Annotated in this window: 50 protein-coding genes and 2 pseudogenes (2 of these 52 cut by a window edge); 29 read left to right on the top strand and 23 right to left on the bottom strand. The window is 64.2% G+C overall.

The features are described from left to right. A protein-coding gene (cutA, locus tag GWG65_RS13445; RefSeq protein WP_275196042.1) for an aerobic carbon-monoxide dehydrogenase large subunit crosses the window boundary here: on the top strand, positions 1-2,268 show its 3' portion. It extends 126 nt beyond the left edge of the window; 2,268 of the gene's 2,394 nt are visible here — the last part of the coding sequence; its start codon lies off the left edge, out of view; the stop codon is at positions 2,266-2,268. Positions 2,269-2,326: 58 nt separating this feature from the next. On the opposite strand, the gene GWG65_RS13440 is transcribed toward cutA, so the two are convergent. The 4 genes from GWG65_RS13440 to GWG65_RS13425 are packed head-to-tail and all read right to left on the bottom strand — an operon-like array spanning position 2,327 to position 6,980. Continuing rightward, the gene (locus GWG65_RS13440) at positions 2,327-3,268 is read right to left on the bottom strand and encodes an ABC transporter permease (RefSeq protein ID WP_275196041.1); all 942 of its coding nucleotides are present in this window, start codon (positions 3,266-3,268) and stop codon (positions 2,327-2,329) included. 10 nt (positions 3,269-3,278) lie between these two features. After that, positions 3,279-4,355 carry an ABC transporter permease gene (locus GWG65_RS13435; protein WP_275196040.1) on the bottom strand — a complete coding sequence of 359 codons (1,077 nt, stop codon included), beginning with the start codon at positions 4,353-4,355 and terminating at the stop codon, positions 3,279-3,281. Between the two features lie 22 nt (positions 4,356-4,377). Beyond that, on the bottom strand, positions 4,378-5,880 hold the full coding sequence (locus tag GWG65_RS13430; protein ID WP_275196039.1) for an ABC transporter ATP-binding protein: 1,503 nt from the start codon (positions 5,878-5,880) through the stop codon (positions 4,378-4,380). Positions 5,881-5,897: 17 nt separating this feature from the next. Further along, a complete protein-coding gene (locus GWG65_RS13425) occupies positions 5,898-6,980 on the bottom strand; it encodes a BMP family ABC transporter substrate-binding protein (RefSeq protein WP_275196038.1) in 1,083 nt (360 codons plus the stop codon). A gap of 364 nt (positions 6,981-7,344) precedes the next feature. Between GWG65_RS13425 and GWG65_RS13420 the strand changes: the two genes are divergently transcribed. From GWG65_RS13420 to GWG65_RS13405, 4 genes are all read left to right on the top strand, one after another. Then, complete coding sequence (locus tag GWG65_RS13420; RefSeq protein WP_275196037.1) at positions 7,345-8,016, top strand: isochorismatase family cysteine hydrolase; 672 nt, start codon at positions 7,345-7,347, stop codon at positions 8,014-8,016. Positions 8,017-8,183: 167 nt separating this feature from the next. Further along, on the top strand, positions 8,184-9,038 hold the full coding sequence (locus GWG65_RS13415) for a xanthine dehydrogenase family protein subunit M (RefSeq protein WP_275196036.1): 855 nt from the start codon (positions 8,184-8,186) through the stop codon (positions 9,036-9,038). A gap of 12 nt (positions 9,039-9,050) precedes the next feature. Next, positions 9,051-9,539, top strand: a complete 489-nt coding sequence (locus GWG65_RS13410; protein ID WP_275196035.1) for a (2Fe-2S)-binding protein — start codon at positions 9,051-9,053, stop codon at positions 9,537-9,539. Next, the gene (locus tag GWG65_RS13405; protein WP_275196034.1) at positions 9,536-11,815 is read left to right on the top strand and encodes a xanthine dehydrogenase family protein molybdopterin-binding subunit; all 2,280 of its coding nucleotides are present in this window, start codon (positions 9,536-9,538) and stop codon (positions 11,813-11,815) included. Before GWG65_RS13410 ends, GWG65_RS13405 begins: the two co-directional genes overlap by 4 nt. A 4-nt stretch (positions 11,816-11,819) precedes the next feature. Here the strand turns inward: GWG65_RS13405 and GWG65_RS13400 are convergent, their stop codons facing one another. Continuing rightward, entirely contained in the window at positions 11,820-12,443 is a 624-nt protein-coding gene (locus tag GWG65_RS13400; protein ID WP_247388341.1) for a cupin domain-containing protein, read from the bottom strand. Positions 12,444-12,482: 39 nt separating this feature from the next. Between GWG65_RS13400 and GWG65_RS13395 the strand changes: the two genes are divergently transcribed. From GWG65_RS13395 to GWG65_RS13340, 12 genes are all read left to right on the top strand, one after another. Continuing rightward, entirely contained in the window at positions 12,483-12,953 is a 471-nt protein-coding gene (locus tag GWG65_RS13395; RefSeq protein WP_275196033.1) for a hypothetical protein, read from the top strand. Between the two features lie 6 nt (positions 12,954-12,959). After that, positions 12,960-13,391 carry a cupin domain-containing protein gene (locus tag GWG65_RS13390; protein WP_275196032.1) on the top strand — a complete coding sequence of 144 codons (432 nt, stop codon included), beginning with the start codon at positions 12,960-12,962 and terminating at the stop codon, positions 13,389-13,391. Next, on the top strand, positions 13,388-13,972 hold the full coding sequence (locus GWG65_RS13385) for an SRPBCC family protein (protein ID WP_275196031.1): 585 nt from the start codon (positions 13,388-13,390) through the stop codon (positions 13,970-13,972). The genes GWG65_RS13390 and GWG65_RS13385 overlap by 4 nt, the downstream gene beginning before the upstream one ends. 41 nt (positions 13,973-14,013) lie before the next feature. After that, the gene (locus tag GWG65_RS13380; protein ID WP_275196030.1) at positions 14,014-14,862 is read left to right on the top strand and encodes a cyclase family protein; all 849 of its coding nucleotides are present in this window, start codon (positions 14,014-14,016) and stop codon (positions 14,860-14,862) included. 26 nt (positions 14,863-14,888) lie between these two features. Next, complete coding sequence (locus tag GWG65_RS13375) at positions 14,889-15,098, top strand: hypothetical protein (protein ID WP_275196029.1); 210 nt, start codon at positions 14,889-14,891, stop codon at positions 15,096-15,098. 200 nt (positions 15,099-15,298) lie between these two features. Then, complete coding sequence (locus tag GWG65_RS13370) at positions 15,299-16,177, top strand: xanthine dehydrogenase family protein subunit M (RefSeq protein WP_275196028.1); 879 nt, start codon at positions 15,299-15,301, stop codon at positions 16,175-16,177. Then, positions 16,167-16,655 carry a (2Fe-2S)-binding protein gene (locus GWG65_RS13365; protein ID WP_275196027.1) on the top strand — a complete coding sequence of 163 codons (489 nt, stop codon included), beginning with the start codon at positions 16,167-16,169 and terminating at the stop codon, positions 16,653-16,655. The genes GWG65_RS13370 and GWG65_RS13365 overlap by 11 nt, the downstream gene beginning before the upstream one ends. Beyond that, a complete protein-coding gene (locus GWG65_RS13360; RefSeq protein WP_275196026.1) occupies positions 16,652-18,997 on the top strand; it encodes a xanthine dehydrogenase family protein molybdopterin-binding subunit in 2,346 nt (781 codons plus the stop codon). Before GWG65_RS13365 ends, GWG65_RS13360 begins: the two co-directional genes overlap by 4 nt. Then, positions 18,994-20,109 (top strand): ring-opening amidohydrolase, encoded by a 1,116-nt coding sequence (locus GWG65_RS13355; protein ID WP_275196025.1) that lies wholly within the window; start codon positions 18,994-18,996, stop codon positions 20,107-20,109. The genes GWG65_RS13360 and GWG65_RS13355 overlap by 4 nt, the downstream gene beginning before the upstream one ends. Beyond that, positions 20,109-21,317 carry an NAD(P)/FAD-dependent oxidoreductase gene (locus GWG65_RS13350; protein WP_275196024.1) on the top strand — a complete coding sequence of 403 codons (1,209 nt, stop codon included), beginning with the start codon at positions 20,109-20,111 and terminating at the stop codon, positions 21,315-21,317. Before GWG65_RS13355 ends, GWG65_RS13350 begins: the two co-directional genes overlap by 1 nt. Positions 21,318-21,329: 12 nt before the next feature. After that, positions 21,330-21,851 carry a hypothetical protein gene (locus GWG65_RS13345; RefSeq protein WP_275196023.1) on the top strand — a complete coding sequence of 174 codons (522 nt, stop codon included), beginning with the start codon at positions 21,330-21,332 and terminating at the stop codon, positions 21,849-21,851. Positions 21,852-21,855: 4 nt separating this feature from the next. Beyond that, positions 21,856-23,241, top strand: coding sequence for an amidase (locus GWG65_RS13340; protein ID WP_275196022.1), 1,386 nt, complete (start codon positions 21,856-21,858; stop codon positions 23,239-23,241). A gap of 6 nt (positions 23,242-23,247) precedes the next feature. On the opposite strand, the gene GWG65_RS13335 is transcribed toward GWG65_RS13340, so the two are convergent. The 4 genes from GWG65_RS13335 to GWG65_RS13320 form a co-directional block, all read right to left on the bottom strand. Then, positions 23,248-24,003: an ABC transporter permease gene (locus GWG65_RS13335; RefSeq protein ID WP_275196021.1), complete on the bottom strand. Its 756-nt coding sequence runs from the start codon at positions 24,001-24,003 to the stop codon at positions 23,248-23,250. After that, positions 24,000-24,821 (bottom strand): ABC transporter ATP-binding protein, encoded by an 822-nt coding sequence (locus GWG65_RS13330; RefSeq protein WP_275196020.1) that lies wholly within the window; start codon positions 24,819-24,821, stop codon positions 24,000-24,002. Before GWG65_RS13330 ends, GWG65_RS13335 begins: the two co-directional genes overlap by 4 nt. A gap of 7 nt (positions 24,822-24,828) precedes the next feature. Continuing rightward, positions 24,829-25,803: an ABC transporter substrate-binding protein gene (locus tag GWG65_RS13325; protein ID WP_275196019.1), complete on the bottom strand. Its 975-nt coding sequence runs from the start codon at positions 25,801-25,803 to the stop codon at positions 24,829-24,831. 210 nt (positions 25,804-26,013) lie between these two features. Then, positions 26,014-26,409, bottom strand: a complete 396-nt coding sequence (locus GWG65_RS13320; RefSeq protein ID WP_275196018.1) for a hypothetical protein — start codon at positions 26,407-26,409, stop codon at positions 26,014-26,016. Between the two features lie 11 nt (positions 26,410-26,420). On the opposite strand from GWG65_RS13320, the pseudogene GWG65_RS13315 reads away from it, so the two are divergent. Together GWG65_RS13315 and GWG65_RS13310 are read left to right on the top strand one after the other, a co-directional pair. Then, positions 26,421-26,948, top strand: a pseudogene (locus GWG65_RS13315) (SDR family oxidoreductase); the annotation flags it as partial. A gap of 187 nt (positions 26,949-27,135) precedes the next feature. Then, positions 27,136-29,457 carry a molybdopterin guanine dinucleotide-containing S/N-oxide reductase gene (locus tag GWG65_RS13310; protein ID WP_275196017.1) on the top strand — a complete coding sequence of 774 codons (2,322 nt, stop codon included), beginning with the start codon at positions 27,136-27,138 and terminating at the stop codon, positions 29,455-29,457. 991 nt (positions 29,458-30,448) lie between these two features. Here the strand turns inward: GWG65_RS13310 and GWG65_RS13305 are convergent. Then, the gene (locus tag GWG65_RS13305; protein ID WP_275196016.1) at positions 30,449-31,156 is read right to left on the bottom strand and encodes a hypothetical protein; all 708 of its coding nucleotides are present in this window, start codon (positions 31,154-31,156) and stop codon (positions 30,449-30,451) included. Between the two features lie 231 nt (positions 31,157-31,387). Here GWG65_RS13305 and GWG65_RS13300 point away from each other — a divergent pair, with 231 nt between their 5' ends. Next, positions 31,388-31,810, top strand: coding sequence for an OsmC family protein (locus GWG65_RS13300; protein WP_275196015.1), 423 nt, complete (start codon positions 31,388-31,390; stop codon positions 31,808-31,810). A 191-nt stretch (positions 31,811-32,001) separates the two neighbouring features. After that, positions 32,002-32,517 carry a peptide-methionine (S)-S-oxide reductase MsrA gene (msrA, locus tag GWG65_RS13295; RefSeq protein ID WP_275196014.1) on the top strand — a complete coding sequence of 172 codons (516 nt, stop codon included), beginning with the start codon at positions 32,002-32,004 and terminating at the stop codon, positions 32,515-32,517. A 59-nt stretch (positions 32,518-32,576) separates the two neighbouring features. On the opposite strand, the pseudogene GWG65_RS13290 reads toward msrA, so the two are convergent. The 9 genes and pseudogenes from GWG65_RS13290 to GWG65_RS13250 all read right to left on the bottom strand — a co-directional run bounded on the left by GWG65_RS13290 (position 32,577) and on the right by GWG65_RS13250 (position 43,653). After that, positions 32,577-35,418 (bottom strand): annotated as a pseudogene (locus GWG65_RS13290) (winged helix-turn-helix domain-containing protein). A gap of 170 nt (positions 35,419-35,588) precedes the next feature. Continuing rightward, the gene (locus GWG65_RS13285; RefSeq protein ID WP_275196013.1) at positions 35,589-36,764 is read right to left on the bottom strand and encodes an MFS transporter; all 1,176 of its coding nucleotides are present in this window, start codon (positions 36,762-36,764) and stop codon (positions 35,589-35,591) included. 115 nt (positions 36,765-36,879) lie between these two features. After that, complete coding sequence (locus tag GWG65_RS13280) at positions 36,880-37,605, bottom strand: phosphoribosyltransferase (RefSeq protein WP_275196012.1); 726 nt, start codon at positions 37,603-37,605, stop codon at positions 36,880-36,882. Between the two features lie 52 nt (positions 37,606-37,657). After that, positions 37,658-38,890 carry a Zn-dependent hydrolase gene (locus GWG65_RS13275; RefSeq protein ID WP_275196011.1) on the bottom strand — a complete coding sequence of 411 codons (1,233 nt, stop codon included), beginning with the start codon at positions 38,888-38,890 and terminating at the stop codon, positions 37,658-37,660. Continuing rightward, positions 38,883-39,668 (bottom strand): ABC transporter ATP-binding protein, encoded by a 786-nt coding sequence (locus GWG65_RS13270; RefSeq protein WP_275196010.1) that lies wholly within the window; start codon positions 39,666-39,668, stop codon positions 38,883-38,885. The genes GWG65_RS13275 and GWG65_RS13270 overlap by 8 nt, the downstream gene beginning before the upstream one ends. Next, complete coding sequence (locus GWG65_RS13265) at positions 39,665-40,438, bottom strand: ABC transporter permease (protein ID WP_275196140.1); 774 nt, start codon at positions 40,436-40,438, stop codon at positions 39,665-39,667. Before GWG65_RS13265 ends, GWG65_RS13270 begins: the two co-directional genes overlap by 4 nt. A gap of 77 nt (positions 40,439-40,515) precedes the next feature. Beyond that, a complete protein-coding gene (locus GWG65_RS13260) occupies positions 40,516-41,454 on the bottom strand; it encodes an ABC transporter substrate-binding protein (protein ID WP_275196009.1) in 939 nt (312 codons plus the stop codon). 115 nt (positions 41,455-41,569) lie between these two features. Beyond that, entirely contained in the window at positions 41,570-42,298 is a 729-nt protein-coding gene (hutC, locus tag GWG65_RS13255; RefSeq protein ID WP_275196008.1) for a histidine utilization repressor, read from the bottom strand. After that, positions 42,295-43,653, bottom strand: a complete 1,359-nt coding sequence (locus GWG65_RS13250) for a formimidoylglutamate deiminase (protein WP_275196139.1) — start codon at positions 43,651-43,653, stop codon at positions 42,295-42,297. The genes hutC and GWG65_RS13250 overlap by 4 nt, the downstream gene beginning before the upstream one ends. A gap of 84 nt (positions 43,654-43,737) precedes the next feature. Here GWG65_RS13250 and hutI point away from each other — a divergent pair, with 84 nt between their 5' ends. From hutI to hutU, 3 genes are read left to right on the top strand one after another with little or no spacing between them, the layout of a single operon-like run. Next, complete coding sequence (hutI, locus tag GWG65_RS13245; protein WP_275196007.1) at positions 43,738-44,952, top strand: imidazolonepropionase; 1,215 nt, start codon at positions 43,738-43,740, stop codon at positions 44,950-44,952. Next, on the top strand, positions 44,949-46,508 hold the full coding sequence (gene hutH, locus GWG65_RS13240) for a histidine ammonia-lyase (protein ID WP_275196006.1): 1,560 nt from the start codon (positions 44,949-44,951) through the stop codon (positions 46,506-46,508). Before hutI ends, hutH begins: the two co-directional genes overlap by 4 nt. A 23-nt stretch (positions 46,509-46,531) precedes the next feature. After that, entirely contained in the window at positions 46,532-48,202 is a 1,671-nt protein-coding gene (gene hutU / locus GWG65_RS13235; protein ID WP_275196005.1) for a urocanate hydratase, read from the top strand. Positions 48,203-48,404: 202 nt separating this feature from the next. Here hutU and GWG65_RS13230 read toward each other — a convergent pair whose 3' ends face one another. Further along, a complete protein-coding gene (locus GWG65_RS13230; protein WP_275196004.1) occupies positions 48,405-49,502 on the bottom strand; it encodes a hypothetical protein in 1,098 nt (365 codons plus the stop codon). Positions 49,503-49,851: 349 nt separating this feature from the next. On the opposite strand from GWG65_RS13230, the gene GWG65_RS13225 reads away from it, so the two are divergent. Then, positions 49,852-50,661, top strand: coding sequence for a substrate-binding domain-containing protein (locus GWG65_RS13225; RefSeq protein WP_275196003.1), 810 nt, complete (start codon positions 49,852-49,854; stop codon positions 50,659-50,661). Here GWG65_RS13225 and GWG65_RS13220 read toward each other — a convergent pair. Both GWG65_RS13220 and GWG65_RS13215 read right to left on the bottom strand, forming a co-directional pair. Beyond that, entirely contained in the window at positions 50,635-51,333 is a 699-nt protein-coding gene (locus GWG65_RS13220; protein ID WP_275196002.1) for an ABC transporter permease, read from the bottom strand. The two genes, GWG65_RS13225 and GWG65_RS13220, sit on opposite strands and share 27 nt — an antisense overlap. Before the next feature lie 171 nt (positions 51,334-51,504). Then, on the bottom strand, positions 51,505-52,764 hold the full coding sequence (locus GWG65_RS13215) for a glycosyltransferase family 87 protein (protein WP_275196001.1): 1,260 nt from the start codon (positions 52,762-52,764) through the stop codon (positions 51,505-51,507). 256 nt (positions 52,765-53,020) lie between these two features. Between GWG65_RS13215 and GWG65_RS13210 the strand changes: the two genes are divergently transcribed. From GWG65_RS13210 to GWG65_RS13195, 4 genes are all read left to right on the top strand, one after another. Beyond that, on the top strand, positions 53,021-53,872 hold the full coding sequence (locus GWG65_RS13210) for a 3-hydroxybutyryl-CoA dehydrogenase (protein ID WP_275196000.1): 852 nt from the start codon (positions 53,021-53,023) through the stop codon (positions 53,870-53,872). 192 nt (positions 53,873-54,064) lie between these two features. Continuing rightward, entirely contained in the window at positions 54,065-54,529 is a 465-nt protein-coding gene (locus GWG65_RS13205) for a group III truncated hemoglobin (protein WP_275195999.1), read from the top strand. A 267-nt stretch (positions 54,530-54,796) separates the two neighbouring features. Further along, the gene (locus tag GWG65_RS13200; protein ID WP_275195998.1) at positions 54,797-55,450 is read left to right on the top strand and encodes a Rieske (2Fe-2S) protein; all 654 of its coding nucleotides are present in this window, start codon (positions 54,797-54,799) and stop codon (positions 55,448-55,450) included. A 108-nt stretch (positions 55,451-55,558) separates the two neighbouring features. Next, the gene (locus tag GWG65_RS13195) at positions 55,559-57,286 is read left to right on the top strand and encodes a methanol/ethanol family PQQ-dependent dehydrogenase (protein WP_275195997.1); all 1,728 of its coding nucleotides are present in this window, start codon (positions 55,559-55,561) and stop codon (positions 57,284-57,286) included. A 382-nt stretch (positions 57,287-57,668) separates the two neighbouring features. Here GWG65_RS13195 and GWG65_RS13190 read toward each other — a convergent pair whose 3' ends face one another. Next, positions 57,669-57,671: the 3' portion of a molybdopterin cofactor-binding domain-containing protein gene (locus tag GWG65_RS13190; RefSeq protein ID WP_275195996.1), read on the bottom strand. Its footprint extends 2,310 nt past the window's final position; 3 of the gene's 2,313 nt are visible here — the last part of the coding sequence; the start codon falls outside the window, past its right edge; the stop codon is at positions 57,669-57,671.

The raw sequence follows: 57,671 nt of genomic DNA, 5'->3' as shown, positions 1-57,671 counted from the left end.
CCGCACGCGCGGGCGCGGATCAATTCCATCGACACTGCGGCAGCAAAAGCCAGTTCCGGCGTGGTCGCAATCTACACTTGCGACGATATCGGCGCGCTCGACGTCGAGATGCCGCTCCTGATCCCGCATCCGTCGATGACCAACCCGCAGACCCAGCGGCCGCTGGCGCGGGGGGACGTGCATTATGTCGGGCAGACCATCGCGATGGTGGTGGCGGTCGACCGTTACATCGCGGAAGACGCTGCCGCCCTGATCGAGGTCGATTACGCTCCACTGCCGGTCGAGATGGACATCGTGAAGGCGCTGGACGATGGCGCGCCGCGCGTGCACGCCGCCATCCCGAACAATCTCGCCGCCCACTTCGTCCAGACCAGCGGCGATCCGGACGGCGCCTTCGCCGCTGCGGAACACGTCACCAAGATCACCGTACAGGTCGATCGTTCGACCGCGGCGCCGATGGAATGCCGGGCTGTCGCCGCGCGATGGGAGGCGGTCACCGGAGAACTGACGGTGTGGGACGGCACGCAGGCGCCGATCTCGGTGCGCGGCGGGCTTGCTTCGGTGTTCGGGCTCGACGAAGACAAGGTCCGCGTCATCGCACCCGATGTCGGCGGCGGCTTTGGCCAGAAGGTGCTGCTGTTCTATCCCGATGAGCTGTTGGTGCCGATGGCGGCGATGCAGCTCGGCCGCCCCGTCAAATACATCGAGGACCGCCGCGAGAATTTCATCGGCTCCTCCCAGGAGCGAACCCAGATCCACACCATCGAGCTGGCGGCGCTGAAGTCGGGCGAAGTCATCGGCTTGCGTGATTTCTTCCTGCACGACACGGGCGCCTTCATCCCCTACGGCATTGCCGTGGCGCAGGTCGCCTCGACCTCTATCGCCGGTCCCTATCGAATCCCCAACATCTTCGTCGAGTTCAAGGCGGTCTATACGCCGACGGTGCAGGTGACGCCGTATCGCGGCTGCGGCCGGCCGCAGGCCTGTTTCGCGCTCGAGCGCGCGATGGACCAGCTGGCGCAGGAACTGGGCCTTGACCGTTTCGAGATTCGCCGCCGCAATCTGGTCGCCGACAACCAGTTTCCCTACGCGCGCGAGGGCCTGCTATTCGCCGACGGATTGAAGGTGACGCTCGACAGCGGCCAGTACGGCAAGGCGCTGGCCATGGCCGCGACCGAACTCGGCGCGGAAAATTTCGCTGTCGCGCAGGCAAAAGCCCTGTCCGACGGCCGCTATCTCGGCTTGGGTCTTGCCTGCTACGTCGAAGGCACCGGGCTTGGTCCCTATGAAGGCGGCCATGTGAAGATCCACCCGATCACCGGCAAGGTCTACGTCAATACTGGCCTCAGCACGCAAGGCCAGGGGCATGACACTGTGTTTGCGCAGATCGTCGCCGACCAGCTCGGCGTTTCTCCGCAGGACGTCATCGTGGTCGAGGGCGACACCAAGGCGTTCGACTGGGGAGTTGCGACTTTCGCCAGCCGCGCGGCGGTCGTCAGCGGCAATGCGATCCATAAGACCGCCGCCACCGTGCGCAAGAAAGTGCTGCAGGCGGCCGCCAACATGCTGGATGCGGATATCGACAGCATCGAACTGCGCGACTCCGCCGCCTGGATCAAGGGATCGAATCGCTTCGTGCCACTGGCCGCGATCGCCACCGCCAGCAATCCATTACGTTATGCCTTCAACAAGGCCGCCCAGGCCGCGACGCAGTTCGCGCCCGCCAGCAAGCACGACGGCCCGCCGCTCGCTGAAGGCGAGGCGCCGGGACTGGAGGCGACCGACTATTACAGTCCGTCGCAATCAACCTGGGCCTATGGTGTGCACGGTGCGATCGTCGAGGTCGATCCCGGCCTGTGTACCGTCAAGATCAAGAAATACGTCTGCATTCATGATTGCGGCAACATGATCAATCCGATGCTGGTGGAGGGCCAGGTCATGGGCGGTATCGCGCAAGGCATCGGCGGCGCGCTGTACGAGCACCTCGACTACCAGTCCGATGGCAACCTCGCCAACGCCAGCCTGATGGATTTTCTGGTGCCGTACGCCACCGAAATCCCCAATGTCTCGATCCTGCACCTGGAAACGCCGTCGCCGCTCAACGCCCTCGGCGTCAAGGGCGTCGGCGAAGCCGGCTGCATCGCGGTCGGTGCCGTGATTGCCTCCGGCGTTGAGGACGCTCTACGCCCGTTTGGCGCCCTCAGGTTTCACCAGGTGCCGCTGTCGCCGACCATGATCGCGGATGTGCTGGAGCGGGCGGGACACTGAGCGGGCGAGGCTCCGTCATTGCGGAGCGGAGCAATAGTGGCCCCGCCGGCCCGATTGGCTACCGCCGCTCCTCGCGCACATGCGGCTGGCCGAGCGCGCCGGGCTCCTGGCTGCCGCGGCGGTCCTTGGCGCCGACCCAGATCATCACGGCAATGGTGGCGAGATATGGCGTCATCAGCATCAGATATTGCGGCACCTGAATGCCGGCCGCGGCGATGTGCGGGATCAGCGCCTCGATGCAGCCGAACAGCAGCGCGCCCGCGAGCGCCGGCCAAGGCGCCCAGCGGGCGAACACCACCAGCGCTACCGCGATCCAGCCGCGGCCGCCGGTCATGCCGGTGACCCACAGCTTGACGCTCACCACCGAGATGTAGCCGCCGGCGAGTCCGATCAGCGAGGAGCCGGCGACGATGGCGAGAATGCGATGCAGGGCGACGCTGACGCCGGCGGCATCCGCCGCAGCCGGATTTTCACCGACGGCGCGGATGCGCAAGCCGAGCATGGTCTTGAACAGGATGAAATTGACCGCGATGAAGATCAGGATGGTGAGATAGACGACGGGATCCTGGGTGAAAAACAGCCGGCCGATCACCGGGATCTCCGACAGCGGCCAGATCTTCAGCGGTGCGAGCCCGCTCAATTGCTTGTTCTGCCATTTCGCCAGCGTGCCGATCAGGCCGGTCAGGCCCTGGCAGAAGAACACCACCGACAGTCCCGCGATCACTTGGTTGATGCGCAGCACCACCACCAGCACCGCAAACAGCAGTGAGACCACGCTCGCGGCAAGCATCGCGGCGAGCAGCGCGACCGCCGGATGGCCGACGAACAGAAGCGAGGTCCCGGCGCCGACCAGCGCGCCGATCAGCATCAGGCCCTCGGCGGTGAGATTGAGCACGCCGGAGCGTTCCGCCACGATCAGGCCGAGGGCGGCGAGCGCATAGGGCACCGCGGTGGCCGGAGCATTCGCAAGCCAATTGATCAGGAAGTCGCCCAGGTTCACGGATATGCCTTCAGCGGAGCCAGCGGATGCGGTGACGGATCATGAATTCGGAAGAGGCCACCGCCATCACGATGATGGCCTCGATCATCTGCACCATGGTGAACGGGATCTGGTAGAACACCTGCAGCGTCTGTCCGGCGATGAACAGCACCGCGATCAGGAAACCGACCACCGCTATGACGATGGGATCGTTGCGCGAGAGGAATGCGATCAGCACGCCGGAAAACACATATCCGTTCGAGAACGACTGGGTCAGGCGGCCCTCCTGGCTCGCGACGTTGACGAAACCGGCAAGGCCGGAGCAGGCGCCGGAGGCCGCGATGATCCATATCGTCGCCGTCTGCACGGGGACACCGACGATCTTGGCCATGCGTGGATTGGCGCTGATGAAGCGGGTGTAGAAGCCGATGCGGCTGAGGTGAATAAGCCAACCGGCTGCCAATACGCCGGCGATGGCGATCAACAGGCCACTATTGATGCCATAACCGATGTCGCGCAGCCGCTCGAATGGGCGGAACGGCGAAGATTGCGGGAACGCGGTCTTGGCGTCCTGCCAGGCGCCGTAGAGTAGGTGAAACAGGAAATACATCGCGACATAGTTCAGCAGCAGCGTCGCGATGATCTCGTTGACGCGGAAACGGTTCTTCAAGAACAGCACCAACAAGACCCACAGTGCGCCGCCCAGCGCCGCGGCCGATCCCATCAGCAGCAGCCGTGTCGCCTGTGGCCCGACGTCGTAGATCGAGATCGCGGCGGCGAAGATTCCGCCAAAGATCATCTGGCCTTCGATGCCGAGGTTCCAGAACCCGATGCGAAACGCAAGGCTGGCTCCGAGACCGACAAGGATCAGCGGCGCGGCTTGCACCAGCACGCCGCGTAGGCTTTCAGCCGTGAGCACGCCGGCAAGTTCGTTTCCCAATGTCAGCGGCGGGATGCCGGCTGCGGCGAGGATAGCGACGGAAATTGCGAGCCCGAAGACGAGTGACAAGCCGACGAAGGCTGCCTGCTTCCACGCGGGCAGATCCTGGCGCACATCGAGGGTGAGGCGGCCGAAGCCGCGGAAGGCGGAGGGAGCAGCAGGGATCAAGGTATCCGCCCGGCGTAAAAGATCATCCATGGTCGACCATAGCCCGGCCGATCGCCTGGCGATCCGCCGGACATTCGAATTCGCCGACAATGGCGCCTCTGCTCATGACGCCGATGCGGTCCGACAGGCTCAAGACCTCGTCGAGGTCCTCGCTGATCAGCACGATGGCCGCACCTTGTTCGCGTGCGGCGATCAGGCGCTGATGCACCGCCGCGCAGGCGCGGACGTCGAGCCCGCGGCTCGGGCTGTGCGCGACCACGACTTCGGGCTCGCGGCTGAATTCCCGCGCGATCACGAGCTTCTGCGCGTTGCCGCCGGAGAGGAGTGAGGCTTTCTGGTTGATGCTGCGAACGCCCTGGACGTCGTAGTCCCTGACCGCGGCGCTGGCGTCACGGCGCATCGCCGCGCGGTCGAGCTTGATGACGCCGCCGTAGCGCCCGCCGCGGATCTGCGCGACCGCGAGGTTGTCGCTGATCGGCAGGCTGCCCGCCAGCGCGTAGGCGTAGCGATCGGCGGGGATCGAAGCGATCGCCGCCTCGCGGCGCTTGGCCTGGTTGGCACGGCTGATGTCGCCGCGGCCGTCGAGCCAGATTTCGCCCGAGGTCGGCTCGATTGCGCCAATCAGCGCTTCGGCGAGTTCGGCCTGGCCATTGCCGCTGACGCCGGCGATGCCGTAGATCTCGCCGGCGCGAACGTGGAAGCTGGTGTTGTTGAGCATCGTGCGGCCGTCGCCGCGCGTGTAGCAGAGGGCGCCGACATTGAGCTTCGTCGGTCCGCCCTGGTGCGGCGTCCGCTCCGGCAGCGGCAAGGTCCGGCCTACCGTCAGTTCGGTGAGCTCTTCCGCGCTCGATCGGCGCGGGTCGAGCGTTGCAACCGTCTTGCCGCCGCGCATGATGGTCACGGCGTCGGCGAAACGCTTCACGTCCTGCAGCTTGTGCGTCACCAGCACCACCGCGGTACCGGAGCGCGCCAGCCGCTGTACGATCTCGAGCAGCCCGACCGCTTCCGCGTCGGTCAGAACCGCCGTCGGCTCGTCGAGGATCAAAATCTTGACGCCGCCGACGAGCACCTTGACGATCTCGACCTGCTGTTGCTCGGCCACCGTCATGGTGTCGATGCGCCGGTCGGGGTCAACGGAGAATTTGAGTTCGCCGACCTGCTTCTCGATCGCAGCGCGGATGTTGCGGATGCCCGAGGCGAAATGCGGCTGCGGGTTGGCCAGCAGCACGTTCTCGGCCACCGTGAATGGTTTCACCAGCTTGAAGTGCTGATGCACCATGCCAATGCCGTGCTGGCGCGCCGCCGCCGGGCCGCTCAGCGCGATCGGAGCGCCCGCGATCGAGATCGATCCGGCGTCCGGAGCGTAGAGCCCTGCCGCGACGTTCATCAGCGAGGATTTCCCCGCGCCGTTTTCGCCCAGCAGCGCATGCACCTCGCCGGCCTGGCTCTCGAAGGACGCGCCATCGAGAGCCAGGGCCCCGTCGAAGGATTTTCTTATCCCGACGAGTTGCAGCGCGGATGCCATCAGCTGATATGACCAGCCTATTTCTGGGTAATGACGCCTGGAACGTACCAGTCCATCTTCCAGAACCCACCATCATCCAGCGAGGCGTTGGCCGCGACCCGCTCAGTGCCTGCGATGTCCTTGATCGGGCCGGCGAAGATCTTCTTGCCAGCGATGATGGCGGCGCGCTCGGCCATCACCTTGTCGACCACGTCTTTCGGTACCGCCGCGTTACAGCAGGCGATGTCGGTGCCGCCTTCCTTGATGCCGGGGAAGGCGCCATATGGATTTGGCTCCCAATTGCCGGCCGCCACCTTCTTCAGTTCCGGCGACAGGAAGCTGTCCCAGGTCCAGACCGACGAACACAGCGTCGCTTTCGGCGCGAATTCACGGAAATCGCGGTGATGTCCGGTGCCGTAGATGCCGCGCTCCTGGGCGACGATCTGCGGCGTCGGCGTGTCGACGTGCTGACCGATGACGTCGATACCCTGGTCAGCCATGGCGCTGGCCGCGGCGCGTTCCTTGACCGGATCGTTCCACGCTCCGGTGAAGATCACTGTGACAGTCGCCTTGGGGTTCATCTTCTGAGCGCCCATTTCGTAGGCATTGATGGTCCAGTTCACCGGGCCGATCGGGTGCGCGGCGACGAAGCCGAGCTTGCCGGTCTTGGACATCCCGCCCGCCACCATGCCGCAGAGATACTGGCTCTCATAGGTGCGGCCATAAAAGGATTCGAGGTTCGAGCCGTTGGTGGTGCCGGACGCATTGAGGAAGGCGACCTTCGGATATTTCAGCGACAGCTCCTTGAACGTGTCTGAATATCCGAACGCGGTGCCGATGATCACATTGTAGCCGCGCTGGATGAAACGTTCGGCCGCCGGCGTAATCTGGCCTGCCACTTCCGGCACGCCCTCAACGAAGGGTATTTGCAGATCGAGCGACTTTTCGACCTTCACGCGAGCCTCTTCGAAGGCCTGGGTCCAGCCGCCGTCGGTCTTGTCCATGAAATACAGGAACGCGATTTTTGGCGGGGCAGGCAGTGTGAACCCGGCCCCATAGGCGATTGCCGCGCCGCCGGTGAGGGCCGCAGCAAGAACAGGAATGGAAGTAGTCCAGCGCATCACGCAAATCCTCTAGCTGTGCGAGCTTCTCGGCCGCTTGAGGCGGACGTCAGAAAAATGTTCGCATTGTTGGAAAAAATAGCACGCCGATTGTTTAGTCACCTTCGACCCATTCGCTGGGCAGTCCCTCCTCGTCTCGTCGTCGTCACGCGACCGTTGCCGGTCGCTGCAGGAATGCAGGCGCATCGTTCAAGGTCCGCCTGCTTCCAACCCGGGCTTTCGCGCCGCTGCCGGCTATGCATCCGGGTGGTGCGAGACCGGCCGGCTGCTGGCCGAACGCAGGCGAAAAACGGTGCATCCTCGCGGCGCACGGCCTGGATATTGCTTCGCGTGCAGTGATGCGGAACGGCCGGGAGGACGTGTGATGAAGGCTTATGTGTACGGCGCAAGGCGCGACCTGCCGCAAGGCTTTCAGGATTTCACCACTGCCGATCGTTCGGCCATCGTGTCGGTCGACATGCACCAGGGACATCTCGCCGATACGCCCGATTGTCCTTGCCCGGCGCCGCGCGCGCGCGAGATCGTCGCGCCGATCGACCGGTTTCATGCCGCGGCGCGCGCCATCGGCGTGCCGGTCATCCATGTCAAATCGGTGCTGCGCAAGGGCGGCGTCGACGACGTCGCCGGCATTCCCTCGGCGTGGCGGCGGACATTCCCGCTCTATGTCGGCGCGATTGCGAACTCCGACGACCACGCCATCGAAGGTTCGCGCTGGACCGAATTCGTGACCCACGTCGAACCGAACGATCTGGTCGTCGCCGGCAAGAAGCGGCTCTCGCCGTTCTTCGCCACCGATCTCGATTTCCTGCTGCGCCAGATGAACGTCCGCACCGTGGTGTTGAACGGCGGCATGACTGATTGCTGCATTCTCAATGCAGCGTTCGACGCAAGCAATCTGAGCTATCGCGTGGTGGTGCTGCGCGACCTCGTCCGCGGCACCAATGAGGATATGGAAGAGGCTGCACTGAAGATGGTCTCGCTGCATCTTGGCGTGGTGACCGATGCCGCCGATCTGCTGGAGCAGTGGAGCCGCTGACGCTCGCCGCTTGCGCCAAGATCTGAAAGAAACACCGCCAGCCTCTGCCGGTTGGCACCCGCGCACCGAAGCTTTGGCCCGGCCCATGCAAGCTCACCGTTGGGTTTGGTGGACACCGTTATGGGATCATGTTAATCAGGTTAAATAATATTGAGCAAGGTTAAAATGTGAAGCCTGCGCCGTTCGACTATGTCAGGCCGGCGAGTCTCTCCGAAGTGCTCGCTCTGCTGGCGAAACACAAGGACGACTGCAAGATTTTGGCCGGGGGCCAGAGTCTGGTGCCGGCGATGAATTTCCGCCTGGCGCGGCCGGCGGTGCTCATCGACATCAACGACATCCGCGAACTCGACTACATTCGATCGGACGACAGCGGCCTCACGATCGGCGCGCTGACGCGTCACGCCGCCTTTCATCGGTCCGTCGTCGCTGGCCCGCTCGGGGCGATGTTGTCCAAGGTCGCAAGCAACATCGCGCATTATCCGATCCGGCAACGCGGCACCTTTGCCGGAAGCCTCGCCCACGCCGACCCGGCGTCGGAATGGTGCCTCGTCGCCACCACGCTGGACGCCGCCATCGTGGCCAAGAGCACGCGCGGAGAGAGGACCATTGCGATCGGCGATTTCTTCAACGGGACGTTCTCGACTGACCTTGAGGCCGACGAGTTGCTCACCGAAATCCGCCTGCCTGCGCTGGGGCAGGGCTGGCGAACCGGCTTCTACGAATTCTCGCGACGCGCCGGCGATTTCGCGCTCGGCATGGCGCTGGCGGCGTTACGATTCGAAGCCGGCATCGTTCGCGAAGCGCGGCTGGGCGTCGGTGGCGTGTCCGACCGCGCGATCCGGTTGCGCAAACTGGAGGCGCGGTTGGTCGGAGGCGCGGCATCGCCGCAGATGATCGACACGATCGCCCATGAGGCGTGGGCCTCGGTCAGTCCGATAGGCGACATCCACGCTACGCCGGAATACCGGCGTGATCTCGTCGCCACCGCCGTCAGGCGCGCGCTGGCCGAGGCCGCCGCATGATCGGGATCGGACATGGCTAGCAAGATCAATATCGATCTCGCCGTCAACGGCACTTCCCATGCGGTGTCGATCGAGCCGCGCCGGACGTTGGCCGACGTGCTGCGCGATGATTGCGGCCTGACCGGGACCCATATCGGCTGCGAACATGGCGTCTGCGGGGCCTGCACGGTGCTGGTCGATGACAAGCCGGTCCGCTCCTGCCTGATGTTCGGCGTGCAGGCCGAGGGCAAGGCCATCCGCACCGTGGAAGGGCTCGCGAACGGCGACACCCTGCATCCACTGCAGCAGGCGTTCTGGGAGAATCACGGACTGCAATGCGGCTTCTGCACCCCCGGCTTTCTGATGCTCTCCGCCGGCGTGCTGGAGCAAAACCCGGACATGTCGGACGATGAGATCAGGGACGTGCTGTCGTCGAACCTCTGCCGCTGCACCGGCTACCAGAACATCGTCAAGGCGGTACAGATCGCCGCGCGCGAATTGCGGGCGAGACCGCGCGTATGAGCTATATCGGCCGCTCGCTTCGGCGCATCGAGGATCGCCCGCTGCTGCTCGGCAAGGGCTCGTTCGCCGCCGACTGCAATGCGCCTGGTCACCTCCATATGCGCGTGGTGCGTTCGCCGGTCGCGTTCGGACGGATTCTCGGGGTCGAGACCGCAGAGGCGGCGGCACTTGAAGGCGTTGCTGCGATCTGGACTGCCGACGACGTCGCCGGGCTGCCGCCGATCGACTTTCGCCAGATGGGCCTCGAGCGGCTTGCGCCCTACCGGCAATGGGTCCTGGCGCGCCATTATGTGCGCTATGTCGGCGATCCCGTAGCGGTCGTCTTCGCCGTCGATCCCTATGTTGCGGAAGACGCGGCCGATCTCGTCTTCTGCGATATCGAGGAACTTGCGCCGCAGCTCGACGCGACCGCCGAGCCGGTGACGTTCATGCCCGACATCCATCTCGGCCTGTTGTCCGAGCCGGCCGTGATCCGCCGCGGCTATGGCGACCTCGACGCGGCCTTCGCCGCCGCCCACAAAATCGTTGCGCTGGAGGTCAAGGTCGGCCGTCATACCGGCGTTCCCCTTGAGACCCGTGGCGGGCTTGCCGTCCACGACGCCGACACGGATGTGCTGACGCTCTATGGGGCTGCCAAGGTCCCGCACTATAATCGCGACGCCATCAGCCGGATGCTGGGTCTGGCACCCGGGCGGCTCGAACTCAGCGAGGGGCATGTCGGCGGCGGCTTCGGCATCCGCGGCGAGCTCTATCCGGAGGACGTGCTGCTCTGCGCCGCGGCACTGCGGCTGCGGCGGCCGGTGAAATGGATTGAGGACCGCAAGGAGCACTTGCTCGCGGCCAACCATTCGCGCGATCAGGTCTACCGATTGCACGCAGCCGTCGATCAACGAGGATTCATCCTCGGCCTCAAGGCGGAAGTCTTCACCGATCAGGGCGCCTATGTGCGCACCCACGGCACCACGGTGACCGATTTGTCCGCGGCAATGTTGCCCGGCCCCTACGTCATTCCCGCGTACAGCGTCGAGGGACATATCCGGCTCACCAACAAGACGCCGGCCGGCACCTACCGCGCGCCCGGCCGCTACGAGTCCACCTTTGCCCGCGAGCGGCTGATCGACAGGATCGCGACTGAACTCGCTCTAGCGCCGGTCGAGGTGCGTCGTGTCAACTTGATCGCCGCCGAGGCCATGCCGTTCGATCGCGGCATCGAGACGCTTGGCACCGCCGTCGTCTACGATTCCGGAAAGTACCGCGATCTGCTTGAGCGCGTGCTTGATCGTCTTAGCTACGATCGGCTGCAGGCCGAACTCGCCGCGCGCCGCGATCGCGGCGAGCATGTCGGGTTGGGCATTGCCTGTTTCGTCGAAAAGAGCGGCCTCGGTCCACAAGACCTGGTCCGGATCAAGGTCGATGGCCGGGGCACGGTCGCGATCGTGACCGGCGTCGCCTCCGTCGGTCAGGGCGTCGAGACCGTGCTGGCGCAGATTTGCGCGGAGACGATCGGAATTCCGATCGAACGGATCAGCGTGATCCATGGCCAGACCGACCGGATCGAGATCGGCTTCGGCGCCTTCGCCTCTCGGGTGACGGTGATGGCAGGTTCAGCCGTGAAGATCGCGTCCGAAGCTCTGCGCGACCGTGCGCTCGAGACCGCGGCCAAACTGCTGCAGACAAGCCCCGATGCTCTGCGGCTGTCGGGCGGCATGGTCGAGGCGGTCGGTGGCGGCGCTTCGTTGCCGCTTGGCGACGTCGCCTTGCATCTCGAGGGCGCCGGCGGCCTTACCGGCGAGGGACGCTTCGTTGCGGGTCATATGACCTATCCTTACGGCGTCCACGCAGCCCAGGTGAAGGTCGACCCGTCGACCTGCGCCATCACGATCGAGCGCTATCTGATCGGCTATGACGTCGGGCGCGCCATCAATCCGATGCTGATCGAAGGGCAGATCGTCGGCGCGGCGGCGCAGGGCATCGGCGGCGCGCTGCTGGAGGAGTTCGTTTATGACGAGAACGGCCAACCACTGGCGGCGAGTTTTGCCGATTATCTGATGCCGACCTGTCATGAGGTGCCGGCGATCGAGGTTTTGCTGCGCGAGGATGCACCGTCGCCACTGAATCCTTTGGGCGTCAAGGGAGCCGGTGAGGCCGGCATCAATGCCGTTGGCGCGGCGCTGGCCGCCGCGATCGACGCTGCGCTTCAAAGGCCCGGGGCCGTGACCCAGCTTCCGATCACGCCCGCCCGATTGCACCGGATCCTGCGAGGGCCGCAATCATGAGATCTCATTCGCGGTCGAGGTTGAACCACAGCGTGCGGACCTTGGTCTTGCCGTGGTTCCAGATCTTGTGCTTGCGGCGGGAGCTGTAGGCGATGAGATCGCCCTGTCGCAGCACGTGCTTGGTACCGTCGACCTCGACAGTCAGTTCGCCCTGCAGCACAAAGCCATACTCGAAGCCGTCGTGGGTGATCGGATGCTCGGTGCTTCCGGTGTGCGGGGCGTATTCGTTGACGGCGACCGAGACGCCGCGGGAACGGTCTTCACGCATCAGCCGGCGCACGACGTGCTGCGCGGTCTCGACAGTGCGCGCCTCCGAGGCGCGCACCACGATCTTCTCCTCGCCTTCGGTGCCATTGACGAGCAGGTCCGACATCGCAACCCCGAGCGCGCTCGCGATCACGATCAGCGAGCCGATCGACGGCGAAGCGCGACCGCGTTCGACCAGGCTCAGCATCGAGGTGGAGACACCGGAGACGTCGGCGAGTTCCTGCAGCGTCAGACCGCGCATTTGCCGCAGCTCGCGGATCCGGACTCCGATCGCGGCCAGGGTATTGGCGGTGGTTTCGGCGAGTTCACCCGACGCGGCGGCAGCACTGTCGACGTTCAATTCAGTCTCGGATTCGCTCATGCCTCACGCTCCCGGCGCTGTTTCGCTCTTGTCGTGCGCATGACGACGTTGCGCAACCCTCAATTTTGGTTATATTCAAAAGAATTGATCTATATTCAAAATAAGGCAGTGATGGCCAACCCCCCACCTCCCCGTGTGCGTGTCATCGACAGCACGGTTGGATGTCCAGAAATACCGATCGTCGAGGGCGAGGGCAACGCGAAGGTTGTGTTGTCACCGCACAATGGTGCCGCGTTTCGCAGTTTCCAGCTTGTTACGCTGAAGGAAAATGCCCGTACCATCGGCCTGCGCCACGTGTCGAACTGCGTCTACTACGTGATCGGGGGCGCCGGGGCCATTGTCGATGCGGCGGCGGGGTCGCGCATCGATCTCGCCGAGGGGCACATGGTCCACATCGATGCCGGCGATCCCTATCGGATCGAAGCCGGCCCGGCCGGCATCAAGGTGCTTGGCGGACCCTGTCCACCGGATCCGAGCCTTTACGCCAACATGACCTCGACCGAGGGCTGACGCGCAATGGCGATTCGTCTTTTCCACCGTGACCATCCCACCCTTCGGCTGCCGCTGATATCGAAGGACGCGCGCTTCGTGATCTGGCCCGGCGTCGACGCCTGGGAGGCGAACCTCAATTACGTTCTCCTCGAGGCTGGCGAGGGCAACGTTCCCCACATTCACACGCTGTCGGAAGATACGATCTTCATCCTCGAAGGCGAGGGTACCGTCTACGACTACACCAACGACATCGCGCTGCCGTTCCACGCGGGATGCGTCGTCCATGTCCCCGTCGGCATCAAGCATGCGGTCAAGGCCGATCGCGGCACCAATACCGTCAGCGTCGGCGGGCCGGCCCCGGCCGACGTTCCGCTTCTGAAAGCGGCCGGCGCGCTGCCGGCGGATGCCAAGCCGCCCGCAGGCCAGATGATGGCGGAGCCGCGAACCGAGCCATGAAACTGCACCAGGAATTCGTCATTGCGCGGCCGATCGACGAGGTCTGGAGCTTCTTTCGAGACGTTCCGCGCGTCGCCGCGTGCATGCCGGGCGCCGAATATATCGGCGCCAAAGACGACGGCCGGCATGCCGGCAAGGTCTCGGCCAAAGTCGGTCCGTTCCAGGCGAGTTTCGAGGGTGAGGCCGATGTTCGCTATGACGAAGCGGCAAAATCGGTCGCGCTCGAAGGCAAGGGCGTCGACCGCAAAGGCGCAAGCCGCGGCAGGATGACCATGGCCTGCGCGCTGCAGGCAACCGGCGCCGGCACCGCGATCGTCGTCGATTCCGACGTGCAGCTGTCCGGCGCGATCGCGCAGTTTGGCCGCACCGGGCTCATCACCGAGATCGCCAACGCGATGGTGGCCGGCTTCGTCAGCAATGCCGAGGCCGCGATCGCCGCGCACGGAACGGCGCTGACAAGCGAGCCGGATGCGGCGGCGAGTCCGTCCACGCCGCCGGCCGCCCGGCCGATCGGTGCTGTTGCGCTGCTGCTGTCGGCGCTGCGCGGGCTCTTCAAATCCTTGTTTCGCCGGACTGCGTGAGTGGTCGTGCCGCCATTAGAGTTTGACGGAAGGAATTCAAGATGAAGATCGTCGACATGACCCATCTGATGAACGTGCACACGCCCGGCTGGGTCGGATACGCCGGCAACAAGATGTACTATGCGCAAAATCTCCAGACCAAGATGATCGTCGCGCAGCGCATCGATATGGCGCTTCATGTCGGCACCCACATCGACGGCGCGATGCACGGCACCGACGGCATGGGCGACATGGCCTCCTATCCGCTGGATTTCCTGGTCGGCCCCGGCGCCGTGGTCGACGTCTCCGCCCACATGGACGACTGGGCGGTGATCACGCCTGACATGATCGAGGCAGCACCGGTCGAAGTCAGGGAAGGCGACATCCTGATCCTGCATACCGGTTGGCACCGCTATTGGGAGGGGCAAGAGCAGCAGGATCTGGTGCGCTATTTCTGCATGCATCCCGGTGGCAAGATCGAGCTGCTGGAATGGATGCTGAAGAAGAAGATCAAGTGGTTCGGAGTCGATTGCGGCTCCGGCGATCACGCCATGAATACCTCGATCCGCCTGATGCGCCCGGATCTGACCAAACGCTTCGAAGCCAAGGTAGGCATGGGCTGCGACGAGTTCTTCGGCGAATACAGCTACGTGCACAAGAAATCGGGCCGGGAAGTGACCGAGGACATGTTCCCGTTCCACTCCTATGCTTTCCAGGAGGGGTTGATCCACGCCGAGAATGTCGGCGGCGATATCGAGAAGATGCTGAACAAACGGGCGATCATCGGCGCGTTTCCGTGGCGCTACGAGGGCCTCGAAGCCTGCCCGTGCCGCATCGTCTGCTTCGACGGTATGGACGAAAATGTCGAGGCGGTCGGCGATGTCGCCAAAGCCATCTTTCAGCGGCGCTGATGCGGGCAGCTTTGGCCGATGACGTCATGATCCTGTTCTGGCGAGATTATCATGTCGTGACGATCAGCGATGATTCTCGCTCGTCGTGGCGCTGGGAGATTCGACGCAGAAGCGTGCCGATGGGCGTCAGGTTGAATGGCGACGGCTACTTGTCGCAGAGGGCCGCCGAAGAGGCCGGAAAGCAGGCGCTCGAGACATTCCTGGCCGCGCTCACCTCCGAGGAGCGGCGCGGATGACACGCCCCTGGCCGACCCTGCATCGGTTCTGCTCGATGTTTATGCAGGTCGAGAGCAGAATGAGCAAGCAATCGCCGGGTTTCAATGCAACTCCGGCGTCGTTTCCGATCGCCGGGTTTTGACTTGGGCGATTTGACAACCGATACTTTCCGGCGTTGCACGCGCCAGGCCGATGTGGGCGCGGTTTCCGAGCGAGATCGATGAAGCCTGCACCATTCAGATATATCGCAGCTTCGTCTGTCGACCACGCGCTTGCTCTGAAGGCCGAACATGGCGACGAGGCGCGCTTTCTCGCCGGCGGCCAGAGCCTGATCCCGGCGATGAATTTTCGATTGGCGCGGCCTTCGGTATTGATCGACATCAACGGTCTCGGCGAGCTGGCGGGTGTCGAACGTTCGGAAAGCGGCGAGATCCGGATTGGCGCACTGACGCGCTATCATTCCCTCGAACGCGACAGCAGGTTTCTGACGGACTGCCCGCTGTTCGCCGACGCGCTGCCTCACATCGCCCATCCGCAGATTCGCAATCGCGGAACGATCGGCGGCAATCTGTCCCACGCCGATCCTGCCTCCGAACTGCCGGCAATCGCCGTTGGGATGCAGGCACGCATGCGGATCAGGTCGGCCATCGGTGAACGCGAGGTCCCTGCATCCGAATTCTTCCAGGGCCTGCTGACGACCGACATCCAGAACGATGAAATGCTGGTGGAGATCGCCTTTCCACCGCCAACGGGGCGGACCGGGGCCTGCTTCATGGAAGTGGCGCGGCGACGCGGCGACTTTGCGCTCGCAGGTGTTGCCGCCATCGTAACCATCGACGCAGAAGGACGCTGTTCGCAACTGCGGCTCGCGCTGTGCGGCGTCGGCGATAGGGCCGTCGATGCCAGCGCCGCCGCTGCGTCCCTGATCGGCCAGCCCTGCGCCGGTGAAGTGATCGAGACTGTCGCGGCCGAAGTTCAGGGCATGATCGATCCGCCGGGCAATGTGCACGCCAGTCCCGATTATCAGCGGCATATCGCCGGTGTTCTTGCCCAGCGCGCGATCAGCGCGGCGTTTTCACGGGCAGGCCATGCAGCCTGAGCGGCACGATATCGAGCTTTCCGTCAACGGTACGACCTGTCGCCGTACGGTCGAATCGCGAATCCTGCTCAGCGATTTCCTGCGTCACGATCTGGGACTCGCCGGCACCCATGTCGGCTGCGAGCACGGCGCGTGCGGCGCCTGCACCATCCTGTTCGATGGCGCGCCGATCCGCTCGTGCCTGATGCTGGCCGTCCAGGCCAATGGCCATGAACTCTCGACCGTGGAGGGACTGGCCGGCAACGACGGTGAACTGCATCCGATCCAGCAGGCCATGCACGACCATCACGGTTTGCAGTGCGGCTACTGCACGCCGGGCATTTTGATGACGATGACGGCTTACCTGAAGCAAAACCCGCAGCCTTCGGAACATGAAGTGCGTGAGGCACTGTCGGGCAATCTGTGCCGCTGCACCGGCTACCAGAACGTCGTCGACGCGATGCTGGCGGCCGCCCAGACGCTGCGGGCTGCGCCATGACCACCCGCTTCTTCGGTGCGCCGGTCAAACGCAATGAGGACCGAAAGCTCCTCACCGGACAAGCGCTGTTCATCGACGATGTCGAATTGCCCGGTATGCAGCACGCGGCGTTCCTGCGCAGCCAGGTCGCGCACGCCCGCATCAAGGGGATCGACGTCTCCCGGGCGCTGCAACGGCCCGGCGTCACGGCGGTCTACACCGCAAATGATCTCGGCGCGTACTGGCGGCCCGGCCCGTTGCTGGTGCCGCCACCACCTATTCCGGGAAGCGTCTTCAACGAGCGGACCCAGGTGCCGCTGGCCAAGGACAAGGTTCGCCATGTCGGCGAGCCGCTCGCAATTGTCGTGGCCGACAGCCGTTACATTGCCGAGGACGCGCTCGACGACATCGTCGTCGATCTCGAAATCCTGCCGGCGGTGGTCGATTGCGAAGGCGCGCTGAACACGGCGACGCATGTCCACGACGATCTCGGCTCCAACATTTCGGCGCATGTCCGCCAGACCAAGGGCGACTACCGCCGCGCCGCGGCGAACGCGCATCTGATCCTCAAGCGCAGGTTTCTCTATGAGCACGGCATCTCCTCGCCGATCGAGACCCGCGGCGTCGTGGCGCAATGGGATGCGCGCGGCGCGCAAATGACGATCTGGGACACCACCCAGGCGCCGGTGTTCGTGCGCAACGGCCTTGCCGCCATCCTCGGCCTCGGCGAGCGCCAGGTCCGCGTGATCGCCCCCTTCATCGGCGGCGGCTTTGGGCCGAAAATCATGATGTTCTACCCGGAAGAGGTCATGCTGCCGTGGATCTCCATGCGGCTGAATCGGCCGGTGAAGTGGATCGAGGATCGGCTGGAACACTTCTTCAGCACCACGCATGAGCGCGGGCAGATTCATGACGCGGAGATCGCGCTCGCCGCGGATGGCCGCATTCTCGGCATCAAGGATGTGTTCTTACACGACGCCGGAGCCTACGCGCCTTATGGGCTGACGGTTCCGATCAACAGCCAATGCACCTTGCTCGGCCCCTACGTGGTGCCGGACTATGACAGCACCTTCACCGCCGTGTTCACCAATCTGCCGATCGTGACGCCCTATCGCGGCGCCGGACGGCAGCACGGCGTGTTTGTGATGGAGAGGTTTCTCGATCTGGCCGCGCACGAGTTGAAGATCGATCCCGCGGAAATCCGCCGCCGCAATCTGATTCCGCCGGACGCGTTTCCTTACAAGAACGAGATCATCTATCAGGACTTTCAGCCGCTTGTATATGACAGCGGCAACTACGAGCCGGTGCTCGACAAGGCGCTGGAGCTGATCGGTTACGATCACTTCATCCGCGACGAGCAGCCGAGACTGCGGGCTGAGGGGCGCTGCGTCGGCATCGCCGTCGCCTGCTATGTCGAAGGTACCGGCATCGGGCCCTACGAGGGCGCCAAGGTCCAGATCCAGTCCAACGGCAAGGTCAATGTCGCGACCGGCATCGGTACCCAGGGCCAGGGCCATTTCACCAGCTTTGCGCAGATCGTCGCCGATGAACTCGGCGTCGACGTGACGGATGTCGATATCGTCACCGGCGATACCGACCAGTTCTATTGGGGCGCGGGCACGTTTGCGAGCCGTGGTGCCGTCGTCGCGGGCACGGCGGTGAGCGAGGCATCGCGCGCGGTGCGGAAGAAGGCGCTCAAGCTCGCCAGCGACGCCTTCGAATGTTCGGAGGAGGATCTGGTGCTTGCCGACGGCCAGGTCGCGATCACCGGCATCCCCGGCAAATTCATCCGGCTCGGGGATCTGGCCCGACGCGCCAATCCGATGCGCGGCGCGGTGGCGCCGGGGACGGAGCCGGGGCTGGAATCGACGCAATATTTCGGACCGTCAATGGGCGCGACCTCGAACGGCGTCCATGCCGCCATCATCGAGGTCGACCCGCAAACCTTCGACGTCGAGGTTCTCAAATATGTCGTGGTTCATGATTGCGGCACCGTCATCAATCCGATGATCCTCGCCGGCCAGATCCACGGCGGGGTCGCGCAGGGCATAGGCAACGCATTCTACGAAAAACTGTCATTCGACGAGCAGGGCCAGCTGCTCAATGCGTCGCTGGCGGATTATCTGCTGCCGACGGCGCTGGAGGTGCCGCGCATGGAGCTCGACCATACCGTGACGCCGTCGCCGCTCAATCCATTGGGGATGAAGGGAGCCGGCGAAGCTGGAGCAATTCCGGTCGGGCCGCTGTTCGCACAGGCGATCGAGGATGCGCTGGATTTGAAGCGGCAGGAGGTCGAGTTGCTGGAGATACCGCTGAGCCCGAGCCGGCTGTTTGAACTGACGCGCAAAGCGAGGAACGCGTGAGGACGGCGCAGATCTTCCGATTGTCGATGGCGCATCCCGGCGACCTCTCCGAACTCGATCGGCTGATCGCGGGCGGGACGGTTCGCGCGGTAGAAATCGTCGCCATCATCGGCAAGACCGAGGGTAATGGCGGGGTCAACGATTTCACCCGCGGCTACTTCACGCAGACATTGATGGCGATGCTGGCGAAGCATCTGGACGAGCCGGCCGAGCAGTTGATCCGCGAAATTCCTTGCGTGCTGTCAGGTGGAACAGAAGGCGTGATGAGTCCGCACTACAGCGTCTTCTGCGCCGGCGAGGGCGAGCCAGCGCGCGGAGCGGGACCTTCGCTCGCGATCGGCACGGCATTCAGTGCGCCGGTTGCCGCGGAAGATGTCGGCCGGCGCGCCCATATCGACAGCGTTGCCAACGCGGTTCGTGCCGCGATCGCCGCTGCCGAAATCGAACATCTGGGCGACGTGCATTTCGTGCAGGTCAAATGTCCCTGCGTCACGGTGGCGCGCGCCGCGGCGGCGATCGCCGCCGGGAAGACGCCGCTGACCAGCGATCCAAACAAGTCGATGGCGTTTGCGCGTGCGGCAGGTGCGTTCGGGGTGGCGGTGGCGCTTGGAGAGCTGGCGCCATCCGTATTTCAGGAAGGCTCGCTGCTTTCGGACTTTTCCATCCAGTCGCCGCGCGCCAGCATCTCTTCGGGCGTCGAGGTCGAGAGCAATGAGGTGGTCGTGCTCGGCAACAGCGCGCGCTGGGCCGGTCCGCTCCGCATCGCGCATCGCCCGATGGCCGATGCGCTCGATATCGGCGCCGTCGTCGACGTGCTGGCCGATCTCGACATCGAAGCTAAACCGCAGGTTTCGGCTGCCGACGCCATGAAAATCGCGACCGTGCTGGTCAAATGCGAGCCGGATCGACGCGGAAAAATTCGCGGGTACCGGCACACCATGCTCGACGACACCGACATCAACGCCCAGCGCCATGTCCGTGGCGCGGTCGCGGGCCTGGTCGCCGGCGTGATCGGCGACGGCCGGATCTTTGTGTCCGGAGGCGCCGAGCATCAAGGTCCGGACGGCGGCGGGCTGGTTGCGGTGATCGCTTCGCGAGAGGGGAGTGCCTGATGCGGATCGTCATCGTCGGCGCAGGTGTTGCGGGATGCGTGATGGCGCGGCAGCTGTCGCGATTGGATGGCGTCGAGGTGATCTGCCTGGAGCGGGTCGCGCGTGACGACCATTCCGAGGCCGGTACCGGGCTCAATGTCGGGCCGAACGCGGTCAAGGCGGTGAAGGCGATCGATCCCGAACTTGCCGATTTTATCACCGCTTCGAGCTACCTCTGGCACAATTGGCGGATATCGCTCACCGACGGCACCGTGCTGTTCGATCTGCCGCTGGCTGATGTTGCGGATGGGCCCGGCTGGCGGATCCGCTGGTCGGAGCTCTACCGCGTGCTGCGCGAGGCCGCGGGGGATCACGTTTCCTACGGCTGCGAGATTGCCGAGATTGGCCGCGATGCCGCCGATCCCCGCAAAACCTCGATTGCATGGATTCAGGACGGGAAGACGCGGCGTCTCGATGATGTCGATCTCCTGATCGCCGCCGACGGGCGCTATTCGGCGGTGCGGCGCGCGATCTCAGGCGAACCGGAGGTACGCCAGACCGGGGTCGCGATCTTCCGCCTGCTGGTCGCGGATACGGCGGGTGGGCTGATTGACGATTACGAGCAATGGTTCAACGGTCCAAACCGCTTGCTGTCGTTCAAGGTGCCGCCCGGCCATATCTATGTCGCCGGCACGTTTCCGATTCATCCTGAAGCTCCGATCGCGGACAGTCTGAAAACGCAGGAGGCCTTGCGCACGGCCTATGCACCGCGCAACGCCGAGCCCAGCCCCCAGGCGCGATGGCTGATCGATACCGTCTGTGAGAACGCCGCGGACACGCATTGGGCACGGATGCAGGAACACACGCTGCTGTATCGCGCCGACGGCTGCAACGTTCTCTATCTCGGCGACGCCGCCCATGGCATGGTGCCCACCCTGGGGCAGGGCGCCACGCAGGCGCTCGAAGATGCCGCGAATGCGGCAGCGCTGATCACGCGCCGCCATCAGGACGGCAGATGCGACGTTGCGGGATGGCTCGCCGATATCGAGGCGCTGCGGCAGGAACGCATGCGCTTCGTGATGGCGTTTTCGCTCGAGGCGACCGACACCATGCTTGATGGTGCCGATCCGGTCGAGGGGACCCGGCACAAGAACGGGGCGGCGTTCCAGAACAACCTGAAGGCGCTCTACCGCGACGTTGGATTGCCATTGGATGGAAGCAGGATCTGAGGAGATGAAACCATGACCGCCGCTACCGAAACGCAGTTGCCGCTCGCCACGGTTCACGGGCTCTATCACATCGCGGTCAAGACCGAGAATTTGGCGGCGACACGCAAATTCTATGTCGACATCATCGGCCTGCGTGAGTTCCCCCGGCCCGACTTCGGCTACCCCGGCGCATGGCTCGGCTGTACCCAGCCCGGCGGCCTCGCCATCCTTCACGTCTATGCGGGGGGCCCGGCACTGGAGCCGGAAGGCAAGGCGCCGGCGGGCACCGCGGCAATCGATCACGTCTCGCTGTCGTGTTCCGGCTATCGCTCCTTTGTGTCGCGCTTCAAGGCGGCCGGGCTCGATTGGCGCGAGTTCATCGTGCCGGGCACTTCGCTCTGGCAGTTGTTCGTCTATGATCCCAGCGGCGTTCAGCTCGAATTGACGTTTGAGTGCGGCGGCGAGGGCGATGAGCTGCCCGACATGTCGCACGGGCGCAAGTATGTCGCGGGTTCGAGTTTCTTCGACAAGGCGAGCTATCCCAAGCTAGGTTGACACGATGGAAGACCAAGATCGCCCACTCTGGTCGCTCAACGCGGGAGAGCTTTCCGCAGCCTATGCGAACGGCCTCTCGCCGCGCCGCGTCGTCGACGCGACGCTGGCGCGCGTTCGCGATATCAATCCGAGGCTCAACGCGATCATCACTCTGGATGAATTCGGCGCCGTCAACGCCGCCGACGCCAGCGCGCAGCGATGGAAGGACAAGCGTCCCCTGGGCAGGCTCGATGGCGTTCCGGTCACGATCAAGGACAACATCCTGGTTGCCGGGCTGCGCGCCACCTGGGGCAGCCGCCTCTACGAGAACTTCGTGCCTGGGGAAGACGAATTGCCGGTGCGGCGGCTGCGTGAAGCCGGCGCGGTCATTCTCGGTAAGACCAATGTGCCGGAGTTCACGGTCCACGGTTTTACCCACAATGCGGTGTTCGGCACCACCGGCAACCCCTGGGATCCGGCGCTGACGCCGGGTGGATCGAGCGGCGGCGCGGTCGCTGCCGTTGCGTCCGGCATGGGTGCATTGGCGTTCGGTACCGACGGCGGCGGTTCGATCCGGCGCCCCGCCGCCCATACCGGGCTGGTCGGGTTCAAGCCGTCGCGCGATACGGTCCGGCGCGGCAGCGGCTTCCCCGCGATCCTGCACGATTTTGAGGTGATCGGGCCGATCGCACGCTGCGTCGACGATATCGTCAGCGGCATGGAGGTCGTTGCCGGTTCGACCTGGCAGCGGCTGCTCGGCGAATCCATTGCAGCCCGCCCGCGCATCGCCTACGCGCCGAGTTTTGGCGGTGCGGCGGTCGATCCCTTCATTCGCGACACGATCGATCGGACCGTGGCCGGGATGCGGTCGTTCGGCATCGATGTCGAATTGATCTCGCCGTTCGATCTGGCCGACCCACTTGGACAAGTCTGGCCGGTGATCAGCCAGACCGGCGTCGCCTGGCTGCTGTCGCAGCATAGGGATTGGGAGAACAGGGTCGCGCCCGAGATTGCGGAGATGGCCGTGGCCGGACGGAAATACAGCGCCAGCGATTATCTCAATGCGCTGGATACGATCGCTTCGATGAGACGCGTCTTCGAAACCCTGTTCGAGCGTTACGATTTCCTGGTCACGCCCAGTGCGGCGGCGATGCCGTGGCCGGCGGCGCAATCGCACCCCACCACGATTGATGGCCAGCCCGTCGGCCCGCGCGGCCCCGCCGTGTTCACGCCGGTTGCGAATGCGCTTGGATTGCCGGCGATTTCACTGCCCTGTATGGTTGAGGACGCCTCGCTTCCGGTCGGCCTGCAGATCATCGCCGGAAAAGATCGCGATTGGCCATTGCTGGCATTCGCGCGCGAATATGAAGGCCGTCTGTTCGTCCATCGCTGGCCGCCGCGTTTGGGGTGATCGAACTTATCGCCCCGCCCAGTGCACGAAGCGGCGCTCGATCAGCAAGAACAGCAGGTTGAGCGAATAGCCGAGCGCGCCGGCGGCAAAAATCGCCGCGTACATGCCGGGCATATCGAATAGCTGCTGTGCCTCGAACACGCGCTGGCCAAGCCCGTCGGTCGACCCGATGAACATCTCGGCAACGACGATGATGACCAGCGCCAGCGACACGCCGTTGCGCAGGCCGACGAACGTCTGAGGCAGCGATTCCAGCAGCATCACGTCGAACAGCACCCGAATCCGCGACGCGCCCATCACCTTGGCCGCCAGCAGGCGCGTCTTGCGCGCGTTCATCACGCCGTAGGCGACGTTGAACAGGATCACCAGCGCGGCGCCGAAGGCCGCAACGGAGATCTTGGTGCGATCGCCGACCCCGAACAGCACCAGGAACAGCGGGAACATCGCGGAAGCGGGCGTCGAGCGGAAGAAGTCGATCAAGAACTCCACCGAGCGATAGAGCTTCTCGGAAGAGCCGAGCAGGATCCCGAGCGGGATCGCGATCACGGCGGCGATCGCGGTCGAGGAGATGGTCCGCATCACCGTCTTGAGGAAATCGACCCCGAGCTTGCCGCTGAGCATGCTCTCCCACAGCGTGCGGAAGGTCGCGAGCGGCGACGGCAGCAGCACGGGGTCAACCAGCTTCAAGGCCGTGGCGAGGCTCCAGACCGCCAGCAGGATGGCGACACCGACCAGCGGCAGCAATGCATTCGATGTCTTCATCCCCGGTGCACCTCACGCTGAAACAGTTTCAGGCAATGCGCCTTGGTGGCGATGAAGCCCGGCTCCGACAGGGTCTTGTCGGTGCGCGGCCGCGGCGCGTCGTAGGGGACGAATTCGACCACCTGCGCCGGGTGGCGCGACAGCAGCAGCACGTAGTCCGAGAGATAGACCGCTTCCTCGAGGTCGTGCGAGACCAGCACTGTCGTGGTCTTCGTTTCCATGAACACGCGCTGCAGCTGGTCACGCATGAACAGGGTCATCTCGTAGTCGAGCGCGGAGAACGGCTCGTCGAGGAACAGGATCTCCGGCTCGACGATCAGCGCGCGCATGATGGACACCAGCTGCTGCTGGCCGCCGGACAGATGGTAGGGATACAGCGAGAGGTCGATCTTGACGCCGAGATGCGCGACCAGGCGTTCGACCCGCTGCCGGCGTTGCGCTCTTGGCACCCCCATCACCTTCAACGGATAGGCGATGTTGTCGAAGGCCGGCAGCCAGGGAAACAGCGCCTCGCGATAGTTCTGGAACACGTAGCCGAACTTGACGCGGCTGAGCGGCCGTCCGTCGAACAGCACTTCGCCGGCATCGGCGGGGACGAGGCCCGCGATCATGTTGATCAGCGTGCTCTTGCCGCAGCCGTTGGGGCCGAACACCGAGATCAGCTTGCCGCGGGGAATATCGAAGTCGAAGCGATCGTAGATGACGGCGTCGGGATAATGCTTGCTCAGGCTGCGGATGGTGACATGCGGCGCCGTTCGGCGGGACTCGTCAAAGCCACCGGCCGGCCCGCTCGCCACGATTGAGGCCGGGATTGTCACGCGCCCCTCAAAACTTCTGCAGGACTTTACTGACGTCGACCTTTTCGGGCACCACGCCGATCGAGGCGCCGAAATCCGCAAACGCCTGAAAATCCGCCAGCTGTTTCGCGCTGAGGTCGGCTGCCATGACGTAACCAAGCATCGACACCATGTCGACCACGTTGTCGGGCGTGAACGTATTCTTGGCGAGGTGTTTTCGGGCCTCGTCCGGATTGGCGTTGATGAACGCGATCGCCTTGGCCCAGGCTGCAGCAAAGCGCTTGGCGACGTCGGGCCGCTTCTGGATGAACTCGGTGGTCATTGCACAGCCGGCGGCATAGGCATCCGCGGTTTCGCTGCCGAGAATATATTTCGAGATCACGCCGGCCTCGATCGACCGCGCGATGCCGGCCTTGATCATCATCGAGGCGTTGGGCTCCAGCGTGTAGCCGCCGTCGAAGGTACCCGCCGTCATCGCGTTGACGTGCTGGCCCATATCGAGCTGATCGATGGTGTAGTCGCCTTCCTTGAGCCCGTTCCTGGCCAAAATGGCTTTCGCAGTATTGAGATTGGCCGGGCCCGGCGCCGACATCAGCTTGGCGCCCTTCAGCTCGGCGATGGAGTTCGCCGGAAAGCCGTTGCGGACGACGAACTGCTCCATCTTCCAGATCTTGGTCTGACTGTTGAGGCTGATGTACATCGCGACGCCTGGTTTCTTGACGTCGGCATTGAGCCCTTCGAGCATCACCAGCACCGCTGACACTTCGATCTGGTTGGTCATCATGGCGGCGACATTGGGCGGTCCGCCCATCAGCTTGGTCATCTCGGGCTCGATGTTCTGCTCCTTGAAGAAGCCCCGCTCCAGCGCCACAAAATAGGGGAGCGACGAACTGACCGGGAATACGCCGACGGACACCTTGTCCTGGGCCCGGGACGGCGCGGATAGCGCCGTAAGGCCTGCAAGCAGGATGACAATCGCTGTGATTTTGCTGACCAATTTCATGCGGCAATCCCCAGAAGTTCCGCTTCAAAGAGCAAGAAACGTGCCGTGTTCCATCGGCTGCGTCGTGCACGATATCAAGGGACTGCCAGGTGACGGCAGGAGCTCGCGTATCCTCGTCGCGGACAAGGGTCAGAGACGAGCCAAAAGGAAGCAAGGAAAAAGGACCCCTGCTACCAGGAGCACTGGGTGACCCGCCCGATGCAGCCCCGCTTATTTGCTGGAGTTGCCTGGCGCAGCCGAACCCGTAGTCACGTTCGAAGCACTGTTCGGGGAGGACGTCGTGGTTTGCTGACCTACGTCGCGCCCGTTGTAGACAGCAATCACAAGAATAACGGCAATCGCGAGCGCCGCGCCGGCCGACCACGCAATGGCGCTGTTCGCGGGAGCCCGGCTGCTTCCTTGCGCAACTTGCCGATCGGCAGCCCCTGTCCGCCGCTGCGGATCATCGAGATCCTGCGCCGTTTCCGTATTTCGATCGAGTTGAGCTCGCTCGCTTCGGCGTAGATGGCCCGACCTGCTCATGCCGTACAGGATCGCCCCTCCCAGCACGAAGGCGCCAAGAAACAACATCCACACCATCGTGGCCGAGGTGTCACCGAGAAGCATGCCAACGCCGCGTGCGCCGCGCCGTCGACGAGCTCGGTGCGCTCGACATCCTTGTCAACAACGCGGCGCATCAGGCCACGTTCAAGGACATTGAAGATATCAGCGACGAAGAATGGCAGCGAACGTTCGAGACGAACATGCATGCCATGTTCTATTTGACCAAGGCGGCCGTCCGCCACATGCGACCGGGGAGCGCCATCATCAACACAGCCTCGGTGAATTCCGATATGCCAAATCCGTCCCTGCTCGCCTATGCCACGACGAAAGGTGCGATCCAGAATTTCACGGGCGGGCTCGCGCAGATGTTGGCCGGGAAAGGCATCCGGGCCAATGCTGTTGCCCCCGGGCCGATCTGGACGCCCCTGATACCGTCCACCATGCCGGAGGAGAGCGTCAAAAACTTCGGAAAGCAGGTCCCGATGCAGCGAGCCGGTCAGCCGGCCGAGCTTGCAACCGCCTATGTCATGTTGGCCGATCCTCTCTCGAGTTATACGTCCGGCACGACCATAGCCGTGACGGGCGGAAAGCCCTTCATATGATGATGGCTCGTCCGCATACCTCCCTCACCGCGCCCCCAGACCGGACGGAGATCGTCCGCCCCGGCGCGCCCGGCGGTTTCGTCAGCCCTGATCCCGACGACATGGGCAGGTTGGATCGGTATAGTGCCACCTGAACTGCGGCGGGAACGGCATTCCTGCCTTCCCCGGCTGGAATGAGGACGACACGATGGACGAAACGATTGGCTTCCCCGACCCTGGGCTCGACTTGTCGGATGGCTTCAAGCCGCACACCTCGCATTGGGGCGTGTTTTCCGCGCGGACCAGTGAGGCCGGGCTGGAGGTCAGAGCGTATGCCGGGGATCCCGATCCGAACGGCATCATCGACAATTTTCCCGGCGCGCTGCGCCACCAGGCGCGCATCAGCCAGCCGGCGATCCGCCGCGGCTGGCTCGAGCGCGGCCCCGGTCCCGATGATCGTCGCGGCCGCGACGAATTCGTCTCTGTCAGCTGGGAGAAGGCGCTCGACCTCTTGGGAGACGAGCTGTCGCGCATCCGCGACACGCGCGGCCCCGGTGCCGTGTTCGGCGGTTCCTACGGCTGGTCGAGTGCGGGCAGGTTCCATCACGCCCAGAGCCAGGTTCATCGCTTCCTCAACATAGCGATGGGCGGCTATGTGCGCTCGGTGAACAGCTACTCCTCGGGCGCGTCCTCGGTGCTGCTGCCGCAGATCCTGGCGGGCTATGAGGACATCACCAAGCGCAACGTCACCTGGGAGCAGATCGCGTCCGAGACCGACATCGTGCTGGCGTTCGGCGGCATGGCGCTGAAGAACTCCATGGTCGCCGGCGGCTCGATCAGCAAGCACGTCGAGCGCGGCGCCATGGATGCGGCGCGCCGGCGCGGCTGCGAGTTCGTCCTGGTCAGCCCGCTGCGTGACGATCTTCCCGTGGAAGCCGGCGCCGAATGGTTGACCTGCACACCCGGCACCGACACCGCGCTGATGCTCGGCATCGTCCACACGCTGATGGCCGAAGGCCTGCACGACCAGGCCCTCCTTGACCGCTACACCGAGGGCTGGCCGGTGTTCCTGCGTTATCTCACAGGCGAGACGGATAGCCAACCCAAGCATGCCGAATGGGCCGCCGCGATCTGCGGCGTCGACGCGGACACGATCCGCAAGCTCGCGCGCCGCCTTGCCGGAAAGCGCGCGCTCATCACCGTGTCACATTCGCTGCAGCGCGCCGAACACGGTGAGCAGCCGGTGTGGATGGGCATGGTGCTGGCGGCAGCCCTCGGCCAGATTGGCCTGCCCGGCGGCGGCTACGCCTATTCGCTCGGCGCCATCGGCTATTACGGCCGCCGCGTCAACGACGTGCCGGGGCCGACGCTGGGGCAGGGCCGCAATGGCGTCGCCGATTTTATTCCGGTGGCGCGCATCGCCGACATGCTGCTCAATCCTGGCAGCAGCTATCGCTACAATGGCGAGACGCGCATTTATCCGGACATTCGCCTGGTCTACTGGGCCGGCGGCAATCCCTTCCATCACCACCAGGACATCAACCGCCTGCGCAAGGCGTTTGCGAAAGTCGACACACTGGTTGTGCATGAGCTCGCCTGGACCGCGACGGCCCGCCACGCCGACATCGTGCTGCCCGCGACCATGACGCTCGAGCGCGAGGACATCGGCTATTCCACCAGCGATCCCCTGATGGTCGCGATGCACCGCATCGCCGAACCGTTTGGGCTGGCGCGCGACGACTACGACATCTTCGCCGATCTCGCCGACCGTCTCGGTGCCCGCGAACCCTTCACCGAAGGCCGTACCTCGCGCCAGTGGCTGGAGCATCTGTACGAGCCGACCCGCGCCTCGCTCAAAGCGCGCGGCCTGGAGGCCCCGAGCTTCGAGGAGTTCTGGCAGCGCGGAAGCCTGGTCGTGCCGCAACAGCCCGACGATGGCGGCAGGCTGCGCCGCTTCCGCGAGGATCCGGTCGCACATACCTTGCCGACGCCGAGCGGACGCATCGAGATCTTCTCAGCCAAGATCGCAGGCCATGGCGATGCGGATTGCCCAGGCCATCCGGTCTGGCTCGACAAGACCGACATGCCGAAGCCTGGGACGCCATGTTTTCTCGTCGCCAACCAGCCGGTGACCCGCCTGCACAGCCAGCTCGATTTCGGCGGACATTCGCTTGCCGCAAAACATCGCGGCCGCGAGGTCGCGCGGATGAACCCGCGCGATGCGAACGCGCGCGGCATTGCCGACGGCGAGATCATTCGCCTGTTCAACGACCGCGGCGCCTGCCTTGCCGCTGTGCACGTCACCGACGGCATCGCGCCCGGCGTGGTGCAGCTGCCGACCGGCGCCTGGTACGATCCGATGGACCCCGAGGACGAAGCGCCGCTCTGCGTTCACGGCAACCCGAACGTCCTCACCCGCGACATCGGCACCTCATCCTTCGCACAGGGCTGCACGGGGCAGCTGACGACAGTGGAGGTGGAGAAGTTCACCGGCAATCTGCCGCCGATACGGGCGTTTGATGCGGTGTAAGGGGCAGTCCAGGACGTAGCCGTAGCCCGGATGGAGCGCAGCGTAATCCGGGACCGCTCGGTCGGTTGCGGCATTTTCCCGGATTACGCTTTCGCTCCATCCAGGCTACGCGCTCCGCCGGCTGTGTCGCTGCCTGTCAAGCCGCCGCCACAAAAATATTCCACTTTACCGAAATTCGGAAACGGCGTATGTGTCGGCCATCCCGGCTCACCAAGAGGGGCGATCGTACGTCGTCACGTTTCGCGAGCCGGGCTTGCGGTGGACGTGGCAGCGTCGGCACGAAAGGTGCGGGCAGGGCGGGTAGTCCCTGTGAGCCCGAGGCCACGTGCGGACGGACGGCGCTGAAAGGCTCGTCTCGCCAACATTTTTCCGGTCGGGTGTACACCGCCGGAGAACCCTGTGGCGAAATGGCGGGCCGTGCGTACGGCAAAACCGTGTGGTCCTGGCCGTCGTTGCTACGGTCAAGCTGCCTGCGAAGGTGCAAGCGAGCCCAACCGGGCGGACTGCATCGTCAATTCGCGGGGGCGAGGGAGGCCAGAAGGAATTCGGCTCCCGGGAGAGCGCGGCATAAGCCGTCAAGCCACTGCGCAGGGAAGGCCGAGTGTTCGGCGACACCTGTATGCTGCTGTGCGGTTTTTCTGCGTGTGCTTTTCGCGCAGCGGACCGCGGGTGCCAGCCGGCACCCGGCCTTCCCTGCGCCCTCTTGATTGAAGAGGGTGAGGAACGAAGCAAAGCTCGGGCGAAACGCGCCGCGAGGGTGCGAAACTGTAGCTGCGATTCAAAATGCAAGCTGGAAGCGCGGACCTGCCGACTCATACTCCGTCATTGCGAGCGAAGCGAAGCAATCCAGACTGCCGCCGCGGAGGGATTCTGGATTGCTTCGCTGCGCTCGCAATGACGATGTGGAAAGAATGTGCGACGCATTTCGTTCTCGTGCCCCGGACGCAGCGCAGCGTCTCTCGACGTTGCGGGCGCTCGCGAGACGTCGCCTCTACTCGAAGACGGCGTCGAAGATCTCGACATCGACCAGCACGGGCTTGGCGATCACAGTTCCATCAGGCCGCAGCGTCTGCGTACGCCGAAGCGTCGGCACCACGATGCCGCCAAAGCTGTCATGGGCCCAGGATGAATGTGCGACCTTCATTCCAAAGAGATCGTGATCCGTCCGCCGCTGCAGGGCGCGCTCGTCGAAATAGAAGATCTGCTCGCGCGCGAGAGTGATGAGGTTCGGCGGAAATTGTGCCCGCAGGCGCCGCCAGGTTTCGGTGTTCTCGCGCCAGGGCGACAGTTCCTCGACCACGACATCGGGATGGGCGAGGAGAAATGGACTGGTCAGATAGCTCCAGATGGCGACGCCACAGAAGAAGACGAGTTGCAGTTCGTCCGCGAGCGTGTGTGCATCGGCGTTGGGGAATCCGAGGTCCGGGTTGCGCCAGGATCGCAGCACCTCGCCTTCCAGGCTCTCGATCGTGATCGTGTCCGGCTGAAACGAGCCGGACTGTTCTCCCCCGGTTATGCCAGTGAAGCGGACCGATTGCGTCCGCGTCGATCCCTCCGCGGTCATATCCTTGAATTCACGGGCATGACCGGCGCCGGAGAACAGTGTCCCACCAACGGAAAGATGCAGCGTGAACCGGCTCAAACTGTTCCAGCGGGCAAAACCGCCGCTGGCATCGATCGCATCGTCAAGAAGTGCCATGTTTTGCCGCATTCACCGTGAAGTGTGGCCACCATGGCGGGGTGGGTGCGGCTTGGCGTGTTAGAAGTTGTTAGGAGTTGCAAGCGCCTGATCTGGCGGTATCTCGTTGAAGATGCTCTCAATTCAGAGCGGTCGGGAGGGCGTTGGCGGCGACCGGATCACGGGGCGAGATGCCTTCCTGATACTGCGCCGGTGCCGAAAACAACAAAGGAACAACAAAGGAGAAGTGAGATGATCCGCAAGGCGAAGGCAGTATGGAAGGGCACCGGCCGCGATGGCAGCGGCCAATTGTCAAGCGAATCCGGCGTGCTCGCCGAGACGCCCTATTCATTCAAGACCCGGTTCGAGAACGAGAAGGGGACGAATCCCGAAGAATTGATCGCGGCGGCGCACGCCGGCTGCTTCACCATGGCGTTGGCCTTCGGCCTTCAGCTGGCCGGCTTCACACCGACCGAGCTCTCCACGGAAGCGGCGGTCAGCCTCGAACCCGAAGGCAAGGGGTTCAAGATCAGCAAATCTGCGCTGACCTTGCGCGCCAAGGTGCCGAACCTCGACGATGCCGGTTTCGCCCGCATTGCCGGTGAGGCCGAGAAGAACTGTCCGGTGTCGAAAGCGCTCAACGCCGAGATCACGCTCGACGCCAAGCTTATGTAATGCGAGCTTGCAACATCGTGCCCATCCGGTCCTGGTCGAGGAAGCTGAATCTTCGAGGCGTCATCGTCACTTCGAGAGCAACCGGATGGACATCCAAACTTGGCCGGCTCACGCCGCGCGGCGCAGAGCAGAGCAGACCTTGTGCTGCGACCGGTGCTGAACGGACAGGTCGATCGATTGGGAACTGACACATGACGACAGAGCGCGCAGTTTTGGCAGGAGGCTGCTTCTGGGGCATGCAGGACCTCATCCGCAAGCAGCCTGGCGTAATCTCGACCCGCGTCGGCTATACCGGCGGCAAGGTGAAGAACGCCACTTATCGCAATCACGAAGGCCACGCAGAAGCGATCGAGATCATCTTCGATCCTGCGAAGACGGACTACCGGACGATGCTGGAGTTCTTCTTCCAGATCCACGATCCCACCACACTCAATCGCCAGGGCAACGACTCGGGAACGAGCTATCGCTCGGCGATCTTCTACACCACGGACGAGCAGAAGAGGGTCGCCGAAGACGTTATCGCCGATATCGAGGCTTCGCATTTGTGGCCCGGCAAAGTGGTGACCGAGGCCGCGCCCGCCGGCGAATTCTGGGAGGCCGAGCCCGAGCATCAGGATTATCTCGAGCGCTATCCCGATGGCTACACCTGCCACTTCATCCGGCCAAACTGGAAGCTGCCGCGGCGCGGGGTGGCTGCGGCAGGTTAGGGCGCGCCGCATTCGCCGTGGTCGCATCTGGCGCCGAAGGCCATTCCTGCTCCGCGCCGTCAGATCAGCAATTGCGCGATCAGGTCGCGCGCGACACGCATGTCGGCAATGTCCGAGGCCTCTGCAAATGACCCGCAGACGTTTTCCAGAACTGACCTGGCGTCTGCATTCCGTCCCTGTCCAATTCTGAACCGCGCGATGCTGATCGCGCATCTGAGCTCCCAGAACCGTGCACCCTGCTGCGTGGCGATCTCCATGGCCTCGCCAAAACATTTTTCGGCGGCCGGCAGGTTCTTCGCCTGCTTGCGCACCAACTCGCCCTTGATGCGGATCAGCTCGGGCAGATACCAGCGCTCCTGACGGTCGTTGCAACGCGCCAGGACGTCCTCGATCATATCAAGGCCGCGTTCGGCCTGATCGGCCTCTCCGAAACAGGCCGCAAGCTCGCCAAGGAGCGGAAGAAAGCGTGGCAGGAAGCGTGCATCGCCGGCGCGATTGAGCTCTTCGCGCAATAGCGGCAGGCCCGTGGCGAGGTCGCCCCGCTTCGCAATGACCGCCGCGTTGAAGGCTCGCGCCCACAAGCCCCACAGCCGGATTGCATGGCGCTCGGTATGCTTGAGCAGCTCGGTGCCATGGCGTTCCGCGGCATCGAAATCGCCGGCCAGGAACGCGATCGGGCAGGCGGCTTGTCCCAGCACGCTGCAGAAGGTCAGCGCGTGGCCGTTGGCGCGGCCCTCCTCGATGTTTCTGGCGGCGAGCGCCTGGGCCTGATCGGCCAGGCCTTGAAGCCACAGAATACGGGCCCGGAAATATTGCGTCGATATCCTGAGATCGAGCGGGAAGATCTTGGGCTTTTCCACGAGCACATGCAGCGATGCGTTCACCCGGTCGATACGCAGCCGCGCGTCCGTCTGGTCTCCGAGATAATGCAGAGCAACTGCCATCAGCCGATCCGCCAGCATTAGATCGGTCTTGTCGGACGAGTTCGCCGCGGCGTTTGCAAAGCGATCGGCCAGTGCGCGCGCCTTGCCGAATTGTCCGTTGTTGAACTGGTCGATGCACAATCCCCAGAGCGCGCGAAGCCGGAAATCCTTGTCGTCGAGCCGGTCGGCCAATTCGAGGGTCGTCTCGAGGATCGGGCGCGCCTCGCGCGCGCCCCTCGCCGTACATCAGCGACCAGCCGAGTGCGGAGAGGAGCTGCATGCGTATACGGTCATCGCCGCCGGTGTCTCCGAGCGCAGCGAGCGCCGTTCTGACGCGCTCGCGGCATTCGGCGAACAATGAAAGGCGCACCCACAACGCGACCGTTGCCGCCGTCAGTGCGATACCCAGCGCAGAGTCGCCATCAGGCGCGAAAGCCCAATCCAGCGCCGCGCGTGCGTTGTCCAGCTCCGAGCCATAGATGCCCAGCCATTCCGGCAGCGGAGTTGATGTGTCGGATTCCGCGCGCTCGAAGAAGTCGCGAAAATGCTCTGCATGGCGCCGCGCGAATTGCCTTGTTTCGCCGAGTTCGTTCAGCTTGCCGAGCGCATAGGTGCGCGTGGTGTCAAGCAGACGATAGCGCAGCGTCCGTGAGCCGGACGGCGAGATCAGCGATTTGGTGACCAGGCTGTCGATCGCTTCGAGAGTTTCCGATCTGCTGAGGCCATCGCCCGACGCGACCGCAGCAGCCGCTTCCGGAGCAAACGGCCCGACAAAGACCGACAGTCGTCGCAGGGTGGCGCTCTCGGCCGCGGACAGCAGGTCGTAGCTCCAGTCGAGGGCTGCGGCGAGCGTCTGGTGTCGCGGAACAGCGGTGCGTCGCCCCCGCCATTGCAGTGAAAAGCGGCTGTCGAGCAGGGACGCCGTGCCTGCGATGCCGTATGCGTTGACGCGGCCCGCCGCAAGCTCGATCGCAAGCGCAATGCCATCGAGGCGCCGGCAGATATTGGCAACGAGGGGTGCCTCTTCTTCGCTGAGCTGAAATGGACCCGAGCTCTGCGCGATGCGCTCGACGAAGAGCTGGGCCGCAGGGTAGGCGAGGACCTGGGCGACGTTCAGTCCGTCGCGCTCGGGCGGACAATCCAGTGGGAACAGCCGGAAGATCCGTTCCCCTTCGCTCCGGAACGACTCGCGGCTGGTTGCGAGAACGTGAAGTCGCGGCGCGTCGCGAACGATCCGCTCGACCAGCGGTGCCAGTGTATCCAGCACATGTTCGCAACCATCGAAGATCAGCAGGACCGGGCTTGCCTTCAGGAATGCCAACAGACCCGGCATCGGGTCCTCCGCGCTGATGGTCAATCCCAGTGCGGACGCAATGGTGGTTGCAACGAGACTGGCATCCCTCAGCGGACCGAAATCGACAAAGAAGACGCGCCCGCCGAAGTCCACTGAGTGGCGATGCCCGACGGCCACTGCGACCGCAGTCTTGCCGATGCCACCCGGGCCGACCACGGTCATGAAGCGATGGAGCGAAAGCCCGTTCGATATCTTCTCGATGACCTCCTCGCGTCCGACCATCTTTGCGAGCGGCGCTGGGAGGGACCGCGGAGCGGCGGTTTCGGCGGCGGGCTGGACGACCGACGGAGGAGCTTGAGCGAGGGAGGCGACGAAGCAATAGCCGCGACCAGGCACATTGACCACGTAACGGGCAGCTTTGCTGGTATCGCCCAACACCTTACGCAGCGCTGCGATGTGGAAGCGCAGACTGCCCTCGTCGACATTGACGTTGGCCCAGATGCGCTTGACCAGCACTCGCTTGTCGACGACTTCACCGGGGCGCTCGGCGAGGAAGATCAGGATGTCCAGCGCGCGGCCGCCGAGATGCAGCGGCGCGCCATCCTTCTCCAGGAGCCGGGACCTTGGAAACAGCCGGAATGGCCCAAATGAAATGGCCAAATCTTCGTCGTTACGGTCTGGCACGCGCCGTTGCCCCCTCGACGGGAGTCGAAAATTATTTGCATCCGGTCTAGCAGATCGAAGCGTTGAGTAAACTGGCCGAAAGCAGTGGGCGCCCCCGCGTATTCGGCCTGTCCGCCCGATGCTCGATTCCCGCCGCGCACGAAATATCGCTTTGAAACGAGGAGCTTAGGTCAGTCGCCTCGTGGCGGCGAGAAGGGCTGGGCCGCTTGGCGCGGGTCTGCTGCGACGATGCGCGCTGAAAGCGTGACGAAACCCATCAGTGCCGCCGGGAGCCAGAACGCTGCCGGCAGCCCGCCGGCACGAGCGACGAAACCGACGCCGGCGGGGCCGATGAGGATGCCTGCATAGCCGGCGGTCGTGATGGCCGCGACGGCTAGACCTGTGGGCATCACCGTCTGTGTGGCTGCCCGGCGGAACAGCACGGGGACGAGGTTCGATGCACCTAGGCCGATGAGAAGAAAGCCGGCCATGGCGACCGCGGCGACGGAGGCCGTGAGCAGGACCGCGAAGCCCACGATCGCAAGCAGGCTGCCCCAGAATAATGTCGCGTGATCTCCGACACGGGCCACGACGGCGTCACCGCAGAGCCGCCCGGCGGTCATTGCGATCGAGAACACGATGTAACCGGCCCCGCCTTGCACCTCGGAGAGGAGCCCTGCGCCGATGACGAGCAGTGCGCCCCAATCGAGCATCGCGCCTTCGACGAGAAAAGTGATCGCGCCGAGCAGCGCGAGCAGCAGCACCGATCCGTGCGGCAGCACGAACAGCGGTCCCTGCTGCGCCTTGGTCGAGCGAAGCAGGCGTGGCCACGCGATCAGCGTGGCGATCAGCATCAGGACGGAGCAGATCAGCGTGCAGGCGAGCGCGCCGAGTTGCAGCGAGAGCAATAATGTCATCAGGGCGGATCCGGCGAAGCCGCCGATGCTGAACAGCGCATGGAAGCCGGACATCAGCGGGCGCCCCGCGGCGCGCTCGACCTCCACGGCGTGGATGTTCATGGCGACGTCGATGGAGCCAAGCGCGGCACCGAATGCCAACAGCACCAACGCCAGCGTTACGGGCGAGCTTGCGATAGCCAATAGCGGCAGGACCAGCGCCAGAGCGAGCCCGCCGGCGATGATGATCGGCCTGCTACCGTAGCGTGCGCTCATGACGCCGGTCAAGAGCATCGCGACGACCGAGCCGATGCCGAGGCTGAGCAGGAGCAAGCCAAGGATGCCGTCGTCAACGGCGAGCCGCGCCTTCGCGAACGGCACCAGCGGCGCCCAGCACGCGATGCCGAAGCCCGCGACCAGGAAGGCAAGTCGGGTCGCAAGGCGCGTCGCCGGCCGGTCAGCAGAAGACATGAGGAACTCCACGGAGGGGTAGCGGCGCGGCCGAGAAGCCAGAAGATTGCTGCGCCTTTATGTCCGAGACGTGCTCGAACTGGCTTCAGGCGACGAAGAGCAGATGTCCGATCAATCAGGGAATAGCGGGCTGTGTCTCCATCAGCGGCATCCAGCCGGCCTCGCTGCGCTGGAAGAGCGGACACCCGTATACCGCACGAACCGGAAACGGTGCGGAAAGGGCCGCGGTCGTCACCTCCCAACGATTGGTTTGCTTCATCGCGACCACCATGCCGGCAATCTCGGCGCCGATCTGCTGCAGCAGGCGCACGGCGGCGACTGCGGTCGCGCCGGTCGAGATTGCGTCATCGACCAACACCACCCGGCGGCCTTCGATCAGGGGCAGCAGGTTCGGATCCAGCCGTAACTTTTTCCCGGCCTCAGGGCTGGTGATCGAAGTCACCGGCTCGGACAGTGCGTCATCATACCAGAATTTGCGGGAATATCCGAGCGGGACATAGCGAGCCTGTCCGAGCCGTTCGGCCACAAGAGATGCAAACGCAAGACCCAGCGTCGGTAGTCCGACAATGATCTCGGCGTCGAAGACGCGCGCCTGTGTCGCCATATGGTCTGCCAGCGCCGCGACAACGAGATTCGAGGCTTGGTTGGCGATGAGCGAAGCGACGGCGAGATCACCATCGGGCAACTGGCGCAGCGGTAAGACGAGGAAGCGGCCGCAAGGCAGAGGAGCGGGATAGCCGAAGCGGTAAGGTGGCGTCGCCGAGAAGCGCGCGGGGATCTCTGGCGTCAGATCCTGCCAATAGCCGGTTGTAGATTCGATATAAGATTCACTCGCGGTCATGATTTGGCACCGCTTGGAGCGAAGGCTGGGCACAAGGCGAGCCGCATTCTGCCTAGCCGCCGAGAATGCGCCGGCAGGCGTCGACGAACACCTGCGCGCCCGTGACGATATCAGCGTCGGCGGTGTTCTCGGTCCAGTGATGGCTGATGCCACCGATCGACGGCACGAACAGCATGCCCGCGGGCATGATCGTGGCGAGCATCTGCGCATCGTGACCGGCGCCGCTTGGCATGCGGAGCGATCGCCCTCCGGCGAGGTCCTTGCTCGCAGCCTCGATGGCATCCTGAAAGCCGGAGTTCATCATGGCAGGAGCGCCGGTGCGAATCCGTTCCACGGTCACGGAACAGCGAGCCTGCGCATTGACCTCGCTCGCCATCGTCCGCAGCAGATTCTCCAGCCGTGCGATCACGGCCGGATCGTCGTCGCGGATCTGGAACAGCATTTCGGCGGCACCTGGAATGATGCTCGGCGCACCCGGATCGAGCGCGATGCGGCCGGTGGTCCAGACCGTGCGCGGTCCGCAAGCGGTGGGGAAACGCTCATCGATCGCCGCACAGAATTTCGCCAGCGCCAGCCCCGCATCCTTCCGCGCGGCCATGCGGGTGGTGCCGGCGTGATTCTGCTCACCGAGAAAGTTGATCTGGTACTGCCAAATGCCGACAATGGAGGTCACGACCCCGATCGCGAGATGGCCGCTTTCGAGCGTATCGCCCTGCTCGATATGCGCCTCCAGATATCCGACGTGCCGTCCCGGCTCGGCGGTGACGCGGGCCCGCCCGGCGAGCCCCATGTCGGCAAGCGCATCGCGCATGGTCCGGCCGCCGGTGCGGTCGCGCGCGGCATCGATGTCAGCCTCGGTCAGCTGCCCGACATAGGAGCGCGAGCCGAGGAAGTGTCCGAAATGTCCTTCCTCATCGCACCACGCCGCGACCTCGACCGCGCCTTTGAGCGAAGGATCGGCATTGAGCACACGTGCGGCCTCCAGCGCATAGATGACGCCGAGGGGACCATCGAGCCAGCCGGCATAGTTCTGGCTTTCCAGATGCGATCCGGCCAGTAGCTTGGGGCCGGACTTCGTGCTGGTGCCGAAGACGTTGCCGATGCCGTCGATCGCAGCGGTGAGGCCAGCTTCGGGCAGCTTTCGCACCAGCCACTCCAGCGACTGCCTGTGCGGCTCGGAGAAGGTCGGCTTGTGCACGCCGGTTTTGTAGGCGCCGATCGCGCGCAGCGCATTGAGATCCGCGAGAACGCGTGCGCCATCGGCACGCGGCTGTGTGTCAGGCATGTTCGGCAACCTTCAATGCCTCGGTGCGGATCTCCTCGACCAGCCGTTCCTTGAGCTGGACGAATTCGGGCGTGGTCTTGACCTTGTAGGAGCGCGGATGCGGCAGGTCGATCGCGATCTCGGCCTTGACGCGGCCGGGACGCGCGCTCATCACCACGACACGGCTGCCGAGGAAGATCGCTTCCTCGATGTCGTGGGTCACGAACAGCACGGTCTTCTGATCGCGCTCCCAGATCCCGAGCAACATCTCCTGCATCAGCGCGCGGGTCTGGTTATCCAGCGCCCCGAAGGGCTCGTCGAGCAACAGGATCTTTGGATCATTGGCGAGTGCACGCGCAATCGCCGTGCGCTGCTGCATGCCGCCGGAGAGCTGCTTGGGCCAGTGATTTTCGAAGCCGGACAATCCGACCTGGCGGATGAAGGCGTCGGCGATCTTGTGCCGCTCGTGCTGCGGCACGCCGCGCTCGCGCAGGCCGAAGGCGATGTTCTCGCGCACAGTCAGCCAGGGAAACAGCGTGTAGGACTGGAACACCATGCCGCGATCGGCACCCGGGCCGGTCACCTCGCGGCCGTCGAGCGTGACGCGTCCGCCGGTCGGACGGTCGAGACCCGCGACGATGCGAAGAAGCGTGGACTTGCCGCAGCCGGAGGGGCCGAGAATGGTGACGAAGTCGTTGTTGCCGATGGTGAGGTTGGTCGGCTCCAGTGCCCTGGTCGGCGCGTTGCCGTGCCGAGCCGGGAAGGTCCGCGAGACCTGCTCTATCTTCAGCGTCGTCATGCGAGCTTCCAGGGAAACAGCCAGGCGTTGAATGCCTTGAACAGGAAATCGGAGACGAGGCCGATCAATCCGATCACGATGATACCGAAGATGATCTGGCCGGTGTTTAGCAGCGCCTGGCTGTCCGTGATCATGTGGCCGATGCCTGAGGACGAGCCGATCAGCTCGGCGACGATGACATAGGTCCATGCCCAGCCCAGCACCAGCCGCAGGATTTCCGCGATTTCGGGCGCGGAGGAGGGCAGCAACACGCGGCGGATGATGCCGCGGTCGCGGGCGCCGAGCGTATAGGCCGCTTCCACCAGATCACGCCGTGTGCTGCCGACGGTCACGGCGATCATCAGGATGATTTGGAACACCGAGCCAATGAAGATGACGAGCAGCTTCTGCAGTTCGCCAATGCCGGCCCACAGGATCAAGAGCGGGATGAAGGCTGAGGCGGGCAGATATCGCGCGAACGAGACAAAGGGTTCGAGAAAGGCTTCGACCGGCTTGTAGGCGCCCATCAGCACGCCGAGCGGCACCGCGATGATCGCGGCCAGCACGAAGCCACCAAGGACGCGCCAGATCGTCATGCCGATGTCGAACAGGAAGCCGTGCTTGGTGAGCAGCTCAACGCCTTCCTGCACCATCGTCAGCGGGTTGGCGAGGAAAGTTTTCGACACATGGCCGCCGAAGGTCGCCCATGACCAGAGGGCGACGAACAGCACGAAGAACGCGAGGCCGTAAGCCGCGCGTTGCCTCGATGTCACGGGATCCAGGGGACGCATCAAACCATTATCCGGGCAATGTCGACTCGAGCGCCGGCCCGGCCTTGGGGAGGCGGGACCGGCGGCTCTCGGCGAGTTTACTTGATGAAGCTGGCGTCGAAGAGGTCTTCGACCTTCGGTGCGGCCTTGATGATGCCGATCTCGAGCAGGAGCTCGGCGGCCTCCTTGTTGAAGGTCAGGAAATCGCCCGCAAAGAACTTCTGGTTGGCGGCCTTGTCCTGCCAGCGCAGATATTTGGCCGAGTTGCCGAACTGCTCGCCGGACTGCTTCACATCGGCGCCCATGATCTCGTAGGCCTTGGCCTGATCCTTGGCGATCATCTCGAGCGCCTCGAAATAGCTGTCGGCCAGCGCCTGCGCCGCCTTCGGGTTCTCGCTCAGGAACTTCGGCGTGCAGCCGAAGGTGTCCATGACCATCGGGTAGTCGAGCGTGGTCGCGATGATCTTGCCTTTGTCGGGCGCGGCGCGCACGGTCGACAGATACGGCTCATAGGTCATTGCCGCATCGTTCTGGCCGGAGACGAAGGCCTGTGCGGCAGCCGCCGGCTCGAGGTTCACCACCGTGACGTCCTTCACTGTGAGGCCGTTCTTCTTGAGCATCCAGGCCAGCGCGAAATAGGGCGAGGTGCCGGGCGCGGAAGCTGCGACCGTCTTGCCCTTCAGCTCCTTGATCGCCGTGACGTCATTGCGCACGGCCATGCCGTCGGCGCCGTAGCTCTTGTCGAGCTGAAAGATCTGCTTGGTGGCGACGCCGTTCGCATTCCAGGAGATCCAGGTCTCGACCGTCGTCGCCGCGCATTGAACGTCGCCCGAGGCGATGGCGAGGTGTCGGTCCTTCTGCGGGATCTTCTTGATGGTGACGTCGAGGCCGTTCTTCTTGAAGATGCCGGCCTCCTTCGCCAGCGTCAGTGGCGCGAAGCCGGTCCATCCGGAAATACCGATTCCGACCTTGACGTCGTCGGCGAGCACTGGAGTGGAGGCCGTGAGGGCAATGATTGTCGCAAATACTTTACGCATGATGGTCGTCCTCTTGTCGATCGATGGATTGACGTCCTGCTGACCTCTTGGTTTCGATCCGGATTGCATGGATCGTTGCCCGAAGCGTTGCACGAATTGTGCCGACATTGTTCTCTCAGCCTCCCTTGAATCGGGCGACAAGGCGGTGAGAGTCGCCGGGATAAAGCAGCCGCACCGCCGTGATCGTGCGCGGGCCGCGCCATGTATAGCGGTCGATCACGAGGCAGGGCGCGCCGATGGCGATGTCGAGGACTTCCGCCGCGCGATCGTCCGCGACAACAGCGCTGATCGTGTGCTCGGCCTCCGTCCATGGGACATGATGCAGCAGCCAGGAGCCGGGCGGCTCGCGCACAAAGTCCGCGGTGGCGGCTTCCGGCACGGACGACAGATCGATCAGCCTATCCTCGACGGCGAACGGCACGTTGTCGGCGCTGTGCCGGCAGGCAATTGCGATCACCTTGCCGGCTTTCTTCACGCCGAGACGTTCGCGGTCCGAAGCGGTCGCAGCGCGCAGCTTGCGATGGATCAGCTCGTAACCATAGCTGCGGCCGAGCGCGGTGATTTCGGCGCGGATATCGGCGATCTTGAGTACGGCAGACTGATGCTGCGGCCGGCGCACGAAAGAGCCGGCGCGCCGGCGCCGCTCGATCAGATCGGCCTGCGCGAGCTCCGACAATGCCTTGTTCACCGTCATGCGCGAGCAGCCATAGCGCGCGACCAGTTCGTGCTCGAACGGTATGCGGTGACCCGGCGGCCATTCGCCGGTCAGGATCCGCTTTTCGATGTCGGCCCGGATGCGCTTGTAGAGCGTCGGCTTGTCGGCGGCGTCAGTGGCAAGGCTCATGCGACGAGCCTCCGCACCGATGCGTTGAAGCGTTCGCGCGCGGACTGGCGCAATCTGTGCCGGCCGCCTTCGACGACCTTGTCACCGCCGGCCCAGACGCAATCGATGGCGCCGCTGGTCGCCGCGAAAATCCAGCCGTCGATGACAGCGTCGCGCGAACGCCCCGCGAGCGACGGATGCGCGCTGTCCAGCGTGACGATGTCGGCGCGCGCGCCGGGCGCGAGGCCGACCGTCTCCTGCGCTAGCGCCCGCGCACCGCCCACGAGCGCATGATCGAACAGCGCGCGCCCGGTCGATACGCCGGGAGCGCTCGACAGGACGTTGCGTTCGCGATGCTTCAGCCGCTGGCCGTATTCGAGCTGGCGCAGCTCGTCGGCGACGCCGACGAGGACGTTGGAATCGGTGCCGACGCCGAAGGCGCCGCCCGCGTCGAGGAATTCGCGCGCGGAAAAGATGCCGTCGCCGAGGCTCGCCTCGGTGATGGGGCAGAGGCCGGCGACCGCACCGGTCCGAGCGAACGCGCTGACTTCCTCACTCGTCGTGTGGGTCGCGTGGATGAGGCACCAGCGTTGATCGACGGGCGCGTGCTCCAGCAACCACTGCACCGGTCGGCGGTCCGACCATGCCAGGCAATCCTCTACTTCCTTGACCTGTTCGGCCGCATGAATATGCACCGGGCCGCCATCCGCCAGCGGTATGATCGTCGTAAGTTCCTCCGGCGTCACCGCGCGTAAACTGTGCGGCGCGATGCCGATATTGGCGCCCGGCAGTTTCGCAATGGCCTTGCGCGACGCAGCGATCAGCGCGGCGAACCGATCGAGCGAGCAAATGAAGCGGCGCTGGCCGGAATGCGGCGGTGCGCCGCCGAACGAGCCGTGCGCATAAAAACTGGGCAGCAATGTAAGGCCGATGCCGGACGCCTCGGAAGCCTGCGCGATGCGTGCGGCCATCTCGGCGAGATCGGCGTAAGGCGAGCCGTCGCGATCGTGATGCAGGTAGTGGAATTCGCCAACGCGGGTAAAACCCTGCTCCAGCATCTCGACATAGAGCAATGTTGCAACGGCGGCGACGTCGTCGGGCGTCATCTCCAGTGCAAACCGATACATCGTCTCGCGCCAGGTCCAGAACGTATCGGTCGAGCTGCCGCGCAGTTCGGCCAGTCCCGCCATGCCGCGTTGAAAGGCGTGGCTGTGCAGGCTTGCCAGTCCCGGAAGCGCGATGTGGTGGCGCTCGTCGCCCGCGGCCGGCGCCACGCCCGGCGTCACTGCGGCGATCGCGCCGGCGGTGACGACCACCTGCACGTCATGGGCCCAGCCCGAAGGCAGGAGCACGGAGGCGAAATGCAGGCGGGTCATCATTACAAGCCGGCTGGACAGAACCGCGACACGATTATATGTCTAGACATATAAGTCAAGCATCCACGGCGTATGGATATTCGCATGGCAGAGCGCTTCGACCGCATCTGGCACAATGCCCGGCTCGCCACGCTGCGGGCCGACCGCCCCGATCTCGGCGAGATCGAGCACGGCTTGATCGCCGCGCGCGGCGGCCACATCGTCTATGCGGGCGCCGAGGCGGACTTCCCTGCGGATGCAGACGCGATCAAGCGGATCGACTGCGAAGGACGCTGGGTCACGCCGGGACTGGTGGATTGCCACACCCATCTCGTCTATGGCGGCAATCGCGCACATGAGTTCGAACTGCGCCTGAAGGGCGCAAGCTATGAGGAGATCGCACGCGCCGGCGGCGGCATCGTCTCGACGGTGGCTGCGACCCGCAAGGCCAGCGAAGCCGACCTCGTTGCAAGCGCGTTGCCACGGCTCGATGCGCTGATCGGCGAGGGCGCGACGACGGTCGAGATCAAGTCCGGTTATGGCCTCGATACCGAGACGGAGCTGCGGCAGCTCGCGGCCGCCCGCAGCCTCGGCCGCAAGCGGCCGGTTTCGATCCGCACCTCCTTCCTCGGTGCGCACGCGCTGCCGCCCGAGGCCGATGGCGACAAGGACCGCTACATCGATCTCGTCTGCAAGGAGATGCTGCCCGCCGTGGCGAAGGCGGGCCTTGCCGATGTCGTCGATGCCTTCATGGAGGGCATCGCATTTTCCGGCGAGCAGACGACGCGGGTGTTCGAGACCGCGAGGGCGCTGGGTTTGCCAGTCAAGCTTCACGCCGACCAGTTGTCAAACCTTGGCGGCGCGGCCCTCGCCGCAAAATTCTCGGCGCTGTCAGCGGATCATTTAGAGCACACGGATGAGGCTGGGGCGGTCGCGATGGCAAAAGCCGGAACGGTGGCCGTGCTGCTGCCCGGCGCCTTCTATTTCATCCGCGAGACGCAGAAGCCGCCGGTCGAGACGTTCCGCAAGCACGGCGTCAACATGGCGCTTGCGACCGATTGCAATCCCGGCAGCTCGCCGCTGACCTCGTTGCTGCTCGCCACGAATATGGGCGCGACGCTGTTCCGGATGACGGTCGCCGAATGCATCGCCGGCGTGACGCGTGAAGGCGCCCGCGCGCTCGGCGTGCTCCATGAAACGGGCACGCTCGAAGCCGGCAAATGGTGCGATCTCGCGATTTGGGACGTCGAGCGTCCCGCCGAGCTCGTTTATCGCATCGGTTTCAATCCGCTGCATCATCGGGTGTGGAGGGGACAGTGACGGACGCCGGCACGCCGATCATCGTCAAACCGGGTGCGGTCAGCCTCGACGAACTCGCGCGCGTGCTGACCGGGGCTCCCATCGTTCTTGATCCGGCATTCTGGCCGCGCGTAGAGGCGGCCGCTGCGATCGTCACGAAAGCCGCGCGCGCCGACGCGCCGGTCTACGGCATCAATACCGGCTTTGGTAAGCTCGCCTCAAAGCGCATTCCGCCCGACCAGACCGCGCTGCTCCAGCGCAACCTCATCGTCTCGCATTGCTGCGGCGTCGGGCCGGCGACGCCTGAGCCGATTGTGCGGCTGATGATGGCGCTGAAGATCGTCTCGCTCGGACGTGGCGCCTCCGGCGTGCGGCGCGAGGTGATCGAGCAGCTGCAGGGAATGCTGGCGCAGCGCGTCTATCCGCTGGTGCCGCAGCAGGGCTCGGTCGGCGCCTCCGGCGATCTTGCGCCACTCGCGCACATGACCGCCGTCATGATCGGTGAGGGGCAGGCGCTCGTCGAGGGCAAGATGGTGTCCGGCAGCGAGGCGCTCGCCGCGGCCGGCCTGACGCCGCTGACCCTTGGGCCGAAGGAGGGGCTCGCGCTGATCAACGGCACGCAGTTCTCGACCGCCTACGCCATTTCCGGCGTGCTCCGCGCGTTTCGTCTCGCTTGCGCCGCGCTCGTGACCGGCGCGCTGTCGGTCGATGCGGCGATGGCGTCAACGGCGCCGTTCCGCAGCGAAATCCAGGCGTTGCGCGGCCATGCCGGGCAGATCGCCGCGGCAGCGACACTGATGGCATTGCTCGACGGCAGCGATATCAGGCAGTCGCATCTCGAGGGCGACGAACGTGTGCAAGATCCCTATTGTCTGCGCTGCCAGCCACAGGTCACAGGCGCCGCCCTCGACCTGATCACGCAGGCCGCACGCACCTTGATCGTCGAGGCCAATGCCGTCACCGATAATCCACTGGTTCTCGTTGAAACCGGCGAGATCGTCTCGGGCGGCAATTTTCACGCCGAACCGGTGGCGTTTGCCGCGGACGCAATCGCGCTGGCGCTGTCGGAGATCGGCGCAATCAGCGAGCGACGCATCGCGACGCTGGTCGATCCGGCGCTGAATTTTGGGCTGCCGCCATTCCTGACGCCCGACCCCGGCATCAATTCCGGCTTCATGATCGCCGAGGTCACGGCCGCCGCGCTCTATGCCGAGAACAAGCAGCGCGCACTCGCCTGCTCGATCGATTCGACGCCAACCAGCGCCAATCAGGAAGACCACGTCTCGATGGCTGCGCATGCCGCCCGTCGTCTCTCCGACATGGCCGACAATCTCGCCGCCATCATCGGCATCGAGCTTCTGGTCGCCGCACAAGGCATCACGCTGCGCGCGCCGCACGCGACCAGCGCGCCGCTCGTTGCCGTGATCGCCACTTTGCGCGAACAGGTGCCCGCGCTCGGCGCCGATCGCTACATGGCGGACGATCTCGCCAGAGCGGCCACGCTCGTGGAAGCTGGCGCCCTGCCAGCGGCTGCGATCGCTGCGCTTCCGACCGATCCGTTTCCGGGACTTATCTGAATAAGATGCTTGAAGAGGCTTTCATGAACCGCCGACTGGACAATGACCGCACCATCCGCGCCCCGCGGGGCAGCGACATCAGCGCCAAGAGCTGGCTGACGGAAGCGCCGCTCCGCATGCTCATGAACAATCTCGATCCCGAAGTCGCCGAGCGCCCGAGCGAGCTCGTGGTCTATGGCGGCATCGGCCGCGCCGCGCGCGATTGGGAGAGTTTTGACCGGATCGTTGCGTCGCTGCGCAAGCTCGAAGGCGACCAGACGCTGCTGGTCCAGTCCGGCAAGCCGGTCGGCGTGTTTCGTACCCACGCGGACGCCCCGCGTGTGCTGATCGCGAACTCGAACCTGGTGCCGCACTGGGCGACGCTCGATCATTTCAACGAGCTCGATCGCAAGGGCCTGATGATGTACGGCCAGATGACGGCGGGCTCCTGGATCTATATCGGCAGCCAGGGCATCGTGCAGGGCACTTACGAGACCTTCGTCGAGGTCGGGCGCCGCCATTATGGCGGCAGCCTAGCCGGCAAATGGATCCTCACCGCCGGTCTCGGCGGCATGGGCGGTGCGCAGCCGCTGGCCGCGACCATGGCTGGTGCTTCGATGCTTGCGGTCGAATGCCAGCCGAGCCGCATCGAGATGCGCCTGCGCACCGGCTATCTCGACCGCCAGGCCGCGACGCTCGACGAAGCGCTGGCGATGATGGCGGAGACTGCGAAGACGCAAAAGCCGGTCTCGGTCGGCCTGCTCGGCAATGCCGCCGAGATCTTCCCGGAACTGGTGCGCCGCGGCGTCAGGCCCGACATGGTCACCGACCAGACCAGCGCGCATGATCCGATCAACGGCTATCTGCCGAAAGGGTGGACGCTCGCCGAATGGGAAGCCAAGCGTGCCGCAGATCCGAAAGCGGTCGAGCGCGCGTCGAAGACGTCCATGGTCGATCACGTCCAGGCGATGCTGGACTTCCATGCGCTGGGAATCCCGACGCTCGACTACGGCAACAACATCCGCCAGATGGCGAAGGACATGGGCCTGAAGAACGCCTTCGATTTCCCGGGATTCGTGCCGGCCTATATCCGTCCGCTGTTCTGCCGCGGTGTCGGACCGTTCCGCTGGGCCGCGCTGTCGGGTGATCCCGAGGACATCTTCAGGACCGACGCCAAGGTCAAGGAGCTGATGCCCGATGACAAGCATCTGCACAACTGGCTCGACATGGCCAAGGCTCGTATCAAGTTCCAGGGTCTGCCGGCGCGGATCTGCTGGGTCGGGCTCGGCGACCGGCACCGCCTGGGCCTCGCCTTCAACGAGATGGTCGCGCGCGGTGAGTTGAAAGCGCCGGTGGTGATCGGCCGCGATCATCTCGACAGCGGCTCGGTGGCAAGCCCGAACCGCGAGACCGAGGCGATGCGCGACGGTTCGGATGCGGTGTCCGATTGGCCCTTGCTCAACGCGCTGCTCAATTGCGCCAGCGGCGCGACATGGGTCTCGCTGCACCATGGCGGCGGCGTGGGCATCGGCTATTCGCAGCATGCCGGCATGGTCATCGTCGCCGACGGCACGCCGGACGCGGCGCGTCGGATCGAGCGCGTGCTGTGGAACGACCCCGCCAGCGGCGTCATGCGGCACGCAGATGCGGGCTATGACACAGCGATCGAATGCGCCCGCACAAGCGGGCTCGATCTGCCGAGCCTGGCGAAGTAGCAGCGGCCTTCCTTCCGACTCTGCAGGCCTTGCGAGGTCCTAGTTACGTAGACGGCGATGCCGTCGGTGCCGGCACAGTAGATGTTGCCGATGAGTCAAAGTGTTCTTGCCGTTTGAACGGACGCGACTGTCATGCAGCTCGACCGGCGGGCGAGTTATGTCGTGGCCGGCATTGAACGCGAGTCCGCCGCACCGGAAAGGCTCAGGCGAGAGCGGCCTGCCGTTCCCGCACCGGTTCGCGGGCCCGCTCCGGGTTCCGCGGTTCGGCGAGCCGGGCAAAGCTGCGCTGGCTCGATTGCGCGGGCGCTTCGACGATGACGCCCTCGCAGACGATCTGGCCGCCGAGCATCTTAAATTCCATCTTGTCGTAGCGCGGCATCGTCTCGCCGGCTGCAGGCGGTAGCAGCTGGATGCGCCCCTGGATGTTCAGCGTCGCATCGCCAGTGCCGTGGAGCCGCGGATTCCACATCCTGACGCCGGTTTCCGCCCAGCGTCGCCGGATCAGCGTGGCACGATCGACCGGTTCCGCGACTTTTCCGCGCGTCTTCGGTCTGCTGGTCTCCGGGGAGAGAGAAATAACAGCCGGAGCCGGATCGATGTTGGTGGGCTCTACGGTGACGATTGCCGCGACCTGAGGATGGTTTGCAGTGATCAGCTCGATCTCTAGCGCGATGCCCGAAGTTGGATCGCTCTTGGTGCTGACTTCGGAGGCATCAGCTGCGGCGTCGACCAAGGCGACACACGAGCCGTCTACGACGGTTGGGTCGATAATTGCGAGAACAGTGGGGGAGGGATCGGTGTCGATGACGACGTCAGGACCATCGATCGGAGTGCTCTCGACGTCGGCAGATGAAACTGAGACCTCGTCCGCGACAGGCTCGACTTCCGCGGGGAGCTCAGGAGAAGTATCGCTGCCAATGACGAGATCGGAAACTTCGATCGGCTCACTTTCGACGCCGGACGAGCCCAAGGTCTGCTCGACCGCGATCGGCTCACCTTCTGTGGGCGCCGTTCGAGATGAATCGTCGCTGACGTTGATGTCGCACGGCGCTGCCGGCGAGCTCTCCGCGATGACCGAGATAGCCTCGTCATGCTCCGCGATCAGAGCCGTGACCGCGCTGTCCGCGTCGTTGTGCAAAGGATCGATGCTGATGCCGAGAGCCGGAGCGGCCTGGGCGGTATCGACGATGATGGCAGAAGGTTCGTCCGCAGCGATCGGCGCCACATCGATGCTGCCGCTGTGCGGCAGAGGCCGAAGCCGGTTGAACGCCCATTTCACCGCGGGAATGCGGCGCAGCAACGATATCAGTCTCGATAGCACTGGGAGTTGTCCAAGAGGTACTCGGCGTGAGGCGATCGCTGATTCGCCAGCAATACAAAAAACTGCCCCGGCCGTCACACCGATGTCAATGTAGGTGGGACCAATTGCAGAACATCCACGCATCCATCGGGCGCGAGCGGCGCGGCATCCGTGCGATCCGGTGGCTACGGCCAAAGCCGAGGTAGCTCAAGACAACCTGAATGCGAAGATGACGTTCCTAGCTACGGCTCGGCAACATCGGGTCGCAAGGTGCATTGCACCGAACGTCGGGGTTCTCGCGTCATCCTCGTGAGGGTAGTCTGGAACGCTCGATATCTGAGGACGATGCATGAGAAGAATTGCCGCCATCGGAGCGATCCTGTTCTGGTCGACACTTGCGTTTGCGCAGGATCGCACGATCACCGTGGCCTCGACGACGTCGACGGAGCAGTCGGGCCTGTTCGGTTATCTGCTGCCCCTGCTCTCGAAGGCTGAGGGCATCAATGTGAAGGTCGTTGCCGTCGGCACCGGTCAGGCGCTCGACATCGGACGGCGGGGCGATGCCGACGTGGTGTTCGTCCATGACAAGGCTGCCGAAGACAAGTTCATGTCCGAAGGGCAGGGCGTGAAACGCTTCGACGTCATGTACAACGACTTCGTCATCGTCGGGCCGAAGAGCGATCCCGCGCACATCGCCGGTGGCAAGGACGTGACCGAGGCGCTGCGAAAAATCGCGGCGGCGAAGGCGCCATTCATCTCGCGCGGCGACAAGTCGGGCACGCATGCGGCTGAGCTGAGGTTGTGGCAGGAGGCGGGCGTCGACCTCGGTGCCGGCAAGGACGGCTGGTATCGCGAGATCGGCCAGGGCATGGGGCCGGCGCTGAACATGGCCTCGTCGTCGAATGCCTACGTTCTGTCGGACCGCGGCACCTGGCTGTCGTTCAAGAACCGTGGCGAGCTTGCGATCCTGACCGAGGGCGACAAGCGGCTCTTCAACCAGTACGGCGTCATGCTGGTGAATCCGGCAAAACACCCGAACGTGAAGGCGCAGGACGGGCAGGCCTTTATCGACTGGCTGATCTCGCCGAAGGGACAGGACGCGATCGCCAGCTACAAAGTCGGCCGCGAACAGCTATTTTTCCCCAACGCGTCCCACTAGCAGGAAGGCGACGGTCGACACTGCCACGCTGAGCGCCAGCAGGATCAGTCCGAGCCCGAGCGCAAGCGGCAGGTCGCCCTTGCTGGTCTCCAGCGCGATCGCGGTCGTCATCGTGCGGGTGAAGCCGCGAATGTTGCCGCCCACGACGATGATGGCGCCAACCTCCGCGATCGCGCGTCCGAAGGCTGCGAGGAACGCCGTCAGTAGTGACGGCCGGCCGAGCGCGAACAGCAGGCCGATGCTGCGCAGCACGGACAGTCCGTCGATCCGCGCCAGATCGCCGTACTCGGACCACAGCAAGCTCGCCGGCCTGTGCACCAGCGCCACCACGATGGGCGTGGCGAGCAGCGTCTGGGCGATCACCATGGCGGTCGGCGTGAACAGCAGACCCGCTGCCCCGAGCGGGCCGGACCGCGACAGCAGCAGATAGAGGCCAAGCCCGACCACGACTGGCGGAAGGCCGAGCAGCGCATTGGTCAGCACGATAATGACCTGCCGTCCGCGGAAACGGGCGATCGCAAGAAAGACGCCGAAAGGGGCACCAATCAGCAGCGCGAGGACGCTGGCGGTCAGGCTGACGCGCAACGACAATGCGACGATGCCGATGAGCTCCGGGTCCGCCGAGCCGATCAGCGAGAAGGCGGCAGTGATGGAGCGCCCGAAGTCGCTCATCCGCGCGCGAACTTCGCTGTCCGGCTAAGCGCCTCCGGATCGACGAGATCAAAGTTGCGGAGGCGCTTCACGAAATGTTCCTTGCAGATGCTATTGTTGGAGCAAAGCGGCGGCCGGTGGGTAATATGGTCGATGCCCTTGGTTCGCGCCAAGGGCCTTCGATAGCCGGGCTTATGGAGGATCCTTACCAGAACTTGCCAGAGTGGGCTTTGAGCCAACGTATCGCAGGATCAGAACGGCCATCAGGATCATCGCCGAGAAGAAATGGCTCCGCAACACGACCATGGGCCCAAGCTGCGGCCCCGTCGGATCAATTGCAAGGAGGGGTGTGTTCAGCAGAAATACGGGAATTGCAACGGCCAGGGACAGCAATCCGCCGACATTGGTCAGAATCATCACCGCGGGTATGACCGACAGGAAATAGTGCGTCCAAGCGATCGGACTGAAAACCGTGATGACAACGAGAGCCAATGCTGCCGATGCGCCTGCCCACTCGTTCCGTCTGGACATCCAGCCTGAAAAGGCCACGCCCGCGATCGAAGCAACCAGCGATGCGGCTTTCAGAGCGGGCGTGAGCGGGAGCATCCGCCAGTTGTCAAGTTCCGAGCTCATCGAGTCCGAGTAAGCAAGCCACGCCGCCAGAGATTGGTTGTTGTACGAGACCAGCAACACGTTCGACACGCGACGCATCGATTGAACATAGGCGAGCGTCAGGTCCGTTCCCACGGCAGCGACAGTCAAAGCAGCCAAAATGACCGAGCAAACCACGAACCACAGCGCGGCTCGATAACGTCCACCGGCCAGCCAGTAGACGACGAGCAGCCCGGGCGTGATCTTGACGGCGCACGCGAGCGCCAGCAGCGCCCCTGCGGGGACGGCTCGATCCCGTTGCGCCAAATGCAGGGCCAGGACCGCAAGCATCAAGAACAAGGCGTGGGTTTGCACGAGCGACATCGCGTACCGAAACGGCGTGCTCATCGCGATGGCTATCAGCAAAACCGCCAATGGCAGTGGCCGCAAGAAACTGCCGGCCCAGGCGCGAGCAACAACCTCGACTGCGACCGCCAAGGACAGGAGGGCGATGACCAGGAAAACGATGCTGAAACCGCCGAATGTCAGATTGGTGCAAAGAGGCAGTAGCACCCATGCCCATAGCGGGGTCTGGACGTAGGGATGCAAAAAGCCGGTGAAATGCGCGCTTGCCGCGGTGCTGATCCATGCCGCCGTATCGACGACGTGGAAAAGGGTCGGGTGGAAGTCGTAAAGATGGTCGCTGCTGCCATTCGCCAGCAGCCGGCAGCCGATATAGGACGAGGAAAGGTCATCGCCCGAAGCGTTTCGGAACCAGAACAGACTGCAAGCGATAAACGCAACGTAAAGTGCCAGTCGCTGGGCGCTACGCGCAGTGCTCCAAGCCTCGACGTCGCCCACTATGAATCAGCCAATCCGAACAGGGTCAAAGAATCGGACAGCAGAATACGACTGATCGACCAGGTGGCGCCAGCAAATCCCCTCAAAGCGAGCACGGCGGTAACATCCGCTCCCGCCAGCGGGGCTTTATTCCCGCCATGAATGCTTTAAGGAGGACGCAGGATCGGGTCGCAACCGGTAGCCGGCGGTGCTAGACCCGGATGCTGGACCGAAGGGGTCGGGCGGTTGCGCCCGCAGATGAGAAGGATGTGAAGCAATGATCCAGACCGTTGGCATCATCGGGGCAGGGACCATGGGGAACGGCATCGCGCAGATTTGCGCCGCGGCCGGTCTTTCGGTCGTGATGGTCGACATTTCCGATGCGGCGGTGGGCCGCGGTATCGCCACCGTCGGCGGCAGCCTCGAGCGGCTGGTCAAGAAGGAGAAGATGTCGGCGGCGGATCGCGAGGCGACGCTGAAGCGCATCACCGGTACGACCGATCGTGCCAAGCTTGCCGACTGCGACCTGGTGATCGAGGCCGCGACGGAGAACGAAGAGCTCAAGGTCAAGATCCTGAAAGACCTCTGCGCGACACTGTCGCCGAGCACGCTACTCGCGACCAACACCTCGTCGATCTCGATCACGAAGCTCGCCGCCGCGACCGATCGCCCCGATCGTTTCATCGGCATGCACTTCTTCAATCCGGTGCCGGTGATGGCGCTGCTGGAACTCATCCGCGGCTTGCAGACCTCCGACGACACCCACGCCAAGGCGCTCGATTTCGCCAAGCGTGTCGGCAAGGTCGCGATCACGGCGAAGAACAGCCCGGGTTTCGCCGTCAACCGCATCCTTTGCCCGATGATCAACGAGGCAATTTTTGCGCTTCAGGAGGGGATCGCGACCGCAGAAGAGATCGATGCGGGCATGAAGCTTGGGTGCAACCATCCGATCGGGCCGCTGGCGCTCGCCGATCTGGTTGGGCTCGACACCATGCTTTCGGTGATGGAGGTCTTTTATAAAGGCTTCAACGACCCCAAATATCGTCCGGCGCCTCTGCTGAAAGAGATGGTCGATGCCGGCCATCTCGGCCGCAAGACCGGGCAGGGCTTTTACACCTACGGCGCCTGATATTGGTGCGTGGCGGGGGTTCAGAGCATGGTCCGGAAAAGTGCGTAGCGGTTTTCCGACAAGATCATACTCAAGAAATAACGTCCGCCGCCCGGTCCCTCAAATTTGCGCAGCGACAAAGACGATGCGTGCGATTGACCCGACAATGTCGCACGGGTGGCCGTGGGAACAACGGAACGGATAGCAAAGGACATGTCGGATCGACTGAAGGCCGAGCGGGAGGCCGCGGCCGAGCGGCGGAACCTGCTGGTTCAGGACGCGATCGAGCGTACCGGGATCACCGAAGAGATGATTGGGGAACTCGTGTCTCGGTTCTACGGCCGCGTGCGCGAGGACGCGTTGCTGGGGCCGGTATTTGCCAAAGTGCAGGATTGGGACGAGCACCTCACCAAGCTCAGGGGCTTCTGGTCGTCGGTCGTGCTGATGACCGGCCGCTATCATGGTTCGCCAATGCGGGCGCATCTCCCGCTCACGCTGATCGGGGGTCATTTCGACCGCTGGCTCGACCTGTTCGAGCAGACCGCGCGCGAGGCTTGCCCGCCGGCGGCGGCCGCGCTGTTCATCGACAGGGCACGGCGCATCGCCGACAGTTTTGAAATGGCATCGGCGACCGTTGCCGGGCGCATCGCTTCACCACGCCACGTGCTCCGCTCCTAGAACACAGAATGCCTGACTGAGAAATGCGCAGCGGTATCGATGCTGCTGGGCATCGCGACGCGCGTTGGCGCATTGCACCAATACCGAGAATATCGGTCTGATCTGCAAAATCATCATGCCGGTCGCGTAGCCTGACGTTGCAATTCAAAATATGCGCGTAAATGCGCGCGTTTTGCTTTCAATCAAGACGAGCAAAGCCATATTGATGCACCGCGGCGAAAAATCTCCGCCTTTTTTTCGGCAGAGTTCCAGCGCCTGCTTGCACGCATGTCGAGTGCATCGTTCAACACAACCTCTTCATTCTCCGACAACACAGCGGAATCCGAAGCTGGCGCCTGTACGGAGCAAACGCGGCGGGCGCTTCTGATTGGTGCGCTCGTCACCACGACGTGCCTCGCCTGTTCCACGCAGGTTCGCGCTGGCGAGGATCCGCCGGGTTCCGACGAGCGGCCGCAGAAAGGCGACCTGCTCGTCTTCTCCGAAGGCGATCAGGAAGGAAAGGTCATCACCGCGGCCGATCTGTCGCCTGGCTCGCCGCCGGTCCATGCCTGGCCGAAGGATCCAAAAACATCGGTGGTGCGCAGCGCCTCGCGGCTCAACGAGATCCTGATCATCCGCCTCGATCCCGCCGAGCTCGACGAGCAGACGCGCGCGCGCGCCGTCGACGGCATCATCGCTTATTCGGCGATCTGTTCCCATGCCGGCTGTCCCGTCACCGCCTGGGTCAAAAGCGATGTCGGCGACAAGGAAGTGTTCAAATGCATGTGCCACAACTCCGAATACGATCCCCGCGCGGGCGCGCAGGTCGTGTTCGGGCCGGCACCGCGGCGGCTCGCGGCGCTGCCTCTGACGCTCACTGAGAGCTCGCTCAGCGTCGCCGGGAACTTCGTCGGAAAGGTAGGTGGCGCGCAGCCAGGATGATGGTCCGCGGGGTCGCGCCCGCACCACGACAGGCCGCATCCGCGCGCTGCGGGTGACGAGAACAACGACAAAGAATTCACAAACGAATTCATCAAAGGGGAAACGTCCATGACGAGCAAGCAATGGTTACTGTCCGGCTTCGTCGCCTTCACCTGCCTCGCCTCGACCGCCGCCGTTTCAGGGCCGATCGAGAATTACGCGCCGGTCACCGCGCAGCGCCTGGAAAATCCGGAGCCCAGCAACTGGATGCTCTATCGGCGCACCTATGACGGGCAGGGCTATAGCCCGCTCGACCAAATCAACACCTCGAACGTGAAGAATCTGACGCCGGTCTGGACCTTTGCCACCGGCGTGGTCGAAGGCCACGAGGCGCCGCCGATCGTCAATAACGGCGTAATGTTCGTGGCAACCCCGATGGGGCAGGTGATCGCGCTGAACGCGAAGACCGGCGACGAATACTGGCGCTACAAGCGGCAGCTTCCCGATGATCTGTTCCAGCTGCATCCGACCAGCCGCGGCGTCGGCCTCTGGGAGGACAAGCTCTACCTCGCCACCACGGACGACCATGTCGTGGCGCTCGACGCCAAGACCGGCAAGGTGGTGTGGGACACCAAGGTGCAGGACTACAAGAAGGGTCAGTACATGACCCTGATGCCGCTGATCGTCGACGGCAAGGTCATCGTCGGCGGCTCCGGCGGTGAGTTCGGCGTGCGCGGCTATGTCGCCGCCTATGATGCCAAGGACGGCAAGGAGCTGTGGCGGACCTTCACCATTCCCGGCGAGGGCGAGCCCGGTCACGACACCTGGCAGGGCGAGGACTGGAAGAACGGGGGCGGCTCGGCCTGGATGACCGGCAATTACGACAAGGAGACCAAGACGATCTATTGGGGCGTCGGCAACGCCGCGCCGTGGCCCGGCGAGACTCATCCCGGCGACAATCTCTACACTTCATCGGTGCTCGCGCTCGATCCTAACACCGGCAAGATCAAGACCCATCACCAATACCACCAGAACGATTCCTGGGACTGGGACGAGGTCGATGCGCCGATGCTGATCGACCTGCAGCGCGACGGTCGCAACATCAAGAGCCTGGTCCATCCGGGCCGCGACGCGATCTTCTGGATACTCGAGCGCACGCCGACCAAGATCAACTACGTCGCCGGCTGGCCGTTCGTCTCCACCGATGTCTGGAAAGGCATCGATGCCGAGACCGGCAAGCCGATCCTCGATCCCGCACACAAGCCGGTGATCGGCAAGCGCGTCGAGTTCTGCCCGTCGCTGTGGGGCGGCAAGGACTGGCCGTCGGCGGCCTACAGCCAGAACACCGGCCTCGTCTACGTGCCCGCCAACGATAATTTCTGCGGCGGCTTCACGGGCGAGAAAGTCGCGCTCAAGCCGGGCGAACTCTGGCTCGGCACCAAGCCGGAGGATATTGGCCTGAAGACGAAGCCGGGCGCCGATCATTTCGGCGAGCTCCAGGCCTGGGATCCCGTGACGGGCAAGAAGGTGTGGCAGCACAACTTCCCAAAATCGCAGCTGTTCGGATCGGTGACCGCGACCGCAGGCGATCTCATTTTCGCCGGTGGTACCAACGACCGCAACTTCCGCGCCTTCAACGCCAAGACCGGCGAGCTGTTGTGGGAGCAGAAGACCAACTCCGGCATCATGGGCATGCCGGTATCCTATGAGGTCGACGGCACGCAATACGTTGCGATCCAGTCGGGTTGGGGGGTGGACGCGCAGCGTATCCAGGATGCGCTCGTGACCAACAATATCGGCATCGAAGCCAATGTGCCGCAGGGCGGCGTCATCTGGGTGTTCGCGCTGAAGAAGTAGCTCCGCGGGGGGATCGAAGAAGCGGAGCGGCGCGGGGGCGAGCGAATGCGGCGGACGAAATGTCCGCCGCATTTTGCGTGCGCCTTGCTGTCTTCCCTTCTCCCCTCGCGGGAGAAGATGGCGCGCGCATTGCGCGCGCCGGATGAGGGGTTCTCTCCGCGGATAACAACGCGAGATGCTTGATCGCGGAGACAACCCCTCACCCAAGCGAGATTGTGGCAGGCAACATCGCTGCCCTCTCCCACAAGGGGAGAGGGCACATCGATGAGCACGGCGCGATAGACTTCTATCGCGCTCCTTCTTGTTTGAGCATGATCTCCGCGCAAACGCGTTCCACGTTTGTCGCGCGGGAAAACCGGTGCCCATTTTTCCGGATCATGCTCTA

The organism is Bradyrhizobium sp. CSA207 (assembly GCF_029051685.1).
Lineage (GTDB): Bacteria > Pseudomonadota > Alphaproteobacteria > Rhizobiales > Xanthobacteraceae > Bradyrhizobium.
Note: the sequence above shows the minus strand (reverse complement) of the source record. Positions and strands in the feature narration are given on the sequence as shown.

Excerpts from the sequence above, each read along its gene's own strand:
- GWG65_RS13430 (WP_275196039.1), bottom strand. The coding sequence starts at position 5,880 with ATGGCATCCGCGCTGCAACTCGTCGGGATAAGAAAATCCTTCGACGGG.
- GWG65_RS13425 (WP_275196038.1), bottom strand. The coding sequence starts at position 6,980 with ATGCGCTGGACTACTTCCATTCCTGTTCTTGCTGCGGCCCTCACCGGC.
- GWG65_RS13420 (WP_275196037.1), top strand. The coding sequence starts at position 7,345 with ATGAAGGCTTATGTGTACGGCGCAAGGCGCGACCTGCCGCAAGGCTTT.
- GWG65_RS13410 (WP_275196035.1), top strand. The coding sequence starts at position 9,051 with ATGGCTAGCAAGATCAATATCGATCTCGCCGTCAACGGCACTTCCCAT.
- GWG65_RS13405 (WP_275196034.1), top strand. The coding sequence starts at position 9,536 with ATGAGCTATATCGGCCGCTCGCTTCGGCGCATCGAGGATCGCCCGCTG.
- GWG65_RS13400 (WP_247388341.1), bottom strand. The coding sequence starts at position 12,443 with ATGAGCGAATCCGAGACTGAATTGAACGTCGACAGTGCTGCCGCCGCG.
- GWG65_RS13395 (WP_275196033.1), top strand. The coding sequence starts at position 12,483 with ATGACGACGTTGCGCAACCCTCAATTTTGGTTATATTCAAAAGAATTG.
- GWG65_RS13390 (WP_275196032.1), top strand. The coding sequence starts at position 12,960 with ATGGCGATTCGTCTTTTCCACCGTGACCATCCCACCCTTCGGCTGCCG.
- GWG65_RS13385 (WP_275196031.1), top strand. The coding sequence starts at position 13,388 with ATGAAACTGCACCAGGAATTCGTCATTGCGCGGCCGATCGACGAGGTC.
- GWG65_RS13380 (WP_275196030.1), top strand. The coding sequence starts at position 14,014 with ATGAAGATCGTCGACATGACCCATCTGATGAACGTGCACACGCCCGGC.
- GWG65_RS13375 (WP_275196029.1), top strand. The coding sequence starts at position 14,889 with ATGATCCTGTTCTGGCGAGATTATCATGTCGTGACGATCAGCGATGAT.
- GWG65_RS13370 (WP_275196028.1), top strand. The coding sequence starts at position 15,299 with ATGAAGCCTGCACCATTCAGATATATCGCAGCTTCGTCTGTCGACCAC.
- GWG65_RS13365 (WP_275196027.1), top strand. The coding sequence starts at position 16,167 with ATGCAGCCTGAGCGGCACGATATCGAGCTTTCCGTCAACGGTACGACC.
- GWG65_RS13360 (WP_275196026.1), top strand. The coding sequence starts at position 16,652 with ATGACCACCCGCTTCTTCGGTGCGCCGGTCAAACGCAATGAGGACCGA.
- GWG65_RS13350 (WP_275196024.1), top strand. The coding sequence starts at position 20,109 with ATGCGGATCGTCATCGTCGGCGCAGGTGTTGCGGGATGCGTGATGGCG.
- GWG65_RS13345 (WP_275196023.1), top strand. The coding sequence starts at position 21,330 with ATGACCGCCGCTACCGAAACGCAGTTGCCGCTCGCCACGGTTCACGGG.
- GWG65_RS13340 (WP_275196022.1), top strand. The coding sequence starts at position 21,856 with ATGGAAGACCAAGATCGCCCACTCTGGTCGCTCAACGCGGGAGAGCTT.
- GWG65_RS13335 (WP_275196021.1), bottom strand. The coding sequence starts at position 24,003 with ATGAAGACATCGAATGCATTGCTGCCGCTGGTCGGTGTCGCCATCCTG.
- GWG65_RS13325 (WP_275196019.1), bottom strand. The coding sequence starts at position 25,803 with ATGAAATTGGTCAGCAAAATCACAGCGATTGTCATCCTGCTTGCAGGC.
- GWG65_RS13320 (WP_275196018.1), bottom strand. The coding sequence starts at position 26,409 with ATGCTTCTCGGTGACACCTCGGCCACGATGGTGTGGATGTTGTTTCTT.
- GWG65_RS13310 (WP_275196017.1), top strand. The coding sequence starts at position 27,136 with ATGGACGAAACGATTGGCTTCCCCGACCCTGGGCTCGACTTGTCGGAT.
- GWG65_RS13305 (WP_275196016.1), bottom strand. The coding sequence starts at position 31,156 with ATGGCACTTCTTGACGATGCGATCGATGCCAGCGGCGGTTTTGCCCGC.
- GWG65_RS13300 (WP_275196015.1), top strand. The coding sequence starts at position 31,388 with ATGATCCGCAAGGCGAAGGCAGTATGGAAGGGCACCGGCCGCGATGGC.
- msrA (WP_275196014.1), top strand. The coding sequence starts at position 32,002 with ATGACGACAGAGCGCGCAGTTTTGGCAGGAGGCTGCTTCTGGGGCATG.
- GWG65_RS13285 (WP_275196013.1), bottom strand. The coding sequence starts at position 36,764 with ATGTCTTCTGCTGACCGGCCGGCGACGCGCCTTGCGACCCGACTTGCC.
- GWG65_RS13280 (WP_275196012.1), bottom strand. The coding sequence starts at position 37,605 with ATGACCGCGAGTGAATCTTATATCGAATCTACAACCGGCTATTGGCAG.
- GWG65_RS13275 (WP_275196011.1), bottom strand. The coding sequence starts at position 38,890 with ATGCCTGACACACAGCCGCGTGCCGATGGCGCACGCGTTCTCGCGGAT.
- GWG65_RS13270 (WP_275196010.1), bottom strand. The coding sequence starts at position 39,668 with ATGACGACGCTGAAGATAGAGCAGGTCTCGCGGACCTTCCCGGCTCGG.
- GWG65_RS13265 (WP_275196140.1), bottom strand. The coding sequence starts at position 40,438 with ATGCGTCCCCTGGATCCCGTGACATCGAGGCAACGCGCGGCTTACGGC.
- GWG65_RS13260 (WP_275196009.1), bottom strand. The coding sequence starts at position 41,454 with ATGCGTAAAGTATTTGCGACAATCATTGCCCTCACGGCCTCCACTCCA.
- hutC (WP_275196008.1), bottom strand. The coding sequence starts at position 42,298 with ATGAGCCTTGCCACTGACGCCGCCGACAAGCCGACGCTCTACAAGCGC.
- GWG65_RS13250 (WP_275196139.1), bottom strand. The coding sequence starts at position 43,653 with ATGACCCGCCTGCATTTCGCCTCCGTGCTCCTGCCTTCGGGCTGGGCC.
- hutI (WP_275196007.1), top strand. The coding sequence starts at position 43,738 with ATGGCAGAGCGCTTCGACCGCATCTGGCACAATGCCCGGCTCGCCACG.
- hutU (WP_275196005.1), top strand. The coding sequence starts at position 46,532 with ATGAACCGCCGACTGGACAATGACCGCACCATCCGCGCCCCGCGGGGC.
- GWG65_RS13225 (WP_275196003.1), top strand. The coding sequence starts at position 49,852 with ATGAGAAGAATTGCCGCCATCGGAGCGATCCTGTTCTGGTCGACACTT.
- GWG65_RS13220 (WP_275196002.1), bottom strand. The coding sequence starts at position 51,333 with ATGAGCGACTTCGGGCGCTCCATCACTGCCGCCTTCTCGCTGATCGGC.
- GWG65_RS13210 (WP_275196000.1), top strand. The coding sequence starts at position 53,021 with ATGATCCAGACCGTTGGCATCATCGGGGCAGGGACCATGGGGAACGGC.
- GWG65_RS13205 (WP_275195999.1), top strand. The coding sequence starts at position 54,065 with ATGTCGGATCGACTGAAGGCCGAGCGGGAGGCCGCGGCCGAGCGGCGG.
- GWG65_RS13200 (WP_275195998.1), top strand. The coding sequence starts at position 54,797 with ATGTCGAGTGCATCGTTCAACACAACCTCTTCATTCTCCGACAACACA.
- GWG65_RS13195 (WP_275195997.1), top strand. The coding sequence starts at position 55,559 with ATGACGAGCAAGCAATGGTTACTGTCCGGCTTCGTCGCCTTCACCTGC.